56 protein-coding genes and 1 pseudogene (2 of these 57 running past the window's edge) are annotated in these 56,650 nt (G+C 60.7%); 28 read left to right on the forward strand and 29 right to left on the reverse strand.

What is annotated here, in order from left to right:
* Both KX928_RS21380 and KX928_RS21385 read left to right on the forward strand, forming a co-directional pair.
* Positions 1-109, forward strand: partial view of an enoyl-ACP reductase FabI gene (locus tag KX928_RS21380; protein ID WP_219506785.1) — the end only. Its footprint begins 683 nt before the window's first position; only the last 109 of its 792 coding nucleotides appear in the window; its start codon lies off the left edge, out of view; its stop codon occupies positions 107-109.
* Positions 110-184: 75 nt separating this feature from the next.
* On the forward strand, positions 185-517 hold the full coding sequence (locus KX928_RS21385; protein ID WP_219506787.1) for a hypothetical protein: 333 nt from the start codon (positions 185-187) through the stop codon (positions 515-517).
* A gap of 9 nt (positions 518-526) precedes the next feature.
* On the opposite strand, the gene KX928_RS21390 is transcribed toward KX928_RS21385, so the two are convergent.
* Positions 527-955, reverse strand: coding sequence for an FKBP-type peptidyl-prolyl cis-trans isomerase (locus tag KX928_RS21390; protein ID WP_219506796.1), 429 nt, complete (start codon positions 953-955; stop codon positions 527-529).
* A gap of 185 nt (positions 956-1,140) precedes the next feature.
* On the opposite strand from KX928_RS21390, the gene KX928_RS21395 reads away from it, so the two are divergent.
* From KX928_RS21395 to KX928_RS21430, 8 genes are all read left to right on the forward strand, one after another.
* Positions 1,141-1,827, forward strand: a complete 687-nt coding sequence (locus tag KX928_RS21395) for a haloacid dehalogenase type II (protein WP_219506801.1) — start codon at positions 1,141-1,143, stop codon at positions 1,825-1,827.
* Positions 1,827-2,651, forward strand: a complete 825-nt coding sequence (locus tag KX928_RS21400; RefSeq protein ID WP_219506804.1) for an alpha/beta fold hydrolase — start codon at positions 1,827-1,829, stop codon at positions 2,649-2,651. Before KX928_RS21395 ends, KX928_RS21400 begins: the two co-directional genes overlap by 1 nt.
* Positions 2,648-3,655 (forward strand): threonine ammonia-lyase, encoded by a 1,008-nt coding sequence (locus tag KX928_RS21405; protein WP_219506930.1) that lies wholly within the window; start codon positions 2,648-2,650, stop codon positions 3,653-3,655. The genes KX928_RS21400 and KX928_RS21405 overlap by 4 nt, the downstream gene beginning before the upstream one ends.
* Positions 3,652-4,440 (forward strand): 3-oxoadipate enol-lactonase, encoded by a 789-nt coding sequence (gene pcaD, locus KX928_RS21410; RefSeq protein ID WP_219506806.1) that lies wholly within the window; start codon positions 3,652-3,654, stop codon positions 4,438-4,440. The genes KX928_RS21405 and pcaD overlap by 4 nt, the downstream gene beginning before the upstream one ends.
* A gap of 34 nt (positions 4,441-4,474) precedes the next feature.
* The gene (locus tag KX928_RS21415) at positions 4,475-5,800 is read left to right on the forward strand and encodes a lyase family protein (protein WP_219506808.1); all 1,326 of its coding nucleotides are present in this window, start codon (positions 4,475-4,477) and stop codon (positions 5,798-5,800) included.
* A 3-nt stretch (positions 5,801-5,803) separates the two neighbouring features.
* Positions 5,804-7,021: a TCR/Tet family MFS transporter gene (locus tag KX928_RS21420; RefSeq protein WP_219506810.1), complete on the forward strand. Its 1,218-nt coding sequence runs from the start codon at positions 5,804-5,806 to the stop codon at positions 7,019-7,021.
* Positions 7,022-7,126: 105 nt separating this feature from the next.
* Positions 7,127-8,218 (forward strand): Zn-dependent alcohol dehydrogenase, encoded by a 1,092-nt coding sequence (locus KX928_RS21425; protein WP_219506811.1) that lies wholly within the window; start codon positions 7,127-7,129, stop codon positions 8,216-8,218.
* A gap of 55 nt (positions 8,219-8,273) precedes the next feature.
* On the forward strand, positions 8,274-9,506 hold the full coding sequence (locus KX928_RS21430; RefSeq protein ID WP_219506813.1) for a mandelate racemase/muconate lactonizing enzyme family protein: 1,233 nt from the start codon (positions 8,274-8,276) through the stop codon (positions 9,504-9,506).
* 8 nt (positions 9,507-9,514) lie between these two features.
* Here the strand turns inward: KX928_RS21430 and KX928_RS21435 are convergent, their stop codons facing one another.
* The 14 genes from KX928_RS21435 to KX928_RS21500 all read right to left on the reverse strand — a co-directional run bounded on the left by KX928_RS21435 (position 9,515) and on the right by KX928_RS21500 (position 23,151).
* Positions 9,515-10,210: an RraA family protein gene (locus tag KX928_RS21435; protein ID WP_219506814.1), complete on the reverse strand. Its 696-nt coding sequence runs from the start codon at positions 10,208-10,210 to the stop codon at positions 9,515-9,517.
* Positions 10,210-11,337 carry a cobalamin-independent methionine synthase II family protein gene (locus KX928_RS21440; RefSeq protein WP_219506816.1) on the reverse strand — a complete coding sequence of 376 codons (1,128 nt, stop codon included), beginning with the start codon at positions 11,335-11,337 and terminating at the stop codon, positions 10,210-10,212. Before KX928_RS21440 ends, KX928_RS21435 begins: the two co-directional genes overlap by 1 nt.
* Positions 11,334-12,302, reverse strand: coding sequence for a cupin domain-containing protein (locus KX928_RS21445; RefSeq protein ID WP_219506818.1), 969 nt, complete (start codon positions 12,300-12,302; stop codon positions 11,334-11,336). The genes KX928_RS21440 and KX928_RS21445 overlap by 4 nt, the downstream gene beginning before the upstream one ends.
* Complete coding sequence (locus KX928_RS21450; RefSeq protein WP_219506820.1) at positions 12,299-12,571, reverse strand: lytic polysaccharide monooxygenase auxiliary activity family 9 protein; 273 nt, start codon at positions 12,569-12,571, stop codon at positions 12,299-12,301. The genes KX928_RS21445 and KX928_RS21450 overlap by 4 nt, the downstream gene beginning before the upstream one ends.
* A gap of 61 nt (positions 12,572-12,632) precedes the next feature.
* Positions 12,633-13,601, reverse strand: coding sequence for a nuclear transport factor 2 family protein (locus tag KX928_RS21455; RefSeq protein WP_219506822.1), 969 nt, complete (start codon positions 13,599-13,601; stop codon positions 12,633-12,635).
* Positions 13,602-13,607: 6 nt separating this feature from the next.
* Positions 13,608-14,615, reverse strand: coding sequence for a LacI family DNA-binding transcriptional regulator (locus tag KX928_RS21460; RefSeq protein ID WP_219506824.1), 1,008 nt, complete (start codon positions 14,613-14,615; stop codon positions 13,608-13,610).
* Positions 14,615-15,373, reverse strand: a complete 759-nt coding sequence (locus KX928_RS21465; RefSeq protein WP_219506826.1) for an SDR family NAD(P)-dependent oxidoreductase — start codon at positions 15,371-15,373, stop codon at positions 14,615-14,617. The genes KX928_RS21460 and KX928_RS21465 overlap by 1 nt, the downstream gene beginning before the upstream one ends.
* Positions 15,373-16,419 carry an ester cyclase gene (locus KX928_RS21470; RefSeq protein ID WP_219506827.1) on the reverse strand — a complete coding sequence of 349 codons (1,047 nt, stop codon included), beginning with the start codon at positions 16,417-16,419 and terminating at the stop codon, positions 15,373-15,375. Before KX928_RS21470 ends, KX928_RS21465 begins: the two co-directional genes overlap by 1 nt.
* 60 nt (positions 16,420-16,479) lie before the next feature.
* Complete coding sequence (hisD, locus tag KX928_RS21475) at positions 16,480-17,808, reverse strand: histidinol dehydrogenase (protein WP_219506829.1); 1,329 nt, start codon at positions 17,806-17,808, stop codon at positions 16,480-16,482.
* Between the two features lie 12 nt (positions 17,809-17,820).
* A complete protein-coding gene (locus KX928_RS21480; RefSeq protein ID WP_219506831.1) occupies positions 17,821-18,351 on the reverse strand; it encodes an ester cyclase in 531 nt (176 codons plus the stop codon).
* 127 nt (positions 18,352-18,478) lie between these two features.
* On the reverse strand, positions 18,479-19,636 hold the full coding sequence (locus tag KX928_RS21485) for a carbohydrate ABC transporter permease (RefSeq protein WP_219506833.1): 1,158 nt from the start codon (positions 19,634-19,636) through the stop codon (positions 18,479-18,481).
* Positions 19,636-20,661, reverse strand: coding sequence for a carbohydrate ABC transporter permease (locus KX928_RS21490; protein ID WP_219506835.1), 1,026 nt, complete (start codon positions 20,659-20,661; stop codon positions 19,636-19,638). Before KX928_RS21490 ends, KX928_RS21485 begins: the two co-directional genes overlap by 1 nt.
* Before the next feature lie 130 nt (positions 20,662-20,791).
* Complete coding sequence (locus tag KX928_RS21495) at positions 20,792-22,012, reverse strand: ABC transporter substrate-binding protein (RefSeq protein ID WP_219506837.1); 1,221 nt, start codon at positions 22,010-22,012, stop codon at positions 20,792-20,794.
* Positions 22,013-22,095: 83 nt separating this feature from the next.
* On the reverse strand, positions 22,096-23,151 hold the full coding sequence (locus KX928_RS21500) for an ABC transporter ATP-binding protein (protein ID WP_219506931.1): 1,056 nt from the start codon (positions 23,149-23,151) through the stop codon (positions 22,096-22,098).
* A 128-nt stretch (positions 23,152-23,279) separates the two neighbouring features.
* Here KX928_RS21500 and KX928_RS24160 point away from each other — a divergent pair.
* A pseudogene (locus KX928_RS24160) lies at positions 23,280-23,645 on the forward strand (nuclear transport factor 2 family protein); the annotation flags it as partial.
* 174 nt (positions 23,646-23,819) lie between these two features.
* The gene (locus tag KX928_RS24165) at positions 23,820-24,305 is read left to right on the forward strand and encodes an ester cyclase (RefSeq protein ID WP_505561820.1); all 486 of its coding nucleotides are present in this window, start codon (positions 23,820-23,822) and stop codon (positions 24,303-24,305) included.
* On the opposite strand, the gene KX928_RS21510 is transcribed toward KX928_RS24165, so the two are convergent.
* Both KX928_RS21510 and KX928_RS21515 read right to left on the reverse strand, forming a co-directional pair.
* Positions 24,261-26,441 (reverse strand): thiamine pyrophosphate-dependent enzyme, encoded by a 2,181-nt coding sequence (locus KX928_RS21510; RefSeq protein ID WP_219506841.1) that lies wholly within the window; start codon positions 26,439-26,441, stop codon positions 24,261-24,263. The genes KX928_RS24165 and KX928_RS21510 overlap by 45 nt on opposite strands.
* A gap of 87 nt (positions 26,442-26,528) precedes the next feature.
* A complete protein-coding gene (locus tag KX928_RS21515; protein WP_219506843.1) occupies positions 26,529-27,752 on the reverse strand; it encodes an acyl-CoA dehydrogenase in 1,224 nt (407 codons plus the stop codon).
* A 111-nt stretch (positions 27,753-27,863) separates the two neighbouring features.
* Between KX928_RS21515 and KX928_RS21520 the strand changes: the two genes are divergently transcribed.
* Together KX928_RS21520 and KX928_RS21525 are read left to right on the forward strand one after the other, a co-directional pair.
* Positions 27,864-28,754 (forward strand): LysR substrate-binding domain-containing protein, encoded by an 891-nt coding sequence (locus tag KX928_RS21520; RefSeq protein ID WP_219506853.1) that lies wholly within the window; start codon positions 27,864-27,866, stop codon positions 28,752-28,754.
* Between the two features lie 203 nt (positions 28,755-28,957).
* Entirely contained in the window at positions 28,958-29,296 is a 339-nt protein-coding gene (locus KX928_RS21525; protein ID WP_219506855.1) for a cupredoxin domain-containing protein, read from the forward strand.
* 216 nt (positions 29,297-29,512) lie between these two features.
* Here the strand turns inward: KX928_RS21525 and KX928_RS21530 are convergent, their stop codons facing one another.
* Positions 29,513-31,069: a bifunctional metallophosphatase/5'-nucleotidase gene (locus tag KX928_RS21530; protein ID WP_219506857.1), complete on the reverse strand. Its 1,557-nt coding sequence runs from the start codon at positions 31,067-31,069 to the stop codon at positions 29,513-29,515.
* 176 nt (positions 31,070-31,245) lie between these two features.
* Here KX928_RS21530 and KX928_RS21535 point away from each other — a divergent pair, with 176 nt between their 5' ends.
* A complete protein-coding gene (locus KX928_RS21535; protein ID WP_219506859.1) occupies positions 31,246-31,596 on the forward strand; it encodes a DUF952 domain-containing protein in 351 nt (116 codons plus the stop codon).
* A 13-nt stretch (positions 31,597-31,609) separates the two neighbouring features.
* Entirely contained in the window at positions 31,610-32,653 is a 1,044-nt protein-coding gene (locus KX928_RS21540; RefSeq protein WP_219506861.1) for a quinone-dependent dihydroorotate dehydrogenase, read from the forward strand.
* A 12-nt stretch (positions 32,654-32,665) separates the two neighbouring features.
* On the opposite strand, the gene KX928_RS21545 is transcribed toward KX928_RS21540, so the two are convergent.
* Genes KX928_RS21545 through KX928_RS21555 form a run of 3 tightly spaced genes read right to left on the reverse strand, consistent with a single transcriptional unit; the run spans position 32,666 to position 34,918 of the window.
* Positions 32,666-33,991 carry an MATE family efflux transporter gene (locus KX928_RS21545; protein ID WP_219506864.1) on the reverse strand — a complete coding sequence of 442 codons (1,326 nt, stop codon included), beginning with the start codon at positions 33,989-33,991 and terminating at the stop codon, positions 32,666-32,668.
* Positions 33,984-34,499, reverse strand: a complete 516-nt coding sequence (locus KX928_RS21550; RefSeq protein ID WP_219506866.1) for a PaaI family thioesterase — start codon at positions 34,497-34,499, stop codon at positions 33,984-33,986. Before KX928_RS21550 ends, KX928_RS21545 begins: the two co-directional genes overlap by 8 nt.
* Entirely contained in the window at positions 34,496-34,918 is a 423-nt protein-coding gene (locus tag KX928_RS21555; RefSeq protein ID WP_219506868.1) for a PaaI family thioesterase, read from the reverse strand. Before KX928_RS21555 ends, KX928_RS21550 begins: the two co-directional genes overlap by 4 nt.
* Positions 34,919-35,051: 133 nt before the next feature.
* Between KX928_RS21555 and KX928_RS21560 the strand changes: the two genes are divergently transcribed.
* From KX928_RS21560 to KX928_RS21600, 9 genes are all read left to right on the forward strand, one after another.
* Positions 35,052-35,426 (forward strand): MerR family transcriptional regulator, encoded by a 375-nt coding sequence (locus KX928_RS21560; RefSeq protein WP_219506870.1) that lies wholly within the window; start codon positions 35,052-35,054, stop codon positions 35,424-35,426.
* A 234-nt stretch (positions 35,427-35,660) separates the two neighbouring features.
* The gene (locus KX928_RS21565; RefSeq protein WP_219506872.1) at positions 35,661-36,062 is read left to right on the forward strand and encodes a MerR family transcriptional regulator; all 402 of its coding nucleotides are present in this window, start codon (positions 35,661-35,663) and stop codon (positions 36,060-36,062) included.
* A 40-nt stretch (positions 36,063-36,102) separates the two neighbouring features.
* Complete coding sequence (locus KX928_RS21570) at positions 36,103-37,884, forward strand: acyl-CoA dehydrogenase C-terminal domain-containing protein (protein ID WP_219506874.1); 1,782 nt, start codon at positions 36,103-36,105, stop codon at positions 37,882-37,884.
* A gap of 53 nt (positions 37,885-37,937) precedes the next feature.
* Positions 37,938-38,150: a hypothetical protein gene (locus tag KX928_RS21575; protein ID WP_219506876.1), complete on the forward strand. Its 213-nt coding sequence runs from the start codon at positions 37,938-37,940 to the stop codon at positions 38,148-38,150.
* A 21-nt stretch (positions 38,151-38,171) separates the two neighbouring features.
* Positions 38,172-39,329, forward strand: coding sequence for an acyl-CoA dehydrogenase family protein (locus KX928_RS21580; protein WP_257884015.1), 1,158 nt, complete (start codon positions 38,172-38,174; stop codon positions 39,327-39,329).
* Complete coding sequence (locus KX928_RS21585; RefSeq protein WP_219506878.1) at positions 39,326-39,964, forward strand: glutathione S-transferase family protein; 639 nt, start codon at positions 39,326-39,328, stop codon at positions 39,962-39,964. Before KX928_RS21580 ends, KX928_RS21585 begins: the two co-directional genes overlap by 4 nt.
* 69 nt (positions 39,965-40,033) lie before the next feature.
* Positions 40,034-41,245: an acetyl-CoA C-acetyltransferase gene (locus tag KX928_RS21590; protein WP_219506880.1), complete on the forward strand. Its 1,212-nt coding sequence runs from the start codon at positions 40,034-40,036 to the stop codon at positions 41,243-41,245.
* A 5-nt stretch (positions 41,246-41,250) separates the two neighbouring features.
* Positions 41,251-42,201, forward strand: coding sequence for a hypothetical protein (locus tag KX928_RS21595; protein WP_219506889.1), 951 nt, complete (start codon positions 41,251-41,253; stop codon positions 42,199-42,201).
* Positions 42,198-44,399 (forward strand): 3-hydroxyacyl-CoA dehydrogenase NAD-binding domain-containing protein, encoded by a 2,202-nt coding sequence (locus tag KX928_RS21600; RefSeq protein ID WP_219506891.1) that lies wholly within the window; start codon positions 42,198-42,200, stop codon positions 44,397-44,399. Before KX928_RS21595 ends, KX928_RS21600 begins: the two co-directional genes overlap by 4 nt.
* 86 nt (positions 44,400-44,485) lie before the next feature.
* Here the strand turns inward: KX928_RS21600 and KX928_RS21605 are convergent, their stop codons facing one another.
* Together KX928_RS21605 and KX928_RS21610 are read right to left on the reverse strand one after the other, a co-directional pair.
* Entirely contained in the window at positions 44,486-45,166 is a 681-nt protein-coding gene (locus KX928_RS21605) for a Hint domain-containing protein (protein ID WP_219506892.1), read from the reverse strand.
* A gap of 237 nt (positions 45,167-45,403) precedes the next feature.
* On the reverse strand, positions 45,404-46,060 hold the full coding sequence (locus tag KX928_RS21610; protein ID WP_219506902.1) for a sulfotransferase family 2 domain-containing protein: 657 nt from the start codon (positions 46,058-46,060) through the stop codon (positions 45,404-45,406).
* A gap of 140 nt (positions 46,061-46,200) precedes the next feature.
* On the opposite strand from KX928_RS21610, the gene KX928_RS21615 reads away from it, so the two are divergent.
* Entirely contained in the window at positions 46,201-47,832 is a 1,632-nt protein-coding gene (locus KX928_RS21615; protein ID WP_219506903.1) for an AMP-binding protein, read from the forward strand.
* Between the two features lie 103 nt (positions 47,833-47,935).
* Positions 47,936-48,949: a hypothetical protein gene (locus KX928_RS21620; RefSeq protein WP_219506905.1), complete on the forward strand. Its 1,014-nt coding sequence runs from the start codon at positions 47,936-47,938 to the stop codon at positions 48,947-48,949.
* Here the strand turns inward: KX928_RS21620 and KX928_RS21625 are convergent.
* The 6 genes from KX928_RS21625 to KX928_RS21650 form a co-directional block, all read right to left on the reverse strand.
* Positions 48,946-49,530, reverse strand: a complete 585-nt coding sequence (locus KX928_RS21625; RefSeq protein WP_219506906.1) for a hypothetical protein — start codon at positions 49,528-49,530, stop codon at positions 48,946-48,948. The two genes, KX928_RS21620 and KX928_RS21625, sit on opposite strands and share 4 nt — an antisense overlap.
* Positions 49,531-49,669: 139 nt before the next feature.
* Positions 49,670-50,302: a uracil phosphoribosyltransferase gene (gene upp / locus KX928_RS21630; RefSeq protein ID WP_219506908.1), complete on the reverse strand. Its 633-nt coding sequence runs from the start codon at positions 50,300-50,302 to the stop codon at positions 49,670-49,672.
* Between the two features lie 99 nt (positions 50,303-50,401).
* On the reverse strand, positions 50,402-51,604 hold the full coding sequence (locus tag KX928_RS21635) for a phosphopentomutase (RefSeq protein WP_219506909.1): 1,203 nt from the start codon (positions 51,602-51,604) through the stop codon (positions 50,402-50,404).
* Positions 51,604-52,920, reverse strand: coding sequence for a thymidine phosphorylase (locus tag KX928_RS21640; protein ID WP_219506910.1), 1,317 nt, complete (start codon positions 52,918-52,920; stop codon positions 51,604-51,606). Before KX928_RS21640 ends, KX928_RS21635 begins: the two co-directional genes overlap by 1 nt.
* The gene (locus KX928_RS21645; protein ID WP_219506911.1) at positions 52,917-53,306 is read right to left on the reverse strand and encodes a cytidine deaminase; all 390 of its coding nucleotides are present in this window, start codon (positions 53,304-53,306) and stop codon (positions 52,917-52,919) included. Before KX928_RS21645 ends, KX928_RS21640 begins: the two co-directional genes overlap by 4 nt.
* A gap of 85 nt (positions 53,307-53,391) precedes the next feature.
* Complete coding sequence (locus KX928_RS21650) at positions 53,392-54,477, reverse strand: cupin domain-containing protein (protein WP_219506912.1); 1,086 nt, start codon at positions 54,475-54,477, stop codon at positions 53,392-53,394.
* Between the two features lie 185 nt (positions 54,478-54,662).
* Here KX928_RS21650 and KX928_RS21655 point away from each other — a divergent pair, with 185 nt between their 5' ends.
* Positions 54,663-56,650, forward strand: the 5' portion of a protein-coding gene (locus tag KX928_RS21655; RefSeq protein ID WP_219506914.1) for an NADP-dependent malic enzyme. It continues 286 nt past the right edge of the window; 1,988 of the gene's 2,274 nt are visible here — the first part of the coding sequence; the start codon lies at positions 54,663-54,665; its stop codon lies off the right edge, out of view.

Genomic DNA, 56,650 nt, shown 5'->3' on the forward strand with positions numbered 1-56,650 from the left:
TACGGCGGTCTACCTCGCCTCTGACGCCGGGGCCTGCACGACGGGAGAGATCATTCGGGTTGACGGCGGATACCATGTGCTTGGGATGCCGCAGGGCGAAAACCTGTAACCCACCAGCGAAGTGATCGCCGCGCTGCCCAAGTGACGCCCAACTGAGGCCATATTCAATCTGCAGTATGAGGGCATGTATCATAATGCTGATTCCCGAACCCTGCGACAGGCCCGGTGCATCCGGCGCGCCGGTCGCGCGCGTCTTTACGCGTGGTTGCTGATGCCGGTCACGGCAGCGACATTCTCGGCGGCCATGTGGTCAGACCCGGTTTTGAAACCGAAACTGCTGAGCGGCCTGGAAGACGCAAAACCGATTATCGAGGCATTGATGAACGGTGAATTCCCAACTGAGGAAGCGCGATTGCTTCAGGACGCCGCTGCCGAGAAGGCCGCGGAACTCAATGCAAAGATCGCGGGCCTCCCGGTGTCGCGGACACCGATCAACCGGCCTGAAGACGACGGCTAAGCGCCATCGTCAGGTGATTGACATCAACTCGATATCGAATTTCAGGTCCTTCCCCGCCAGCGGATGGTTCGCATCCAGCGTGACGGTTGCTTCGTCAACTTCCACCACCATCACCGGCATTGCCTGACCGTCCGGGGTCTGCATTTGTAGCTGGGTCCCGACTTCCAGGGGAATATCTGCCGGAATGCCCTCGCGCGGGACAGCCTGCCGCATTTCGGGATTCAGGGGTCCGTATGCTTCGGCACAGGGGATCTCGACCGTCTTCTTGTCCCCCACGACCATGCCGGGCATTGCCACGTCCAACCCCGGAATGATCTGACCGGACCCCACAACAAACTCCAATGGATCCCGCCCGTCTGAACTGTCGAAGGTCGTGCCATCAAGCAGGGTTCCTGTGTAATGGATGGCAACAGTGTCGCCCGATTTAACCTGGGTCATCAGTAGTCCGATCATGATCTGGAAAGAATGGGGGAGGCCGCGTGTCTGCGCAGGTTCTCCTTGAGATGACCGTAGCCTGCCCCTGTTGACGGCGCGAGTAAACCCGAAATTCTCCGCATTTGGGCCTTTTCGGCCACGCGGAGCCATGACACTCTGAAGCCGAAACAGCCCGAAGGGATGGTATCATGCCGATCACGACCTGCATCTTTGATGCTTATGGCACGTTGTTCGATGTTGCGGCTGCGGCGCGTCAGGCCGCGTCCGAACCCGATTTCGCGCAACTCTCCGATACATGGCCGGCCCTGGCAGAGCATTGGCGCAACAAACAGCTGCAGTATACGTGGTTGCGGGCTGTGGTGGGCGCGCATGATGACTTCTGGAACGTCACGCAGCAGGGATTGGACTGGGCGCTGGAAAAAACCGGCCTGGACGGTGATCCGGCGTTGCGCGAACGGCTGCTGGCGCTTTATTGGCAGCTTGAAGCCTATCCGGAGGTTCCCGGGATGTTACACAGGTTAAAAGCCGGCGGCATGCAGACGGCGATCCTGTCGAACGGCTCGCCCGACATGTTGCAGGGTGCCGTCGCCTCGGCCGGGATTGCGGATGTGTTGGACGATACCTTATCCGTCGAGACGGTGGGCGTATTTAAACCAGACGAAAAAGTCTACGATCTGGTGGGCAGGCGCTTTGGCTGTGACAAGACGGAAGTCCTGTTCGTGTCGTCAAACGGGTGGGACGCGGGTTGCGCGACGGGATATGGGTTTGTAACCGCATGGGTCAATCGTGCGAACGATCCGGTAGACAGGTTGCCATGGGTGCCGCAGCACGTTCTGAGCGATCTGACCGGCATCCCGGGTTTGGCAGGGTTGTAATGGCATATTTCACGACATCAGACGGCCTATCGCTGTATTATACGGACGAAGGCAAGGGGCCGCCGGTACTTTGCCTTGCGGGTTTGACGCGGACGACGGCAGATTTCGACTATGTCACGCCGCATCTTCAAAATGTCCGGCTGATCAAGATGGACTACCGCGGGCGCGGCAAGTCTGATTGGGACGAGACATGGCAGAATTATGCGCTGCCCGTCGAATGCCGCGACGCACTTGAGCTTCTCGATCACCTCGGTCTCGACAAGGTCGCGATCATCGGCACCTCGCGCGGAGGGCTGAACGCGATGGGCCTCGCGATGGGCGCAAAGGAGCGGCTGTCAGGTGTCGCCCTGAACGACATCGGACCGGTGATCGAACAGGAAGGGTTGAAGTTCATCTCCGGCTATCTGGGGCGCAATCCGGCCGCAAAGACCCATGCGGACGCCGCGCATGTCATGGCGCAGATGTACAGCGGGTTCACGGATGTTCCGCAAAACCGGTGGCTGGAGGAGGCCTACAAGCATTTTCGCGAAACCGCGGATGGTCTGGAAATCACCTATGATCCGCGGTTGCGCGATGCCATCGAAGCTATGGGCGCGCAGGCGGCACCGGACCTGTGGCCTTACTTCGACGCGTTGGAGGGTCTGCCCCTGGCCTGCATAAGGGGCGAAAACTCCGACTTGCTGAGCGTCGAAACCCTGACCGAGATGGAACGCCGCCGCCCCGATATGATAAGTGTTACCGTGTCCGGACGCGGGCACATCCCGTTTCTGGACGAACCGGAATCGGTCGCGGCATTGCAAACATGGACAAATGCGCTGACATGAATATCGAGATGATCCGAGCCGCCGCCACACGTCTGGCAGGCCACGCGCGCCGCACGCCGCTGTTGTCATCACCATTTCTGGATGACATCGCCGGACGCCGGGTGTGGATCAAACCAGAGTGTCTGCAGCATACCGGCAGCTTCAAATTCCGCGGTGCATGGTCTGCCGTTTCCGCCCTTTCGGAGGCGGCGCGAGCACGTGGGGTCATTGCGTTTTCCAGCGGCAACCATGCGCAGGGCGTGGCGCTGGCGGCGCGGTCGCATGGCACGCAGGCGGTGATCATCATGCCGCAGGATGCGCCACGGGTGAAAATCGAGAATACGAAGGCGCTGGGGGCGGAGGTTGTTCTCTATGATCGCGCAAACGGGGAAGATCGCGATGCCATTGGCGACGAATTGTCGGCAGCACGTGGCCTGACACTGATTAAACCCTACGACGACCCGGAGGTGATTGCCGGACAAGGCACTACCGGGCTGGAGATTGCGCAACAAGCTGCCGAAAAGGGGATATCTAAGGCAGATGTCATCGTCTGCTGCGGTGGCGGGGGGTTCTCTTCCGGCATCGCGCTGGCGCTGGAAGCAGACGCCCCGCAGTTGCGGGTCCGTCCCGCCGAGCCGCAGGGGTACGACGATGTCGCCCGCTCCCTCGCCTCGGGTCGGATCGAGCGAAACAAGTCGCTGGCTGGCAGCCTGTGCGACGCCATTGTGACGCCGCAGCCCGGTGTGCTGACCTTCCCAATTCTGAAGCGGCTTGCCGGTCCCGGCCTCGTTGTCTCAGAAAAAGACGCGATGCGCGCCATGGCGCTTGCGTTCAACCGGCTCAAGATCGTGGCCGAACCCGGGGGGGCCGTGGCGCTGGCTGCGGCGCTGTTTCACGGCGCTGAGATCGGGGGAGAGGACGTAATTGTCACCATTTCCGGTGGCAATGTGGACAGGGATGTCTTTCAGCGCGCGCTGGACATGGAACATGAAGATTTTCGACAAGATAGGGGTGATGCTGCATGAAAATGCTCGATCTAGGCGACGTGCGGTTGCACTACCGCGTGGATGGTCCGGATACCGGAGCACCCGTGGTTTTCGCAAATTCGCTGGGAACCGATTTGCGCTTGTGGGATCTGGTCCTGCCCTTCCTGCCCGACGGTCTCAGGATCATACGGTATGACAAGCGTGGGCACGGGCTGTCATCCTGTCCGCAAAGCCCCTACGCGATGGGAGCCCTCGTCACCGATGCCGAAAAACTGCTGGATCATCTGGAAGTGCGCGATTGCGTTTTTGTCGGCCTGTCGATCGGCGGCATGATAGCCCAGGGCCTTGCGGTCAAACGTCTCGATATGATCAGGGCCATGGTCCTGTCGAACACGGCGGCCAAAATCGGCACGCCGGACCTGTGGGCAGATCGCATTGACAGCGTGCGCGCGGGGGGGATCGAAAGCCTCGCGGATGCGGTGATGGACAGATGGTTTTCGAAAGACTTCCGCGCGTTGCCGGAACTGGAACTCTGGCGCAACATGCTGACGCAGCAAAATGACGAAGGGTACATGGGCTGTTCCGCCGCCATTTCAGGCACGGATTTCTTCACGACAACCGCGGGTTTGCGGCTGCCCACCCTGGGCATTGCGGGTGCTGAAGATGGCTCCACACCCCCCGATATGGTGCGCGAAACCGTGGATCTGATCCCCGGCAGCCAGTTTCATATTATCCGCAAGGCCGGCCATCTGCCCTGTGTCGAACAACCCGAGGAATACGGGGCGATCCTGACACGGTTCCTGAAGGAGGTTGGCCATGTGTGACGCACCGCCTTCCCCGCAAAGGCGTCGCTGAGCGATGGCTGCATGCGTTTTCGACAGCCCGCTTTATGCGCAGCTGTTTCCCACGGGTGAGACCGGACGATTGTTCAGTGACAGCGCCAGCATACGCGCGATGCTGCTGGTCGAAGGCGCTTTGGCCAAGGCGCAGGGACAGCTGGGCGTAATCCCCGAAACCAGCGCGGCCGCCATTCACCGCGCGACGCTGGAAATCCAGATCGATCCCGGCGCACTGGCCGAGGCCACGGGTGAAAACGGCGTGAGTGTGCCGGGCATGCTGGCCGCCTTCCGGGCGGAAATGAACGCGCCCGAACACGCACAATATCTGCACTGGGGCGCGACCTCTCAGGACATTATCGATACCGGGCTGATGCTGCGGTTGCGTCAGGCGCTGGTTCTCGCCGAAACTGACATTCGGCAAATTCTCACACGCCTGTCAGAACAGGCGGACAAGCACGCGGAACTGCCGATGCCCGCACGCACCTACAGCCAGCAGGCGACGCCAACAAGCTGGGGCGCGGTGCTGGCGGGCTGGGGCGCGCCATTGCTGGACGCGCTTGACGCCCTGCCCGCGCTGCGCGCGCAAAACCTGTGGGTCTCTCTGTCCGGGGCAGCGGGCACAGCCTCTGCCCTCGGGGCCGATGTTCCCGCGTTGCGCGCGGCTTTCGCCGAAGGCCTCGGGCTGCGGGATCCTGCCCGGTCGTGGCACACCGACCGCGGTCCGGTCTTGCGCATCGCGGGCTGGATGTCCGGGATTGCCGCGACCCTTGGTGGCATGGGCAGCACTCTGACCGGCATGGCCGCCACTGAAGTTCACGAAGTCTCACTGGGGCGCGCGGGTGCGTCATCGACGATGCCGCAAAAGCAAAACCCAATCAGGCCGTCGGCGCTCATCGCTCTTTCGCATCAGATGGCCGGGTTAACAGCCACCTTGCAGGCTGCGGGCAGTCATCAATACCAGCGCGACGGCGCCGCGTGGTTCACCGAATGGATGGTCGTGCCGCAAATCGCCCTGACATGTGCTGCATCCTTGCAGCACGCGGTGGCGTTGTCTCGCTCCCTGCGTCCCGACGCCGCCTGGATGGCGCGCACGCTGGACCAGGGTCTGGGGTTGATTTACGCCGAAGCGTTGAGTTTCGCGCTTGCCGAACGGATGCCCCGCCCGGAAGCGCAACAGACCACCAAGGCACTGTGCGGCGACGCGGTATCGACCGGGCGACCCTTGCCCGAGATCGCGAGGGAGCGTTATCCGGATTTACCGCCCTCCCTCTTCCGGTCTGCGGCTCAACTTGGTCAGGCACCGCAGGACGCGCGGCGGTTCGCAGCCCGCGTTCGGGCCCTCTGACGCATGCGGCCAGCGGTCCTGTTCATCCTTGTAACCGTAACGCTGGATTCGATGGGCATTGGCCTGATCATTCCGGTCATGCCCGATCTGATACAGGAGGTTCAGGGCACGGGATTGAGCAAGGCGGCGCTGTGGGGTGGCGTTCTGTCCACCAGCTTTGCGGTCATGCAGTTCCTCTTCGGTCCGATCATCGGCGGGCTGTCAGACCGGTATGGGCGACGGCCTGTATTGCTGGTGTCCCTCGTGGTCATGGCACTGGATTACCTGGTGATGGCGGTTGCAGGCAGCATTTTCTTGTTGCTTGCCGGTCGCATCGTCGGCGGGATCACGGCCGCCACCCAATCCACCGCGAACGCCTACATGGCGGATATCTCCGGCCCCGAGGATCGCGCTGCAAATTTTGGCCTGATCGGTGCGGCCTTCGGGATCGGTTTCGTTCTGGGCCCCCTGCTTGGCGGCCTGCTGGCAGAATATGGCACGCGCGCGCCCTTCTATGCCGCGGCCGTTCTGGCGGCGCTCAATGCCGTTTTCGGCTACTTTGTGCTGCGCGAGACCGTCACCGATGCTATTCGCCGCCCCTTCCGCTGGTCGCGCGCCAACCCGCTGGGCAGCGTGCGCCAGCTCAGCAGCCTGCCGGGCGTCGGGCCCTTGCTGGCTGTCTATTTCCTCTATCAGGTCGCCTTCATGGTCTATCCGGCTGTCTGGTCGTTCTTCGGCAAGGAGCGGTTTGGATGGGACCCCGCCACCATCGGTCTCAGCCTTGCGCTGTTCGGCGTCATGATGGCAATCGTCCAGGGCGGCCTGATCCGTTGGGTTTTGCGACTTCTTGGGGAGCGCGGTACCGTTCTTTATGGGCACGTCTTTGATATCGCAGCCTTTCTGGCACTGGCGTTCGTCACCAGCGGCACCGTCGCATTGATCCTTACCCCGCTGGCCGCACTGGCCGCCGTGATCACGCCTGCGCTGCAGGGCATTATGTCAAAGGCGGTCGGTCAGGATGCACAGGGCGAGTTGCAGGGCGCGCTGACCTCTGCCACTGCCCTGGCGATGATCCTGTCGCCGATGATGATGACAAGCGTATTCGCGAGCTTCACCGCGGATGCGGCGCCACTGTACCTGCCAGGTGCCCCCTTCATCCTGTCAGCGGTCCTGATGGCCCTGGGACTGATTGTATTTCTCGGTTTCAAACCGGCGGCGGATACCGTGGAAAAAGCGGGATAACTGCGACATTACATGTCGCGTTGATACTTGCACCGGGTCTCGCTTGAAGGCACCCTCCCCCGGATGATCACCCGCGCCCCGGCGCCTGAGAAAGACGGCAGACCGATGCAAACCATTAAAGCCGCCGTGTGCCATGCCTTTGGCGCACCATTGCAAATCGAACAAATTCAACTGAGGGGCCCGCACCAGGGCGAAGTCGAGGTGACCTTGGGTGCGGTGGCAATATGCCATTCCGACATCTCCTATGCCGAGGGCGCATGGGGCGGGTCGTTGCCGGCCGTATACGGACACGAGGCCGCCGGTGTGGTCAGCAAGGTTGGCGACGCGGTCCGCGGCCTTGCCGAAGGGGACAGTGTGGTTGTCACCCTGATCCGCGCCTGTGGAACCTGCGGCAACTGTGCGGGCGGCAAACCAACGTTGTGCGAAACACCCTATGACGGCGATCACGGACCCATCAAAACCAGCGATGGCGGCAAGCTGCATCAGGCGATGGCCACGGGCGGCTTCGCTGAAAAAGTGGTTGTCGATCAAAATCAGGTGGTCCGGATCAGCCCGGACATCCCGAAAGACGCAGCCTCCCTGATCGCTTGCGGTGTGATCACCGGGGTCGGGGCCGTGGTCAACGCCGCCCGGTTGCGGGCGGGTCAGGACGTTGTTGTCATCGGTGCCGGTGGCGTCGGCCTGAATGCCATTCAGGGTGCGCGGATCGCGGGCGCGCGCCGGATCGTCGCGGTGGACATGAGCACGGAGAAACTGGAAACCGCCAAGGAATTCGGCGCAACGGATGGTGTGCTGGCAACCGGTGACAAGCCGTGGAAAGCTGCTATCGCCGCCATGGGTGGGCGGGGTGCTGACGCGGTGATCGTCACCGTCGGGGCAATTCCCGCCTATGATCGGGCGCCCCGGTATCTCGGGTATGGCGGCAGGGTTGTCATGGTCGGCATGCCGCATTCCGGCGCCGAATCGACGTATGAGCCGGTCATTCTCGCCGCCGTCGGTCAGGGCATGGTCGGTTCAAAAATGGGTGACGTGGTGATCCAGCGCGACATTCCGTGGATGGTAGACCTTTACACGCAGGGCCGTCTGAAACTCGACGAGCTGATTTCCGGCCGCTGGAGTCTGGATGAGATCAACGAGGCTATTGCCGACACCAAATCCGGGGCGGCCCGGCGCAACGTCATCGTTTTCGACCGGTAGCGAGAAGGACCCTCAGTGGGGAGAGCACACCCCCAAAGGCTGAAAGGACATAGCGATGAAGCTCGCGGATTTGGATATCGTGGTCACCGCACCGCCTGCACCCGGGTGGGGCGGCCGCTACTGGATTCTCGTCAAGCTCACGACCGATGACGGTATCACCGGATGGGGAGAATGCTATGCGTCCTCCATCGGACCCGAGGCCATGCGCGCGGTGATCGAAGACGTGTTTTCCCGACACATGGCGGGTGAGAACCCCGAAAACATCGAAAAGATGTTCCGCCGCACCTATTCATCCGGCTTCACGCAGCGGCCGGATCTGACGGTTATGGGCGCGTTTTCCGGGCTTGAGATCGCCTGCTGGGACATTCTTGGCAAAGCCCGAAACCGCCCGGTGTGGGCCTTGCTTGGCGGGCGTATGAATGAGCGTATCCGGGCCTACACCTACCTCTATCCCCTGCCCCGGCATGACATGACGGCCTTCTGGACTTCACCGGATCTCGCCGCGGAAAGCGCCTCTGCGATGGTGGCAAAGGGGTACACAGCCGTCAAGTTTGACCCCGCCGGTCCCTACACCCTGCGCGGTGGCCATATGCCCGCGATGAGCGATATTTCCCAATCCGTCGCCTTCTGCAAAGCCATTCGCGCCGCGGTGGGTGACAGGGCCGACCTGCTGTTCGGCACCCACGGGCAATTCACCACCGCGGGTGCAATTCGGCTGGGACAGGCGTTGGAACCCTATTCACCCCTGTGGTTCGAAGAACCCATACCGCCGGATTCAATCGAGGAGATGGCCAAGGTCGCGCGCAGCGTGCGCATTCCCGTCGCAACCGGCGAGCGGCTGACCACGAAGGCTGAATTCGCACCGGTGCTGCGGGCCGGGGCCGCAACGATCCTGCAACCCGCCCTGGGGCGCGCGGGCGGCATCTGGGAGATGAAGAAGGTGGCAGCCATGGCGGAAGTCTACAATGCGCAGATGGCCCCGCATCTCTACGCGGGCCCGGTAGAGTGGGCCGCGAATGTGCACCTTGCCGCCTCGATCCCCAACCTGTTGATGGCAGAGACGATTGAGACGCCCTTCCACGACGCGCTGATCAAAGGCAGCATTCGCGTCGAAGACGGGTTCATCATTCCACCGGAGGCGCCCGGCCTCGGAATCGACGTGGATGAAACACTGGCGCGCGCGCATCCCTACCATGGCGACAATCTGCATCTCGAAATGCAGGAAGCGCCATGTGACTACGTTAACGGCAATGCCTTTGAGGGCGGCGCGCCTGCGCCGAAGGACTGATGCGCCGGTCAGGTGCGGGCGGCTTCAAACGCCGCCCACGCCGCTTCGAACTGCTCAAAATCGATGCGTTTGTCTTTGACAGCGTCAAACACGATCTTTTCTGATCGGACAAGCTGGGCGATGGCGTCGGCCAGCCGCGGAACGACATCCTCCGGGATGACCACCCCACCGTGCCTGTCCGCATGCACCAAGGCACCCGGTGCGACGGGCAGGCCGCAGATATCCACGGGCAGGCCGTAGTCGATAACATGCACAAAACTATGGCTGGGGCCGACCGACCCGGCCACGACCGGGAAGCCCTCCGGCAGATCCCCAAGATCGCGCATCACGCCATCGGTCAGCGCACCAGACAGGCCAAACGCCTTGTGGATGTTGGTATTGACTTCGCCCCAATACGCCCCGATGGCATTGGGCGCATCCATGTCCTGCACAACGGCCACGGCAGGCCGCGGCCCTTCGGACATGTACTTGTAATAGGCCATGCGGCGCGCCCTCACGACTTCTGGCGAGTCGCTGGGCGGATGCACGGCCTGAATGCGGGCGGTGCGCGCATACCCGACGATTGCCGGGGACTGCGGTGCAGAGCACAGCATCGTACCGCGCGTGAAATCATCAAATCCCCGTTTGCCCTGCGCCACTTCGATTGCGTTGCAGACGGTGGGCGTGTCCACACTGCGCAACAGTGCCAAAAGATCGCTGTCCATCACCGCGCCCCCGCCAGCCTGGCGCCTTCGGCGAGGGCTTCGAGCTTGGCAAAGGCGATCTCGGGATCCACCGCGCCAAAGCCCGCGAAGGTGCCGAAACCACAATCCGAGCCTGCAATCACCCGGTCCGCGCCAACAATCCCGGCAAAGCGGTCAATCCGCTGGGCCACGAGTTCCGGGTGCTCGACAAAGTTGGTTGTCGTATCAACCACACCCGGCACCAGAACCTTGGTGTCGGGAATACCAGCCTTGCGGTCGCGGAACACCGTCCATTCATGCGCATGGCGCGGGTTGGACGTTTCAAACAGAACATACCGGGCCTTGGCCGACATCAAGGTATCGAACACCTTGTCCATGCCGATGTCGCAGATATGCGGCCCTTCATAATTGCCCCAGCAGATGTGAATGCGCACCCGGTCCTCGGGCACGTCTTGCAGGGCATGGTTGAGCGCTTCCACATGAGCGCCCGCCACGTTCAGGAACTCCGCATCACTGAGATCGTTGAACAGCATGTGCCGTGACAACGCGAGATCAGGGCAATCAAGCTGTACATCAAGCCCTGCCGCGACGATGGTCTGATATTCCTCCCGCATCGCATCGGCCAGGGCGGCCAGGTAAGCTTCCCGCGTCTTGTAGAAATCGTTCTGCAGGAACAACGAGATCACACCCGGGCTTGCGGCATTCATGAACCCCCGTTCCGCGCCGTGCTGCGCCATCGCGGCTTTCAGATTGTCGATATCCTGCTGCAGCTCGCCCTGCCCCTTGGATGTCACCTCTCCGGTACACATGGGCCGTGCGTATTTTGGCGTCCCGCCATCCTCGGCCAACCGCTTGAGAAAGCTGGGAAACTTCCTGAGGTCCGCCGGCGCATTGCGCGGGCTGTCGCCGGAGAACCCGGTGTAGCGGTCCTTGACATATGTGGCGTAGGAAATCTTGGAGGTCTCGCCGTCGCTGACAATGCCGATACCAGCGGCGACCTGCCTCGCCACCGTATCCGACACCGCTTCGGACATCGCCGTGTCAAAGGCCGCCTTGTCGTAGGGTTCTTCCCGTTCACGCGCGAAAATAAAATCAACGACTTTCTGGCTCCGCGGCAGGCTGCCGACATGTGTGGTGTCGATACTCATGTGCCGCTCCATGTTGCGCCTGCAGGATCACCCGTCGCCACGATATGGAACAACGAAGCTTCACCGGTCATGGCGGGCACGGCTGTATGCATCAGCCCGGCAGGCACAGAGGCCGTGTCACCGGGGTTCAAAGTCGCTTCTCCGCCGTCCCATTTCAGTTTCCAATGGCCTTTCATCGGCATCAGAACCGACGGCCGGTCATGCTGGTGCATATCCGCCGATGACGAGTCGCGCGTCAGAAAACCGACCTCGAACCCCGGTTTGTCGCGAATAATGCCCTTTTCACCGATCACAAGGCAGGGCGTTTTCTGGGCCATGGCGACCATGTCGTAATACCGCCGTACGCCGAACCCCACCACCTGCATCGGGGACAGTTCCGGATAGGCCTTCAGCTCCTCCTCCGTAAGCAGCGGCATCGGGCCTATACCCTCCGGCAAGCTTTCACCCTTCTTGCTGTCATAGAGTTTCCCGTTCGCCCCGAGGATCAACCCATGGTCCTTGGCATCCCCGATCACTTGCGGCGCCCAGATGACACCGCCCCCTGCATCGTCGCCGCCAAGGATCGCCATGATCATCCCGTAGTCTGTCCCGATGTTCTCGAAGCCACGGAAAATGCCCGTGGGGATGTTGATGATGTCGCCCTCTTCCAGGATAACTTCACCGGCGGTTCCCCATCGGCCCCAGAAAAACCGCCAGCGCCCCTTGAGAACAAAAAACACTTCGGCCGTACGGTGGCTGTGCAGCGAATTTCGGCACTTTGGCGGCTGGCCCGCCGCGCCGATGTTAAAGCCGTGCGGAAGGTTGATGTGGACATGCTGATCAGGGCTTTCTGAAACCCCGCCCCCGATGATGGTAAAGTTCTCCTTCTGATCGCTCCCGGGCGTGTGCGCATCGATGAAGGCCGTTTTACACGGTTTCAGATCACCGTATCGGACAATGCGGGTTTCCATTTCGGCTGGGATCATTGGTCTGTCTCCTTTTGGTCAGCCTCTGGATTTTGCGCAATGTCGAGCAGTGCATCGGCCAATACGATCATATCAGCCGGGTCCATCCGCTGATATTGTACGGACGCCCATCCGGAGCTTATTCGAAGATAGAAACGCTTGTCGTCACCATCACCACGCTGCTGCACTTTGATGTTACCACCTGTCACAGGCACAAGTCGTTCCCGCACCGGAGAGGAGAAGCTATCGAAGAAACCTCTTGAGGTGGAGTAGTTAAACTGAATATGCATTTTGTACTCTCCAGAATTTTAAAGGCCATCTCTCAGATTGAGGGTAGTCCCAATCATCGACCTATCCTGTTTGCAGCAGGATCTGTTTCCAGATCGTGGTCTCATCAAAGATGACATATTCGCGGCGCAGCCCCCAAGGACCGAATTCAGCGTGGCTGATCCCCAAAAGGTAAACCTCCGCGCCCGTCGGCGCCCCGAACCGCCCCCATCCGGAGTGTTTGCCATGCAGCGACCAGCGCAGCGCGGCCCGCGGTGGCATCATCGGATCGTCGCGCCCGATCTGGTGGTCGATCTGGAAGGTCGCATCCGGGAAAGACGCCCGCAGGCCCATCCAGAACTGGTCGACATCGCCGTGGCTGTGGCCGGTCACGCCGCCGGGGTACTCCACGTGGCAGGCACGGTCATATTCCACGGGGATTGCCGCCATATCCGCCCCCATGACCCGGGTGAGGATATCGGCATATCTGGCGCCCCATTCATTATCATTGCCCCGACCTTTGTAGGGACCGGGCTGATCCGTCGCCGGGCTGAGCGGTTTGGTGCAGACCTCTGGCCCGCCTTCGCGCACGATCAGATCGGCGGCGTAGTCTTTCGGATCCACGCCCAGCTGGCGCACAATGGCCCCCTGATCCCGGATCAGCCATTCATCATTGATCTGGTTGTTGATGGCGTGGCAATCGGCGAGGATCCGGTAGGTCAGTTTCTTGCCCGTGGCCGCGCCGTAAACCCCATCATACATATGAGTCGCCGTACTGAGCAAACGGTGTGAAGACAGCATCCCCTCCTCCGGTGTGCCCGACCAGATCACATCCTCCCCCAAAAGCGTCCTGTCTGGGAATTCCGCCAGCGTGGCCATGGTGGCCCCGATCACGTTCTGATTGCCGATCACTACAGAGGCGGGCGAGCGAACCACGATGTCTTCGGAATAATACTGATGCAGGGTCGCGATACCGCGATCTTCCCAGATCTCCCTTGTGATGCCGATGATGTAATCGGGGAAATCCTTGAACTTGGGATCGAAGCCTTTCATGGCGGGTTATTCCTCAGGTTTGCGGGCCGAGCCGCGGATAATCAAAGGGCCGTCAAGGGTGATACTGCGCGGTGCTTCATCTTCCTGCGTGAGGCGTGCAAGCAAAGCATCAACCGTGGCGGCAACCATGCGGTTGGCGGGTTGGCGGACCGTCGTAAGATTGTAGCTTGGCCAGTGAGACAGCGTCACATCATCGTATCCCACGACCGAGACGTCGTCGGGCACCCGCAGACCCAGTTCGTACCGCAGCACGTCCATCACGGCGAAAGCCATGTGGTCGTTGGCCACGAAAACGGCATCAGGGTGGTCGCTTCCACTGAACATTTCGCGGGCCGCTGCCTGGGCGGTTTCAAAGTTGAAGTTGCCGACGCCGCGCGCAAACAACGACAGCCCCGCAGCCTCCAGCCCGGCCCTGAAACCGGCTTCGCGATCAATCTGGGTCGAGGCGTCCTCCCATCCGGCGATATGCGCGATCCGCCTGTGCCCACCGGCAATCAGGAAGTCAGCCAGTTTGCGCCCCCCCGCGACATTGTCCGAGGTCACGCTGGTCAGGCGCGCATCGTATTGATGACGGTTAAAAAGCACGATCGGAATGCCCAGGTCCTCGCATCTTTTTGTCAGATCGTTGGACAGGCCGACAGAGGCCGCAATAATCGCGTCCACCTGATAATCCAGCAGTTCATCTATCACGGATTGCGTGGCGTCGTGATCGTTGGAAGCCATGAAAACCAATACATGGTACCCCTGAACCTGCAGCGCATTGGACAATCGTTCGATCGCTTCGGGGTAGAATTGGTTTTCCAGGTAGGCCACCACCAGACCGATGATGCGGCTGCGCCCGGTGATCAGGGAGCGCGCCAGCACATTGGGACGATAGCCCAGGGCGGCAGCGGCCTTGCGGACCTTCTCCGCCGTGCCTTTACTCACCGACGCGCCGGGCGTGAACACACGGCTGACCGCCGACCGGCTGACACCCGCCTTTTCGGCCACTTCGAGAGATGTCACTTTGCCCATCAGCCCGCAGTCCACCCGCCATCGATCATCATCGAGGTTCCGGTGATCATGGCCGAGGCATCGGAGGCAAGAAACAAGGCGGCGCCCATGATGTCCTCGACCTCGCCCACGCGCGGCAGCTTGATCTTTTCCATGATCCACGCAAGCCGTTCTGGGTTGTCAAAAGTCACCGCCGACAGGGGTGTACGGATGAACGTCGGGCAAATCGTGTTGATCCGAATACCGGATTTGCCCCATTCGATCGCCATGGATTTCACCATGCCTTCAAGCGCATGTTTGGACGCACAATAAACCGCCCGATCAATGCCCCCGACATGTCCCATCTGGCTGGAGATATGAATGATCGAGCCGGGCAAACCCGCCGCCATCAGCGCCCTGGCCGCCTGTGCGGACAGAAAATAGGCACCCCGCAGATTCAGGTTCATCACCGCGTCGAAATCAGCGGGCGTTGTCTCGACCGCCGGGGAATGCCGTGCGAGCCCTGCCGAATTGATCACGATGTCGAAGGGCGCGTCAAACACATCCGGCAGCGCATCTGGATTGCTCTGATCCAGCGGCATCGCCTCGGCGGACCAGCCTTCTGCTGCCATGGCGTTCACCGACGCCTGCAGCACGTCCACGCGACGGGCGGCGCAAACCACATGCGCGCCAGCCTCTGCCAGCGCCACCGCGCATCCAAGGCCAATACCGGAAGACGCCCCCGTCACGAGGGCGCGTTTGCCAGACAGGTCGAAGCTCGGCGTTCTTGGCAGTTGCACTACAAGGCTACTCCTGTTTCCGGGTCAAACCCCGCGCGGGCCTTGTTGAATTCCCGCAAGCGGGCAAAAACATCCACCCCGATCTGATCATACATGTGCAGCAAGTCGACCAACACCCAGTTTTCCCGGATCAGCCCGTTTTCCACCCGCCAGAAATCGAGACTGCGCATGTCAATTCTCTTGCCCGTCGGCGCGATGCCCAGCCATCCCCCCCGACTGATCGACTGGATCATGTCCGGCCAGCCGGTCACCGCCGCATAGTTACGGTCGCCAAAGAAATGGTATTCGACCTCATCCAGGTATTGCCCGCGATCCGGCATCGCATTGAGAAACGGGATCTGGTGCCATTTCCGAAACCCATCGATCCCGCGCCCTGTACCAATCCCGCTGGGGCCATACCATGTCATACGCGGATGCCAGAAGCGCGCCATCTCCATCACTTCCGGACCACCCTGCGACGGATGCCTCTTAAGATGTTCCAGCATCTCCACGATGTGCTGGCAGGTCGCCGCCCCCTGCGCCAGATCGTAAGGTGCCGCAACATGACCATCACATGTCGCCGGGCCCGGAGTATGCCACTCCCGCCCCAGGCTTGGACTCATCGGCCAGGCCTGCGCCTGCATCATCACTTCAGGCACATCCCAAAGCGCCTGCAATTCGACAATCCTGCCGTTGTCGAAACGGTAAAACTCGTGGAACCGCATATGCGCCAAGTGACCCGTGGGGGGAATGTCCAACCAGGGTTTGCGGAATGTTCCAAGATAGTAACCGCCACAACCGACCCAATCCGCACCTTCTCTGGTCGGGCCTGCCATGACAATATGATCTCGCCGTTCCATATCCGGCCACGCAAGCGCCAGTGATGCGTAGACCTGATCGACGAAAGCATCAACGCCGTGAATGGTCTCAAACGGGAACGCGAGGCGGAATACGACATCAGGTGCGCAGATCTCATGCAGGACCCCGCGCAGGCGTGCAAGATCGCCATCATAAAGCGCCGCGCGCAGCGGTGCGATGCATTCTTTATGTCGGGAAGGTGCGTCCATGTCTTCTCTGGTTTAAAAATATCCCGGGGGAGGCGCCGCGCGCCGGGGGCAGCGCCCCCGTTACTCCGCCGCCTCCACCACCGGTGCGCCTTCACCGTAGGGCACATTCACCCCACCGTATCGCCGGACCCGAAGATTGCATTGCTCGGCGTGACCGACGAACCCTTCCAGCATGCAGAGCCGCGAGCCATAGGCCCCGATATCCGCCGCGGCCGCGTCCGTCGTGACCTTCTGATAGCTGTGGGTTTTCAGAAACTTGCCCACCCACAATCCACCGGTATATCGGCCCGCTTTCCTGGTGGGTAACGTATGGTTGGTCCCGATGACCTTGTCCCCGTTGGCAACATTCGTCCGCGGACCAAGAAACAGCGCACCATAGCAGGTCATGTTCTCCAGAAACCAGTCATCCCTGTCGGTCATCACCTGGACATGCTCGGAGGCGATGTCATCGGCAACACTCAGCATCTCGTCATAAGTGTCGCAGAGGATCACCTCGCCATAGTCCTCCCAACTCACCCTTGCAGTGTCTGCGGTGGGCAGGATTTCGAGTATCCGGTCGATCTCCCCCAGCGTCTCAGCGGCCAGTTTCCGCGAGTTGGTGAGCAGGACAGCGGGCGAATTATACCCGTGTTCGGCCTGCCCGAGAAGATCGGTGGCACACATCTCCGCATCTACCGTGTCATCGGCGATCACCATCGTTTCGGTCGGGCCTGCAAAAAGATCAATGCCGACACGACCGAAGAGCTGGCGTTTGGCTTCGGCAACAAAGGCATTGCCGGGACCCACGATCATATGCACGGGATCAATCGTATCGGTGCCCAATGCCATGGCACCCACTGCCTGGATACCGCCCATGACGTAGATTTCATCCGCCCCCCCCAGATGCATCGCAGCAATCACCGCCGGGTTGGGTTTCCCCTTGAACGGGGGAGTGCATGCGATGATGCGCGGGACCTGCGCTACCGACGCCGTGGCCACTGACATATGCGCCGAGGCGACCATCGGAAATTTCCCGCCCGGCACATAGCAACCCACCGATTGCACGGGGATATTCTTGTGCCCCAGGATCACCCCCGGCATTGTCTCGACCTCGATGTCCAGCATGCTGTCGCGCTGCGCCTGAGCAAAGGTGCGGACCTGCTCCTGCGCGAACCTGATGTCTTGCAGTTCGCGCGGCGACAACCGGGCAATCAGATCGTCGATTTCCGCGGCGCTTAATCTGAAGCTATCAGGCGAATAGTCATCGAACTTTTCGGACAGTTCCCGCACGGCCACATCGCCCCGCGCCTCGATATCGGCAAGGGTTGCTTCGACAGCCGCGCGGGTTTTCGCGTCGTCATCCGCCCGCTCTGCCGCTGGTTTGCCGGTTTTGAGATACTCGATTGCCATCAGGCTTACTCCTCAGTGATCAGGTCGTGGCGGCGTTTTTTCGCCCCGGTCGAAGGCTTCCCAGCCTTCACCCTGAAAAACATCCCTGCCCAGCTGGGCCAACACATGCGGGAAGTCGACCATCACCCAATTGTCGGTGATGCGCCCCTCCTCGACTTTCCAGAAATCCATATACCGGATCTCGATCCGCTTGCCCGTGGCTGCCAGCCCCATGAAGTCACCGGAATGGGTCGCCTCCTGCCGGCCAAAAGCCGCTGCCCACTCACCCATGAAAAGCCGGGCTTCATCCACGCAGACCTTGTTCGAAAACGCGGCCTGGAACGGGCGCTGCCAATTGTCCTGAAACTCCCGCAGCCCGTTTTTCGTGCCACAGCCCCGATTGCCCATCCAGCGAAAGCTTTCGGCAAAGAAAACACCGATGTCATCGATTCGGTGATCGTTCAGCCCGTCGACCATGCCCTCTATCACAGCCCGGGTCGCTTCGGTCTTGCTCATATCCGTGTCTCTGCTCAGCACGGCCTGTTCCGGTCTTGACCCCTTCATCGGGCATTCCTTTCTTCCTGAACCTGAAATCGCGCGGTCATTCCGGCACGGTTCAAGGTGACGTCCCGGGGCATCCGGTTCAGCCCGGGATGGCGCTGCATCCGTCCGGATCTGGGGGTCTTGCTCATCAGCCTTTCACAGCTCCCGCGGTCAGCCCCGATACGATCTGGCGTTGGAAGACCATGACCAGCAGGAACAAGGGCGCCGTGATCGACACCGCCGCTGCAACCGCTTCGACCTGATCTGTCGTTGTCGTCTCGCGGTTAAAGTAGCCTGCAATCGCCGGAACCATCGTCTGGTTCTGCGCATCAAGCAGCAGCGATGTCACCAGAAAGTCGTTGTACCCCAGTAGGAAACTGAAAAGGCCCGTCGTGATCACCCCCGGCCACATCACCGGCATGATGACTCGGCGGAAGGCCTGGAAGTGGCTGCAGCCATCGACGCGGGCGGCCTCGTCAAGCTCGGCGGGGATGTTCTGGAAGAAGCTGCGCAGCATCCAGATGGTGAAGGGCTGATTGATCGAAACCAACACCGCGATCACCGCCCAGGGCTGGCCATAAAGTGTCGGCGCGCCGTCGCCAAAAACAGGTCGCAGGATTTCCGAGGAATTGATGAAGACCGGCAGGTAGCCCGCAACGAGCACGGAATGCGGCAGTGCGCGGAACACAAGCGCGAGGATCAGCAGCCAGAAGGCCAGGTCGGACCCGGAGCGCGCAAGGCCGTAACCGGCCAATGTGCCAACCGTCAGGGAGATCGTGACGACCCCCGCAGTGACCAGCATGGAGTTCAGAAAATTGCGATAAAACTCATTTTCCGCCCAGACGGCTACGTAGTGATCGGTTGTCAGGCCCAGAACAGGTGCCCCAAGCGGGCCGAGAAGACCGTTCAATGCGCCCAGAACCAGTGGCAGAACACCGAAGAAAACCAGCACGAAGGCGAGCCCGTAGAGCACTGCGCCGAAAATCCACCCCAGCACCATCAGACCCGGCGGGCAGTATTGCCGCACCAATCCGGGAAGACGTGTGAAGGCCCAGCGGATCGCGAAGAAAAGAACAACGAGGCCGATGATGATATCCAGCACCGACAACCCGTCGCCGTTGGCCCGCGTGGCCGGGCCTAGGATTACGTCCCACGGGCTGTCCGCGAATGCATCCACCGGGGATTTGAAGCTCATCACAGCAATCCAGAAAATCGGGAAAGCTGCAAGCACGCACCAGAAGGCAAGGAAAGTACCCGATGATAGGCGCAGCGCAAAGGACTGCTGCATGGCCTTGGATGTAGACATCAGTGGGCACTCCCCTTGTGATCACGCCAGGTACGGCGCAGTGGCAGGATCAGCAGGAACACGATCCCGATCATCGTCAGCATGGCCGAGGCCGAGGCGCGGGAGATCGCACGGTTGCCCGCATCGTCCGGCGTCATGAAATCGTAGGTCAGCCATTGCAGCGAGATCACATGCGCCTGGCTGCGGAACCCGACAATCTCCTCGAACACGCGGTAACAATCCATCAGATGTATGAGCGCGATGAAGATGATGAGCGGCATCAGGTGCGGCACGATCACGTGACGCAGGCGTTCCCAGCGGCTGGCACCATCGATCACCGCACTTTCCAGCGTATCCATGTTCACCGTCTGAAGGCCCGCGTAGAAGATCACGAAGGCAAAGGGCGCCACGTGCCAGACCCTGTAGAAATACATCAGCAGCTCGATGGTCCAGGCTTGGGCGAACATCGAGATATTGGTGCCTGTCCAGCGTTCGAGCATGGCGGTCAGAATGCCGTCCCCGACGAACAGCCAGTAGATCGACAGCGATCCGATCACCGGCGTGATGATAAAGGGCAGCAGCGAGATGAAGATCACCGGGCCGCGGATCGACCGCGTGGCGTTGTTGACGGCCAGCGCGATGGCCAGCCCCACGCCAATAACCAGCGGCAATGTCAGCAAGGTGAAAGACAGCGTGAAACGCAGGGCCTTCCAGAAATCGATCTGCATGATGTCATTCCAGCTGCCGTTTCCCACCGCGGCCCAGAACTTATCCATTTGCAAAACGTTCCGATAACTTTGCAAACCAACCCACCGGGTTTCTGTCACGGTTTTACCATTGTCATCCAGTACGGGCACTGTCTTGATCTCTGTCGTACAGGTTTGAGTCAGAAATCCCGGGGTACAGGTTTCAACCTCAACCTGTTCGAGAATGGGCTGCGTCACCTGAAAGCTCTGAATAAAGACACTGACCAGAGGCGCGGCAATGAACAACAGCATCATAAAGACTGACGGGCCGACAAAGGCTGCAAATGTCTTGAATTTCATGGGCTTGCCCTCGCGACAGTCAAATTTGCAAAGTGCTGGGTGAATTTTGCAAAACGCACCGCATGCTGCGTTTGGCAAAGTCTCCCGATTGGGAAGGCGCCGGTCGGGATGTGCCCGACCGGCGCGGGTGTCACTTCAGGACGCCCGCTTCTTTTGCAGAAGTCGTATAGGCTTCGGTAATCGCCTCCAACGTGGCCTCGGCACTGCGTTCCCCGGTGAAGAAGGCAGGCAGCTCATTGCCCAGAGCAGAATGGAGCAGACCCATCTGTGTCGTCGACGGATAGGCTGGTGGCGCCGGGTTGGCCGTTGCCGTTTCGATCGCGCCCTTGGCGATTTCCGTTGGGGCGTAGCCTTCTACCAACCAGATCGCCGCATCATTTGCGCCTTTGACCATCTCGCTGTCGAGGCCTTCCATCGCCAGACGGAAGGCCGCATCCGCTTCCTCGTCAGAGATGTTTTTGGCAATCACGATGCCGTCCCACCACAGCGTCGTGGCAGGCACGCCGCCGTCCATGGCGCGGGGTGCCGCTGACATTGCAACCTTGCCCACGACCTGGCTTTCAGCTTCATCGTTCATGGCGCCCGCACGGCTGGCCCAGAGGTTGGCCAATGCGATCTTGCCCTGCTGGAACTGCTGTTGCACGTAGGTGGAATCCGACACCAGTACCTCGGGGTCCGTGTATTCGGTCATCGCTTTCATCATTTCCAGCGACTTGATCCCGGCCTCCGAATTCACGGCTGCCGTGTTGTCGTCATTGAAGAATTTGCCGCCAAAGCCCGCGTACATGTTGTTGAAATCCTGCGCCAGATTCCAGCCCGATTTGAGGGTGGCGCCCAGTGGATATTCCATCACGCCCGCCTCTTTGATCTTCGCAGATGCGGCAAGCACTTCGTCCCACGTGGTTGGCGTGTCGATACCGAGATCAGCCAGCACGTCGGAGCGGTACATCAGGTGCTGCGTGTTCACCATCATCGCCACGGCCATGATCTTGCCATTGATGCGGATCAGCTGGTTCGGCGACAGGTTCTGCCCGTATTTGGCCACCAGATCATCCAGCGGACGGATCGTTCCCGCATTCAACAGCGGGGTGATAGTGCCGTTGGAGACGCCGCCGATCTGGTACAGGGATGGGTTGGCTTCAAACGCGGCTGGTTGCTTGGTGCGGAATTCCTGATCCAGTTCCGCCTGGAAATTGCCGCACTCCGCCATTGCATCGGTGACCGCTTTCCATGCTTCAAATCCCGCGCTCAGCGATTTTATCGGTGTTGTGTTCTCATAGGAGCAGGCGGCAAAACCCGCGCTGCCCATGAGCGAGACAGCCCCCGCCAATGCGATTTTCTTCAAAAACATATGCAAACTCCCTGTTGCAGTTGGCTTGGGTGCATCTTGCAAGGCTGCACCCTTTGGTTGGCCCCGGATTGGGGCATTATTCCTCAGGACGCGCCGATCCGCGTCCCGCTATCCGTGTTGAACAAATGACAGATTGCGACCGGAACGGAGAAGGAGACCATGTCGCCGATCTCTGCCCGGAATTCCTTGTGCGCCTTGACGGAGACCAGCTGACCGCCCGCGCGCACCGTCAGCATGGTGGCATCACCCAACAGCTCGATCGTGTAGATCGGCGCCGTGATCTGACCGCTCTCTCCCTCGGCGAGCGTCGCATCTTCGGCCCTGAACCCCAGGGTTACGGGGCCATCGGGGCCGGTCAGCCCGGCGATCGAAACATTCGTGCCGGAGAACGTGCCGCCGGTCATGTCACCGTCCATCAGGTTCATCGCAGGACTGCCGATGAAACTTGCCACGAAGGTGTTGGCCGGGTGATCGTAAATGTCCGTCGGCGTGCCCACCTGCTGAACCTTGCCCTGCTTCATCACCACGACACGGTCCGCGAGCGTCATCGCCTCGATCTGGTCATGGGTCACATAGACAGTGGTGACTTTCAGCTCGTGGCTGAGGTTCTTGATCTGCGCCCGTGTCGAGACGCGCAGCTTGGCGTCAAGGTTGGACAGGGGTTCGTCCATCAAAAAGACATTCGGCTCGCGCACGATCGCCCGCGCCAGGGCCACCCGCTGACGTTGCCCGCCGGACAGTTCCGCGGGTTTGCGGTGCAGGAAATCATCCAGCTCAACCATTGCCGACGCGCGTCGCACCCGTTCGTCGTGCTCGCCGTCCGGCACTTTGCGCACCTTTAACGGAAAGCGGATATTTTCGTAGACGTTCATGTTCGGGTAGAGGCCGTAGGACTGAAAAACCATCGCCACGTCACGGTCTTTCGGGTCAAGATCGTTCACCACGCGCCCGTCGATGACGATCTCGCCCTCCGTTGCGTCTTCAAGACCCGCGATCATTCGCATCGTGGTGGTTTTGCCGCAGCCTGACGGCCCCAGCAACACGAGGAATTCCTGATCGGCAATCGTGAGGTCAAAGTTATCGACACCGACGAAGCTGCCCCACCGCTTGTTGATATTGCGCAGTTGAATTTCGGCCATGATGTCCCCGTTGTCGGATGCGCCAGTTTTCAGGCTTGATTTCACGCTAGACATTCACACAGCCGCTTGGCAAGAATTTTTTGCACACGTTTGCAAAAATCACTCTCCTCCCTGTCTGGAAGCACATGATGTCTGCCTCGAAAGTCCAAATTCACAATTTTTTAAACAAGGTCATTCGCGCTGACGACGCGGCGCTGCGCGGGTTGTGCGACCGGTTCATCCACCCTGGGTGCGTCTATGAAATCTCCCATCCCTTAGGGCGGTTTGAGGGGCGCCGAGCAATTCTGAACGGCTTTTTCAAACCGCTTCAAACCGCGCTGCGGCAGGTGCGGCGGCGTGATGAAATATTCATCAGCGGGGTGAACAGGCGGGCGGAGGGCGGCGACTGGATTGCAGCCGTAACGCATTATTTGGGGTCGTTTGATGATGACTTTTGCGGCATCAGATCGTCCGGAAAACTGGCATTTTTGCGCGCGGGAGAGTTCTACCGGGTGGAAAATGGCCAGATTACCACGGCTCGAATCATCCTGGACCTGCCCGATTTGATGCGTCAGGCCGGGCGCAATCCGTTTGATACCGGCCTGGGACTTGAGACGCTGTTCCCCGGCCCCGCGACGCATGATGGTGTCTTGCCCACCGGCGCGCACGGGGCAAAAACCCTTGATCTGGTGGAGGCGATGCTCGGCGATCTGCATGTCTATGATCCCGAAACAGCCGGATCACATGGGCAGACCGGTGAAACGGGGTACTGGGCCGACGACATGCTGTGGTATGGCCCGTGCGGCATCGGGTCAAACTATCGCTGGGACGGCTTTGTCAACGATCACCGAAGACCATTTCTTGCGGCATTTCCCGACCGCAAGGGCGGCAATCACTATTGCCGGATCGGCGACGCCGATTATGCCGCCGTGTCCGGCTGGCCATCGATGACGATGACCCATCAGGGCTCCTATCTGGGCATTCCACCCACGGGCCAGGCACTTACGCTGCGCGTGATGGATTTCTACAGATGCGCCGACGGGAAGATCGCGGAAAACTGGGTGCTTCTGGACTATATGGATCTCATGCATCAGATGGGTGTCGACCTGATCGCAAGGTCCAATGCGCGTTCAGCCCAGGAGGGCTTTCGCCGCCGCAACGATCCCATCCCGTGACGGCAGCGTCGCCGCATAGGCCGGACCCGTAGCGATAAAGCTGTCTTCCGCCGTGAGGCGCGCATAGCTGCCGACAGCATTTTCTGCCATGAGCGCCATCAAGGCTTCGGCCTGTCCGCCCGTGCGCCTGCATTCGTCGACAATAAGAACATGCGCACAGCCATTAACCGCCTCCAGCAGCGCCTTCTCCGGCAGAGGAGCCAGCCAGCGCAGATCAATCACGCGGACGCTGATGCCATCGTCTTCCAGCACCTTTTGCGCCTGCCGGGACAGGTAATGCCCGTTCCCGTAACTCACGATCGCCAGATCCTCGCCGTCGCCGTGCCGACCGACCGTATCCATTGCGATGCGCGTGCCGGCCGGGGGATACGTGGTCATCCATTCACCATCCCCCTCGGCATGCAGATCGCGCATCGGGTAAAGAGCGATGGGTTCCACGAAGACACACACCCTTTGCTCCTCGCGCGCCAGTCGGTGACATTCGCGCAGCATCTGCGCAGCCTCTGAGCCGGACGAGGGGCAGGCGATGATCACCCCGGGAATGTCGCGCAGCACCGCCAGCGAGTTGTCATTGTGGAAGTGCCCGCCAAATCCTTTCTGGTAGCCCAACCCGGCGATCCGCAGGACCATCGGGTTGGTCCATTGGCCGACGGAAAAGAACGGCAGGGTCGCAGCCTCACCCCGCAACTGGTCCTCGGCGTTATGCAGATACGCAAGAAACTGGATTTCCGGCATGGGCACAAACCCATTGTGCGCCATCCCGATGGCAAGCCCGAGGATGGATTGTTCATCAAGCAACGTGTCGATCACCCGGTCGCGTCCAAACCGTGCCTGAAGCTTCTGGGTAACCCCGTAGACGCCGCCCTTGCGTCCGACATCCTCGCCCATGATGAGGGTTTCGGCGTGTTCCAGCATCAGATCGTGAAGCGCCCAGTTGATGATCCGTGACATGGGCTGAGGCGCCTGCATCTGCGCTGCATCCGCGCCAAAGAGCGTGTCGCGGTCTGTTTGATCCGGTCCATTGGTGGGCAGACAGTCCCGTCGGGGCGGGATCAGGCTGGACATCACGTCCTCGGCTGTTTTCAGATGCGGTCTTTTTGCGACTTTGGCAGCTTCAGCCGCAACATCGGCCAGCGTGTCCTGATAGATCTGCAACAGGGTGTCGGCGGAGGCGACGGCGGCGTCTGTCAACAGGCGGGCGGAGTGCAGCAACGGATCATTGGCCTCATCTGCTTCGACGTCGGCGCGCGGCAGGTAGCTGGTGGCGACATCTGCCCCCGCATGCCCATATAGGCGCACCATACGCAGATGTAGAAACGCCGGTTTACGCTGGGTTCGGACGTATCGGGCCGCGTCCCGTGCCGCGGCAAATGTTGCATAGATGTCCAGCCCGTCCGCTTCGAAATAGCGTAGGCCCGGCCGATGCTGCAGCGATGCCTTGATCCAGCCAGCGGGTGTTCTTGTCGAAATCCCGATTCCATTGTCTTCGCACACCATCAGCAAGGGCAAGGGTACGCCCTGAACTGAAGTCCAGCCTGCGGCGTTGATGGCCCCTTGCGCGGTAGAGTGATTGGCAGAGGCATCGCCGAAGGACACCATGGCCAAGCCGTCCTTGGCAAGGCACCGATGTTCGGGCGCGTGCCGGCGGGCAAGACCAATGCTGTAGGCCGCCCCCAATGCCTTGGGCAAGTGGCTGGCAATTGTCGACGTCTGCGGCGGGATCATCAGGGGACGACTGCCCAGCACCTTGTGTCGGCCGCCGCTCGTCGGATCCTCTGCCGCACAGGCAAAGCTCAGCAGCATGTCCCGCAGCATGCTGTCATGGCCGGACTGTTGCGCCCGCGCGATCTGAAAGGCCGCATCACGGTAGTGCAGAAAGGCAATGTCATCGGGGCGCAGCGCCGCTGCCACCGCCGCCATCCCTTCGTGGCCGGAGGAGCCGATGGTGTAAAACCCCTGCCCGGCCTTCTGCATCGCGCGGCTTTGAATATCCAGGGCGCGGCTCAATACCTGAGCGCGAAAGAGGTCCAGCGCCCTGTCAGGTGCCAGACCGTCCTGCCGCCGCTTGCCGGGTGGAAAATCCCCTGCCGCGAGACGCGAGAGGAAGTTGTCATGCACGATCTGGACGCGGTCCATTGGTCAGTCACTCATTCGTTCGGGAGGTCGTTGTACCCTTCTGCACCAAAAACCCGGCGCAGGGGAACGCCCCCGCGCCGTCATTGGTCAGAAGAATGCCTGAATGCCCGTCTGTGCACGTCCCAGGATAAGGGCATGCACGTCATGCGTTCCCTCATAGGTGTTCACGGTTTCAAGGTTCATCATGTGGCGGATCACCTGAAATTCGCCGCTGATGCCATTCCCGCCGTGCATGTCCCGCGCCATGCGTGCAATATCCAGCGCCTTGCCGCAGTTGTTGCGTTTAACGATGCTCACCATCTCCGGGGCCGCCTTGGCCTGATCCATCAGCCGTCCGACCTGCAGCGATCCCTGCAGACCAAGCGAAATCTCGGTCATCATGTCAGCCAGTTTTTTCTGAAACAGCTGCGTGCCTGCCAAGGGTTTCCCGAACTGGTGGCGATCCAGCCCGTACTGGCGCGCCGCATGCCAGCAGAACTCGGCAGCCCCCATGGCACCCCAGCTGATGCCATACCGCGCGCGGTTGAGGCACCCGAACGGTCCCTTGAGACCCTGCACGTTGGGCAACAGCGCCTCGTCGCTTACCTCGACGCCATCCATCACGATCTCGCCGGTAATCGAAGCGCGCAATGACAGCTTGTTGCCCACCTTCGGCGCGCTCAGGCCCTTCATGCCCTTTTCCAGAACGAAACCGCGGATTTTGCCGCCATGATCGTCTGACTTGGCCCAGACAACGAAGACATCGGCGATAGGCGCGTTGGATATCCACATTTTCGAGCCGGTCAGCTTGTAGCCTGTTGCCGTCTTTTCGGCGCGTGTTTTCATGCCAGCAGGATCAGAGCCCGCGTCAGGTTCGGTCAGACCGAAACAGCCGATCCATTCGCCCGAACAGAGCTTCGGCAGATACTTTGTCCGCTGGGCTTCGGATCCGTATGCATAGATCGGATAGATCACGAGGCTGGACTGCACGGACATCATCGACCGATAGCCTGAATCCACACGCTCCACCTCGCGCGCGACGAGGCCGTAAGACACGTATGATCCTCCGAGCCCGCCATATTCCTCAGGGCAGGTCACCCCCAACAGGCCCATGTCTCCCATTTCGCGGAAAATGTCCGGGTCAGTGGTTTCGTTGGCGAAAGCATCTATGATCCGCGGTTGCAGTTTTTCCTGCGCATAAGCGTGGGCGGATTCCTGCACCATGCGTTCATCTTCTTCCAGCTGATCCGCAAGGCGAAAGGGGTCAGACCAGTCAAAAGCACCCAGGTCAGGCGCGTCCTTGGCTTTCAAAATCGGGCTTTCGGCGTTCATCGGAGGTCCTCTCATCACAACTGGGGCCCTGACGGCCCTTGCCGTATTATTGCAAACACGGCGGCAAAAGACTAACGATGCTTTGTCCTGCCTATCATGAGAAAAACTCATATGTCCGTGCCGCGCCGGTATCTCCCGTCGATCTCCGCCCTGCTTGCCTTCGAGGCGGTCGCCCGCTTGGGCAGCGCCACGCAGGCCGCCGCAGAATTGTCACTGACCCAAAGCGCGATCAGCCGACAGCTGAAAGCGCTCGAAGATCAGATGGGCGTGCCGCTGTTGCTGCGCGAGGGACGCGGATTTGTCCTGACCCCAAAGGGCCATGAGTATGTGCGCGACGTGCGGGACGTGTTGCAGCGGCTGGGTCAGGCAACGGTGTCGGCGCGCACAAATGCTGAAGGCGGCATTCTCAACCTCGCGATCCTGCCCGCCTTCGGCATGCATTGGCTGGCGCCGAGACTGCAGGATTTCGCGCGCAAACACCCCGAGGTGACGGTCAACCTGTCAACGCGCCTTGCCCCTTTCGACTTTCGCACCTCGAATTTCAGCGCGGCCATCCATTTCGGGCGCGAGGACTGGCCGGGCGTCCGCTACCTGCCGCTGCTGCCCGAAACCGTTGTGCCGGTATGTGCGCCCGGATTGATTTCCGCCCCGCTGGCGACCCCGGCGGACCTGCTGCACCACGATCTGCTGCATCTCGATACGCGGCCGCGCGGTTGGGCGAGATGGATGCGCGCGTTGGGGCACAGGGACGATTTGCCGCCCGGCATGATCTTTGATCAGTTCTCCACGATGGCGCAGGCGGCGATCCACGGCATGGGCATTGCGCTGCTGCCGACCTTCTTTGCCGACCCATATCTGACCAGCGGACAGCTGGTTCTGGCATCCGAGCGCACATCGGAGAGCATCGGCAGCTATTATCTCGTCTGGCCGGAAGACCGCGAGGAAGCATCCGCGCTCAGGTCTTTCCGTAAGTGGCTGAAAAGTCAGGCGTCCGGGATGTAGCGCAACGCACACCTCATGCACGAACTTCGCCATATGCGAGAAAATCCATATCTTTCAATGCATTGTGCCGAAATGCGAAACACTCTGTGCGAGGGTCACTTGCCGCATTTGCGCCACAATTTGGGCCAATTCCAGTCTTAATTCGATTTTAGGGCAAGGTTATCTGCCGATTGGGTGGGACCGATCTAAGGAAATTTGTTTTGTTGTTTAAGCCTGCGTATCTCGTTTTCTTGGTGTTCTTTGGATCGGTCTCACTCACGGCCGACGCTTCTGCTGAAGAGCATATCGTTATTATTCTGGAATCCGCCTACTTCCCGGAACGCATTGACGTTCAGGTGGGTGATACCGTCCGTTTCGTCAATGAAAGCGGGCGCGCGCATGCGGTCAGCAGCTCCGAGGGGCTTTGGACCACCGATATCATTGCGGCGAGGGCGGAAACCACGGTGAACTTTGCACCGGAAATGGCGGGCCGGTTTCATGGCTGGGCCGACCGGTTGATCGAAGGCCGTTTGGACTTGACCCGCGCGCCTTTGACCAACTGATCTGCGGGCGGGAGGGGTGAGACCGGTTGGTATCATGTGCCCTGTCATAGACTTGTCCCCAAGACGCGGAAGCAATCACTGCCTCTCACCCCTGCGGCGTGCCGCGCTGCCTTTCGGCGGCATCGGTTACCGCAGTGGGAGACCCATGGCACCGAGGTCACAAAAAACGCGCCCGGAATTTTCCGGACGCACCATTTGGTATGGTCTCAGAGCGGGTTACTTGGCCGTAATACGCCCATCCGTATAGGGCTTATAGGGCCCCTTTTCCGCCAGGAATTCAGCGGTCACATCCGCCAGATCGGGGCCAAAATCATAAGCGTTTGCGGCGTTCTTGAACATGTCGTAGCCATCGCCACCGTTTCGGACGTAGTTGTTCGACACGACGGAATAAACCTTTGCGGGGTCGATCGGCGCACCGCCCACCATCACGTCGCTGATGCGGCTGCCCGCTGGTTTCGAGACATCAAAGGCGTAGCTCATGCCAGCCACTTGCGGGAAACGACCCGCCCCCTCTTCATGTTGGCTCACGCCGTTTTCCAAGGCCGCGATAATGGTTTCACCCGTTACCTGGAAGGTGCTCAGGGTGTTCTGGAACGGCAGAACCGTCAGGACTTCGCCCATGGTCACCTCGCCGGCATCGATGCTGGCCCGAATACCACCGCCGTTCTGAATGGCGATCTCAACTCCCTGATCCTTGACCCGCGCCAGCATGGCGTCGGCGATCAGGTTGCCCATCGCGCATTCCTTGGCGCGGCAGTCTTCACGCACGCCCACGATTTCGGCCGCCGTTTCGGCCACGACCTTGTTGCGGATCTCTTCCAGCGGCTTGGCGGCCTCGGCGATGCGGGCTTCGGTGGCTGCGTCCTTGGCCACATTGCCGTCGATCAGAACCGGCTCTCCCTTCGCCTCGGTGATCTTGCCCGCGTCATCGAAGGTGACGTTCAATTCCCCCAGAAACTTGCCGTAGGCATACGCCTGAACGATCGCGGTGTCTCCGACCATCGTCGGATACGGCCCGACAGCGCGGTCGCTGGTGTTGGACAGCAGCGAATTGGAGTGTCCGCCCACGATCACGTCAACGCCGGTCGTCTCGGCGGCCACGCGCTGATCGGTGCTGTACCCTGAGTGGCTGAGAACGATGATCTTGTTCACGCCGTCAGCAGTCAGCTTGTCCACCTCGCCCTGAACGGCGGCAACCGGATCAGAGAAGGTGATGTTATCGCCGGGTGACGCCAGCTCATCCGTATCTTCCGGTGTGAGACCGATCAGGCCCAGCTTTTCACCGCCACGCTCAATCACCGTGGACTTGGCCAGCGTGTCCGCCAGCAGCGGCTCGGCAGAGACATCGGCGTTCGACATCAGAACCGGGAAATTCACCGCGTCCATGAAGCCGCGCAGCACTTCCGGGCCATCGTCGAACTCGTGATTACCAACGGTCATTGCATCATAGCCGAGCTTGTTCATCATCTCGGCCGCCAGGGCACCTTTGTAGTAGGTGTAGAAAAGCGTGCCCTGAAACTGGTCGCCGCCATCCACGAGAATGGCGTTGTTGGAACGTGCGCGGGCCTGTTCGATGGCCGTTACAAGACGCGCAGACCCTCCGAAGCATTTGCCCTCCGCATCATCCTCGGCAGAACAGCCACTATCATATTTGCTGATGGGCTCGAACCGCGCGTGAAAGTCATTGGTGTGCAGAATTGTCAGGTTGTACTCAGCCGACGCCATGCCGCTTGTCAGGGCAAGGGCGGCTGTCGCTGTCAGGAATCGTTTCATGATTTTCCCCTCGGTTGGACTATGCGCATCATCGTGGCCGCTGCCGAAAGGACTGTCAAAGGCTCTGTGCGAATTGCGGCCACACTTGACCTGCCGTCAGGCATGCCCGCACCGTAACGTCCCGATGCCCTCTGCCTGCCCTTGACGCCCAACCGGCCAAAGGGCATCAGGCCTCTATGATGATCTACAAAATCTTCCGGGCCGACGAATGGGCCCATCTGCGGGCAAACGGTGAAACCGCCGGGGCGCCGATTGACATTGCAGACGGGTATGTTCACTTCTCCACGGCCACCCAGGCTGCCGAGACCGCGGCCAAGCACTTCGCGGGCGAAGACGGCTTGATGCTGCTGGCAATTGATACGGACCGGCTGAGCGATGATCTCAAATGGGAAGTTTCGCGCGGGGATCAGCTCTTTCCTCATTTGTACCGTCCTCTGAAAATGGCTGACGTGGTTTGGGCTCAGCCGCTGCCGCTTCACGGTGGGGCACATCAGTTTCCAGCCGGGCTGGAAGAGGCCAGCGCGTGAGCGGCATAAAACGATGAAGCGGATCATCGAACAGGTCGGTCTGCGTGCGCTGCGCCAGATCGATCCCGAAAAGGCCCATGGCCTCGCGCTAACAGCGTTGCAATCCGGGCTGGCGCCCGCCCCGGGGCCGGTTACTTCTGAGCGCCTGGCGACAACGGTTGCGGGCATCGCGATGCCGAACCCCGTGGGCCTTGCGGCAGGCTTCGACAAGAACGCGCAAGCCATTGCGCCGCTGTCTCGCTGTGGTTTCGGGTTCCTGGAGGTTGGTGCCGCCACGCCGCTTGCCCAGCCTGGCAATCCAAAGCCGCGCCTCTTTCGGCTAACCGAAGATGCGGCGGCGATCAATCGCTTCGGTTTTAACAATGACGGCATGGAGATCATCGGCGCGCGTCTGCAGGCGGCATCGGCATCGGTACCGGTCGGCATCAATCTGGGTGCCAACAAGACCAGCGCAGACCGGGCCGCGGATTTCGCGAAGGTTATGGCGCATCTTGGCGCTTACGTGGATTTCGCCACCGTTAACGTATCGTCTCCCAATACCGAGAAGCTGCGTGATCTTCAGGGGCCAGCGGCGCTTGCCGCCCTGCTGGAGGGTGTGATGCAGGCACGCGGGACAACCCCGGTGTTTCTGAAAATCGCCCCTGACCTGACCGCGCAGGAAATTGCCGATATCGCGACCGTCGCACGGGATGCGCGCGTGGATGCGATTATTGCGACCAATACAACGCTGTCGCGCGACGGTTTGCGCAGCGCGCAGGCCGGAGAGGCGGGCGGGCTGTCCGGCCAGCCGCTCTTTGACCGGTCAACACGGGTGCTGGCACAGCTGTCCGCTCAGACGGATATCCCGCTGATCGGTGTCGGGGGCATTGCCACTGCCGAACAGGCCTACGCGAAGATCTGCGCGGGAGCCTCTGCCGTTCAGCTCTATACCGCGCTGGTTTACGGCGGGCTGTCGCTGGTGAGCGACATTGTCGAGGGGCTTGACCGCCTGCTCGCACGTGACCGCTTTACCAGCGTGGCCGAAGCCACCGGCAGCCGCCGCGCCGACTGGACCTGACCCTTGGGCTTTTCAGACAGATGCTTCCAGTGCCGGGTATCTCAGTGCCAGTGTGACGCCCCGAGCGATGAATGAAATCAGCAGCGCCAGCCACAAACCGTGGTTGCCCAATAGTGGCAACAGCACGAAAATAGCCCCCCAGTAAATGGCAAAACTCAACGCCATCATGTTGCGCATGTCGCGGCTGCGGGTCGCGCCAATGAATATGCCGTCCATCATCCAGGCCAGGCAGCCGATGATCGGCGCGACCACCATGTAGGGCAGGAAAGTGCGGGCGGTCTGCTGCACCGCGACATCCTTGGCCATCACATCGATGATCCATCCGCCGAAAAACGCGAACGCAAGAGCCGTGGTCACGCAGACCACCAGCCCCCACCCCGTCGTGATCAGGGCGCTCCGCCGCACGTAGGCCCGGTCACCGCGCCCGATTGCACGGGCGATGAGGGTTTCCGCGGCAAAGGCAAAACCGTCCATCGCATAGGCGATGATATACATGAATTGCACAAGAATTTCGTTGGCGGCCAGCGTCACGTCCCCGAACTTCGCCCCGATGAAAACGAAAGAGGAAAAGATAATCATCAACATGGCCGACCGCAGCAGAATATCGGTGTTCAGCAAGGCCATTCGGATCAGTTTCGCCCTGTCGAAAATGCGCGACCAATCGCGCCAGTCGGGCCTGCGAAAAGCGCTGCGGCAGAACCAGAGGCCCAGTCCCGCCCCGGTCAGTTCCGCGATGACCGTCGCGATGGCAACCCCGCTGACGCCCCAGTCGAAAACCAGCACAAACAGCAAATCCAACAGAATATTGACGCCGTTCATGACCAGCTGAACCCAGAAAACCCCCGACGTCCGCTCCATCGCCACCAGCCAGCCGGTCAGCGCGTAGACAGCGATGGCGGCGGGCGCGGTCCAGATCCGGATGCCCAGATAGGCGCGTGCGAGGCTTTCGACTTCCGCGCTGGCCGGCGCCAGTCGCAGCGCGCCCCAGAAGATCAGCGGTTGCAGGATGATCAGCACAAACCCGCCCGCTATGGCGACCAGCAAGGCGCGGGTCAGCCAGGCGGAGACTTCGGCCGTGTCCCCCGCCCCTTCCGCCTGACCGACAAGACCCACCGTTCCCATCCGCAGGAATCCGAAGATCCAGTAGACGGTGGACAGGATGATCGCACCAAGGGCCACCGCACCGATGGGGGCGGCCTCTCCGATCTGACCGACAACACCAACGTCGACCGCACCAAGAATTGGCACCGTCGCGTTCGACAGGACGATCGGCAAAGCGATGTTCAGAACCCGGCGGTGGGAAACCGCCGCGTGAGCATCGCCTGCCGCGTCAGTCACGGAGCGGTGGCATCAGGAAATGCCCGGTCGCCTGGGCAAACAACCTGCTGCGGTTGTCCTGCCAGGCTTCCACGTGAACAGAGGCATAGCGCCGCCCGGAGCGGTTGATACGCGCCCGCGCATAGGCATCCCGGGGCAAGCCCGAGCGCAGATAGTCCGTTGAGATATCGATTGTTTTCGGCAGTCTTGGCAGGCCGCCCGCCTCAAGGGCGTCGGTGTCGATGACGCCCGATTCAACGTCTTCCCACAGGTAGGACCAACTCAGCGTGATGATCGCGGTAACTTCCAGAAAGGCCGCCGTTACACCACCGTGGATCGCGGGCAGCATCGGGTTCCCGATCAGCTTCTGATCGAAAGGCAGAACCCCCGTCAGCTCGTCGCCTTTCCTTTCGAACTGCATGCCAAGGTACTGGATGTAGGGCACACGTTCGACAAGCGCGCGCAGCGTCGCGTCCCGTCTCTGTTTGACAACCTGCACCGGTTCGGGCGGTCTGCGCGGCGCTTTCATCGCGTGCCCTCCACGGTGAAGGCCCCGGTGGCCGCGGCAACCGGGTTTTCGCTGTCGTCATCTGTGGCGGTCGCCCGCACGAAGGCCACGGTACGCGTCACGTGATAACAGGTCGCCTGCGCCCGGATTGCCTGGCCGGGCGTCGCGGCGCGCATGTAATCGATGCGCAGATCGATCGTCGCCGTCCCGCCGGGGTTTGCCGGATGGCTCATCACCGCCGCGCCGCAGCAGGTGTCCATCAGGGCAGATACCGCACCGCCGTGAATCACTCCGGTATCCGGGTCGCCGACAAGCTTGCCATCGTAAGGCATTTCAATCGTGGCAACACCGTCCCCCATGTCGGTCAATTGCATGCCCAAGGCTTTGCTGTGGGGAATCGCTTCGATGAATTGACGCGCGATATCGACTTTTTTGTTCATATTGTTCCGATCAGATGGGGTGAACCAGAAGTGTCTGCGTCCCTTTATCATCGCAGAGCAGTCACAAGGGCAAGAGCGACGGTTGCGCTCTTTGAATTCGCGTCTTAGCCTGACGATAAGGGAGAGCCGACACATGCCAGATGAGCGTCTGACATTCAAAGAAATGTGCGCCAAGTTCGACGTCACACCCAGAACGCTGCGGTACTATGAATACATCGAGCTGCTTGAACCCGACCGCGAGGGGCGCGCGCGTTTTTATGGCGCCCGGGAATGCGCAAGGATGAAACTGATCTTGCGGGGGCGCAAGTTCGGGTTTCAGCTGGAAGACATTCGTCAATGGTTGCTGATTTATGAACACGAAGGCACGGCGGCGCAGATGGAAGCATGGATCGACCTTGCGGATGGCCAGCTCAAAGAACTTGCCGATCAGCGCGCGCAACTTGATGAGGCCATGCAAGAACTTCAGGATCTGCGCGATTCCGTCGCGCGGGAAATTAACAAAGGCTGATTGCCCCGGCCGAGACGTTGGCAGGAACCGATTCCCATTTAGCAAGATGATATTTGCTGAACTGACCGGCACAGATCGGCAGCTTTTGCGCGTGACGCCGCGTGTTTTTCCGTTGCCGCAATGGCAAGCTGTAAAGTGACGTAACGTTCAGGTTACGTAAACGTCATGCTGTATTGTAGCTCACCCGGCAGATCATACCTGTGCCGCGTTCCGATGCTGAAAAGAGTAAAACCGATGACCGACGAGATCATGACCATTCGCGAGATGTGCGACACCTTCGATGTCACACCCCGCACGCTGAGATTTTACGAATCCAAAGAATTGCTGTTTCCGATCCGGGAAGGACAAAAGCGCCTGTTCACTCGCCGTGACCGCGCCCGCCTCAAGCTTATTCTGCGCGGCAAGCGCTTCGGTGTGAGCCTCGAAGAACTGCGCCAGCTTCTCGATCTTTACGACATGGGCGATCAGCAGCAAACGCAGCTTCGGGCTTCCTACGACGTGGGGCTGAAGCGTCTGTCCGAAATGGAAAATCAGCGCGATGCGCTGACCGAGGCCATTGATGATCTGAAAGAACAACTGAAATGGGGTGCCGAAATGCTGGCCTCCATGGAAAAACACAAGGACGCGGCCGAGTAAGGACGCACCCGCAACGCACGACCTTAGGGAGAGAGACCAGATGCCCAGATACACCGCCCCCACAAAAGACATGCAATTCGTTCTGCACGATGTACTGAAGGTGACCGAACAGAGCATCCCCGGCTATGACGAGCTGGAGGCCGACTTCACCTCGGCCATTCTGGAAGAGGCCGGCAAGCTTACCTCCGAGGTGCTGGCCCCCCTCAATGTGGTGGGCGACACGGAAGGCTGCGTGCTGGAAAACGGCGTGGTGCGCACGCCTGCCGGCTTCAAGGCCGCCTTCGAGCAGGTCAAGGAAGGCGGCTGGCCCGGTCTCGACATGCCCGAGGAATACGGCGGGCAGAATATGCCCTACGTGATGGGCACCGCAGTGGGCGAGATGTTTTCTTCCGCCAACATGGCCTTCACCATGTATCAGGGCCTGACCCATGGGGCGGCTTCTGCGATCCTTGCGCATGGCACGGACGCACAGAAAGACACGTATCTGCCCAAGATGGTCGCCTGCGACTGGACCGGCACGATGAACCTCACCGAGCCGCATTGCGGAACCGATCTTGGCCTGATGCGCACCAAGGCGGAGCCGCAGGACGATGGCAGCTACAAGATCAGTGGGCAGAAGATCTTCATCTCCGCCGGTGAACATGACATGTCCGACAACATCATCCACCTTGTGCTGGCGAAAATCACCGGCGCGCCGGACGGCATCAAGGGCGTGTCGCTTTTCATCGTGCCGAAATTCATGGTCAACGAAGACGGTTCCCTGGGAGAGCGGAACGCGGTTGCCGTGGGTAAGATCGAGGAAAAGATGGGTATCCACGGCAACTCCACCTGCGTGATGAACTACGACGGCGCAACCGGGTACCTGCTGGGCGAGGCGCACAAGGGCATGCGCGCAATGTTCACCATGATGAACGAGGCGCGTCTGGGTGTGGGCATGCAGGGTATGTCCCAGGCCGAGGTCGCCTATCAGAACGCGCTGGATTACGCCAAGGACCGGCTGCAGGGCCGCGACGTGACGGGCGTGAAGAACCCCGAAGGACCGGCTGATCCGCTGATCGTGCACCCGGATATCCGCCGGTCTCTGATGGACCAGAAAAGCTTTGCCGAGGGCGCGCGGGCCTTCATCCTCTGGGGCTCAACACTGATCGACGCCGCCCACCGCGGGCAGGACAAGGATGCTGACGGGCTGGTTTCGCTGCTGACCCCGGTTATCAAGGGCTTCCTGACGGATCAGGGCTACGACATGACCATCAAGGCGCAACAGGTATACGGCGGGCATGGCTACATCGAGGAATGGGGCATGTCGCAATACACCCGCGATGCGCGGATCGCGATGATCTACGAAGGGGCGAATGGGGTTCAGGCGCTGGATCTCGTGGGCCGCAAGCTGGCGCAGGACGGTGGCAAACATGTGATGGCGTTCTTTGATCTGGTCAAAAGCTTTATCAAGGAAAACGCCGGACAGGATGCCGACTTCGATGCGCAATTCCTCGAGCCGCTGAAGGCGGCGAGCAAGGACCTGCAGGCGGCCGGCATGTACTTCATGCAAAACGGCATGAAGAGCCCCAACAACGCGCTCTCCGGCTCCTATGATTTCATGCATATGTTCGGCCATGTTTGCCTGGGCCTGATGTGGGCAAAAATGGGCAAGGCCGCGCGGACAGCCCTGAACGACGGGGCGTCTGACGTTGCGTTCTACGAGACAAAGCTGAACACCGGTCGCTACTATATGGCGCGGCAATTGCCGGCGACGGCCTTGCACCTGAGCCGGATCCAGACCGGTGCCGACACGGTTATGGCGCTGGAGGTAGCAAACTTTTAAGAAGGAACGGCGCGCCGATGAGCGCGCCATTCTACGCTGCAAAGGAATCGCCCATGCCGAAACGTTTTCGTCTGACCCGCCGCTTCCCGGTTGCCATGACAGAAGACGGTTACCGCAGGCTGAAACGTTTTGCAGCGGACGCCGGGTTGGATGAAGGCGAAGCGCTGTCGTTTCTCTTCGAGAATTTCGACAGCGTGATCAATGAAGAGACGTTCAGCCACCGGCTGAGACTTTTCAACGCGGAGCTCGATGCGCGTAAGAAGTAGCACATCTGGGGAGGGTGCGGCATGAAAGACGGATCAAACGACACCTCCGGTTGGATGACCGACGAACACGGCATGATTGCCGATATGACGGCGCAGTTCATCACGACGGAATGGGCCCCGAAATTCGAGACATGGCGCAAGCAGGGCCAGATGGATCGCGTGATCTGGGCCGAGGCGGGCGCATTGGGGTTGCTCTGCCCGTCGGTACCAGAGGAATACGGCGGACCGGGCGGCGATTTCGGCCACGAGGCAGCGATCCTGATCGAGGCCTCGCGCGCCAATCTTGCAAGCTGGGGGCATGGCATCCATTCGGGCATCGTGGCGCATTATGTGCTGGCCTATGGCACCGAGGACCAGAAAAAACGCTGGTTGCCCAAGATGGTCTCGGGTGATCTGGTCGGCGCGCTTGCGATGACCGAACCCTCTACCGGGTCGGACGTACAAAGTATCAGGACAAAAGCCGTGCGCGACGGCAACGTCTTTCGATTGTCCGGACAAAAAACATTCATCACCAACGGTCAGCATGCCAACCTGATCATCGTGGCGGCCAAGACCGACCCCGCGGAAGGTTCCAAGGGGGTGTCCCTCGTCGTGCTAGAAACTGATGGGGCGCAGGGGTTTACCCGGGGGCGCAACCTCGAAAAGGTTGGTTTGCACGCGGCGGATACATCCGAGTTGTTCTTCGACGACATCGCCATCCCGCCGGAGAACATACTGGGCGGCGACGAAGGTCAGGGTTTCTACCAGATGATGCAGCAGCTTCCGCAGGAACGGCTGATCATCGGTTGCGGCGCTGTCGGCGCGATGGAAGGCGCAGTGGAACGCACGATTGCCTATTGCAAGGAACGTGAAGCCTTTGGCGGACCGCTTACCCAATTTCAGAACACGCGGTTCAAACTGGCCGAGTGCAAGACACGCACCGCCGTGGCGCGGGCCTTTCTGGACCAGTGCATCGCCGAGCACCTGCGCGGCGAACTGACCGTGGAACGCGCGGCCATGTGCAAATACTGGCTGACCGACACCCAATGCGACGTGCTGGACGACTGTGTGCAGCTGCACGGCGGCTACGGTTTCATGCAGGAATACGCGGTGGCCGAAATGTGGGCCGACGCGCGTGTGCAACGCATCTACGGCGGTACGAACGAGATCATGAAAGAACTGATTGCGAGGACCCTATGACCATTCAACTCTATTGCTTTGGCGAGAGCGGGAACGCCTATAAGGCAGCCCTTGCATTGGAACTCTCGGGCCTCGACTGGGAGCCGGTGAAGGTGGATTTCTTTGCCGGCGCGGCACGCACACCGGAATATCGCACGCAGGTCAACAAAATGGGCGAAGTGCCGGTGATGGTTGATGGCGATATCCGCCTGACCCAATCAGGCGTCATTCAGGATTACGTATCCGAGAAATCCGGGAAATTCGGCGGCAAGGATGCAGGCGAACGTCGCGAAATTCTGCGCTGGGTGCTCTGGGACAATCACAAGCTCAGTTCCACCGCAGGCGTGACGCGTTTCCTGATGCATTTTCTTTCGAAAGATAAACGACCCCAAGAGGTTATCGCGTTTAATCAAGGACGTCTGAAGGCGGCCTATACCATTTTGAATGATCATCTTGCAGACCGCAGCTGGATCGTCGGTGACAGTATCACCAACGCTGATATCTCCTGCTGCGGCTATCTTTATTACCCCGAGAGCTTTGGATTTGACCGGGCCGATTGGCCGAACATCGACGCCTGGCTCACACGGATTTCCGACACACCGGGGTGGCAGCACCCCTACGATCTGATGCCCGGCAGCCCCGCTGACCGCGCTTGACCAGAAATACCGCGCGGGACCGCGCTTGACCAAAAATACCGCGCGGGATCGCGCGAGAAGGAGAACATCATGACCGAAGCCTACATCTACGATGCCCTGCGCACGCCGCGCGGCAAGGGTCGCAAAGACGGCAGCCTGCACGAGGTCACGTCGCTGCGCCTCTCTGCGCAGACGCTGAATGCCGTCAAGCAGCGCAACAACCTCGAAGGCCATGCCGTGGAGGATGTGATCTGGGGCAATGTCACGCAGGTGATGGAACAGGGCGGCTGCCTTGCCCGCTCCGCCGTGCTGGCCTCCGACCTGGATGAACGCATTCCGGGCCTTGCGATCAACCGTTTCTGTGCCAGCGGCATGGAGGCAGTGAACCTCGCGGCAAATCAGGTGAAGGGCGGTGCGGGCGAGGCCTATATCGCGGGGGGCGTGGAGATGATGGGCCGCGTCGCAATGGGCTCTGACGGGGCGGCGATCGCGGTCGACCCGACGCTGGCGATGGAGAAATACTTCGTCCCTCAAGGGATCAGCGCCGACATTATCGCGACGGAATACGGATTCACCCGCGACGACGCGGACCAGCTGGCCGTGGAATCCCAGCGCCGGGCGAAAAAGGCGTGGGACGAGAAACGCTTCGCCAAATCGGTGATCGAAATCCGCGACCAGAATGGCCTGCCGATCCTCGACCATGACGAATACATGCGTCCGCAAACGGACATGCAATCGCTTGGTGGTCTGAACCCGGCGTTTCAGGCCATGGGCGAAGTCATGCCCGGCTTCGACAAGATCGCCCTGATGAAATACCCGCACCTTGAGAAGATCAATCACATCCACCATGCCGGTAACTCCAGCGGAATCGTGGATGGGGCTGCGGCGGTTCTGATCGGCTCGAAAGAGTTCGGTGAGAAACACGGGCTGAAACCCCGTGCGCGCATTCGGGCCACTGCAAAGATTGGCACCGATCCGACCATCATGCTGACAGGTCCTGTGCCGGTGACCGAGAAGATCCTTGCCGACAACGGCATGAATATCAAGGATATCGACCTTTTCGAGGTCAACGAGGCCTTTGCGGCCGTCGTTCTGCGCTTCATGCAGGCCTTCGATGTGGACAGCGAAAAGGTGAACGTCAACGGCGGCTCCATCGCGATGGGCCACCCGCTGGGGGCAACCGGCGCGATGATCATCGGCACGCTGCTGGATGAGATGGAACGTGCCGACAAGGAGGTCGGTCTTGCGACGCTCTGCATCGCCTCGGGCATGGGTGCCGCGACGATCATCGAGCGCGTTTAACCCGCATGACCAGCGCCGAGGCCCTCGCGATCTATCAGGAAACATTGGACGCCTTGTCCGATGCCCTGATGGCAGGCGACACGGACACGGCGCTGGCCCGGATCAAACTGCCGTACCTGCGGCGCACATTGAACAGCGAAGTCGTTATCGAAACACCGGAAGACCTGGTCAGCGGCTTCCTGATCTACGGCGAGGCGGTGCGCGGTCTTGGCGCGACGAACTGGGTGCGTCTGGCCACCGAAGCCGCGTTTCTCAACGACAAATACATCACCGGGCATCACGTCACACACACTTTGCGTGACGCCACCCCGGTGATGGAAAGCTATGCAAGCCGCATGGTGCTGATTTTGGAAAAGGGCGTTTGGAAGATGTTGGAAATCCACAGCATGCTCAGCAATCCACATTGGCCAATCTACATTCCGCGGGTGGAGCACAGCGCCCGAAGCCAGACCTATGTCAGCTCGCCACAAAGTGATGCGCGCAAACTGGCTGTCGCCCCCCTGACGCTTTACCAGGAGTTTCTTGACGGCTTGTCGGCGGCGCATAACGCGGATGACTTCGAGGCTTATTGCAGCTACCTGCTGTTCCCCTACACGTGGCACACCGAAAGCACCGATACCATCATCTCGTCGCCCGACGATGTGCGCCCGTTTTTTGACGAAGTCCGCGAAAGCATCGCGGCCCGAAACGGTGACCGTCTCGTGCGGTATGCCGAAGAAGCTGAATTCATCTCCGGCGACCTGCTGTGCGGATATCATGCAACAGAGTTCTGTTCTGGCGCGCGCCGCGTGTTCGGCCCGGTCAAATCCCGGATGATTCTCAAGCGCAAAGGGACAAGCTGGTATCTGAAGTCGGTTACCAATTCCCTCGAAAACACCAAGTTTCCCTACATCGTCCCCAAGCCCGCAAAGGCGTTGGTGACCCTTCGAACAATCCAAGAAAGGACCCGGACATGACCGAGTTTACCATGACCACAGACGCCGATGGCGTCGCTACAATCATCTGGGACGTCCCCGGCAAATCCATGAACGTGATGTCCTACGAGGGGCTCGCGCAGGTGGATAAACTGATGGACGAGGCCCTTGCCGATGACGCGGTCAAAGGCATTATCCTGACCTCTGGCAAGGAGGGTTCTTTCGCAGGCGGCATGGACCTCAACCTCATCGCCAAGATGAAGGCGGATGCGGGCGACAACCCGGCCAAGGGCCTCTTTGACGGGGTGATGGACATGCACCGCCTGCTGCGCAAGATCGAGCTGGCGGGCATGGACCCAAAGACGCAGAAGGGCGGCAAGCCAATTGCCTGTGTGCTGCCGGGCACGGCGCTTGGCATCGGGCTGGAGCTGCCGCTGTCGTGCCACCGCATCTTTGCAGCCACCAACTCCAAGGCCAAGATCGGCCTGCCTGAGATCATGGTGGGGATCTTCCCCGGTGCCGGCGGCACCACGCGACTGGTGCGCAAGATGGGCGCGATGGCCGCCTCCCCCTTCCTGCTGGAAGGCAAGCTGGTCGACCCGGCAAAGGCCAAGGCGGCCGGGCTGATCGACGAGGTGACGGATGATCCCATGGCCGCGGCCCGCGACTGGGTGCTGAACGCCAAGGACGCCGATCTGGTCAAGCCATGGGACGCCAAGGGCTACAAGATGCCCGGTGGCGCGCCCTACCATCCGGCGGGCTTCATGACCTTCGTGGGCGCCTCCGCCATGGTCAACGGCAAGACGCAAGGGGTCTATCCTGCCGCCAAGGCACTGCTCTCGGCGGTCTACGAAGGCGCGCTCGTGCCCTTCGACACGGCCCTGAAGATCGAGGCGCGCTGGTTCACCTCCGTGCTGATGAACCCCTCCTCCGAGGCGATGATCCGTTCGCTTTTCATCAACAAGGAAGCGCTGGAAAAAGGCGCTGTGCGCCCCGCTGACGTAGCTGATCAGCGGGTCAAGAAGCTCGGTGTTCTGGGGGCCGGTATGATGGGTGCGGGCATCAGCCTCGTCTCCGCGCAGGCGGGCATCGAGGTGGTGCTGATCGACCAAACACAGGAAGCCGCAGACCGCGGCAAATCCTACACGTCGGATTTCGCCGACAAGGGCATCGCTCGCAAGAAGACCACGCCGGAGAAGAAAGAGCAGCTGCTCTCCCTCATCACCGCCACAACCGATCTGGGCGCTCTGAAAGGCTGCGATCTGATCATCGAGGCGGTCTTCGAGGACCCGAAGGTCAAGGCCGAGATGACGCAAAAGGTCGAAGCGGTGATCCCCGAGGATTGCATCTTTGCCTCCAACACCTCCACTCTGCCGATCACCGAGCTGGCCAAGGCCAGCGCGCGGCCTGAGCAATTCATCGGCATCCACTTCTTCTCGCCGGTCGAAAAGATGCTGCTGGTGGAGATCATCAAGGGCAAGGGCACCGGCGACCGCGCCGTGGCCAAGGCGCTCGACTACGTGCGCCAGATCCGCAAGACACCGATCGTGGTGAACGACGCGCGGTTCTTCTATGCCAATCGCTGCATCATCCCCTACATCAACGAAGGCATCCGCATGGTGGCTGAAGGTGTCGAGCCCGCGCTCATCGAGAATGCCGCAAAACTGGTGGGTATGCCGCTGGGCCCGCTGCAACTGGTTGACGAGACCTCCATCGACCTCGGCGCCAAGATCGCACGCGCGACCAAGGCCGCGATGGGCGATGCCTACCCGGATGCCGCGGTGGATGACGTAATTTTCTGGATGGAAAACCTCGGTCGCCTGGGCCGGAAGACCAAGGCCGGTTTTTACAGCTACGACGAAAAAGGCAAGCGCGAGGGGCTTTGGGATGGGCTGGGGGGGTCCTACGCCATCGCGGAGGAGCAGCCCGAACTGACGGATGTCCAGCACCGCCTGCTCTTTGCCCAGTCGCTGGAGGCTGTGCGCGCGCTGGAAGAAGGCGTTCTGATGGACATCCGCGAAGGCGACGTCGGCGCGATCCTCGGCTGGGGTTTTGCACCCTGGTCGGGTGGGCCGCTCAGCTGGCTCGACATGATCGGCGCGCCTTACGCGGCAGAACGCTGCGACCAATTGACCGCCAAATATGGCGACCGCTTCACCTGCCCCGACCTGCTGCGTGACATGGCCGCCAAAGGCCAGAGCTTCTACGGGCGTTTTGGCGAGACCGCCGCGGCCGCCTGATCTGTCTTCTGAAACGATGAAAGGGGGGTCTGCCGGCCCCCCTTTTTTGCTGCACCTGCGTCTGCTCGACGTCTTGCATTATCCTGTCAGGCAACAAGCACCATTTCCGTGGCGCCAAACACATATCCACCACTTTGCACCAGCGCCTGGCGCGCAACCTCGCTGTCGCGCAAAATGTCCCGGGCGTGCTCTGCCGACATCACATCGTAAAGCACTTCTGACGGCGCCATCATGTCCTGCAGCAACACGACGCCGCGCGGACAGTGGATCAACAATCCGCCGTCAATGTAGATCACCTCGTCCCGCGCGAAGTAGAAGGTGATGAGTTCAACGGGATGGAGCGGCGGGCTGCGGTGGATGCCGCACAGTCCCTCCAAAGCCTGTGCAGGCACCACCGCAAAAGGATCCCCCAAAGGATCCGAGGCCGCATCGCTTTCCAGCATCACGCCCTGATCGGGCAGAAGCGTGACGTCCTGCGCATTGCCAAGCGCCCCCGCGGGAATGACAACCGGCCAGAACCCCGGCGCAACTTCCGTGCCCTCTGTCCAGATCGTCGTGCGCTGGATGTCCACGATGGGCTGAACGCCATTGTCGAAAGTCAGCACCTTGTCCCCGACTGTCAGCGCCTCTGCCGCGCGCCACCCGAAATTGGACGCGACCCGGGTTCCGGCAATCAGGCCATGGCTGACCGGCATCGCTGTTTTGGGCGTCCTGACCCGCCGATCAGGTTTGGCCGAGACGTTCACACTCCATCCGTACATCTTCATTTACATCCCCAGTCAGTCGTGCGCCCGAACGGTGGCAGTGGCGCTGTTTTCGCACCATCAGACGACGACCAAAGCGTGTCCGCTCTTGGCCACGAATGCGGCGCATCTGGGGCATTGTTTCCATCATAACGTGTAATAAATCTATGACGGGAGAGATTAGGAGGCTAAATGAAACAATTATTCGCCGATTGTGCCAAAATCTTGCTCATTGGTTAACCAATACCCTCTTTCCGAGAATCAGCCCTTCGGATCGTACCGGTACCCGAAGCGGGCGATATCCTCGGCGCAGACGTCCGCCACAAGGTCGCGCGTCGGCCCGTCGTAGTAGCGCTTGTAGTCGGTGTTTCGGTCGGATCGGTTGAGATGAGGCATGCTCAGCGAGAAGCCAAGATGATCTTCCACGGGGGCGATGTCCTGACGAAAGGCCTCAAGACGGATAAAGCAGGTGCATCGCGCAACGCCCGTCGCATCGCGCAGGTAGCTGCTGGCAGGCGACCGCCGCAGGCTCATCTGCACGTCCCGGTCGCGCAAGAAGTCTTTGAAACACACTGCCTTTGCCGTCACGACACTGGGGTGATGAAATGCCTGATCCTTCAGCCAGTGGTAATAGCTGACCATGCGGTCCCATGGGTTGCGCACCAGAGTGAACACGAGCATTCCGCTCAAGGCGTCAGATGATACGACACCTTCGATATCGGCCAGCGTCGAATGCTTCCACAGCCGCCCCCTGGACTGCACCCCGATGAGGCGACGCCTGCGCCGGCGGGCCTTGGGGGTATCGCCGATCAGCAGGTCGTCTTTCATCGCGCGCTCTTCCAGCGCCATTGCCAGCGATGTGCCACCGGTCTTCGGAATGTGCACGAAAATATACCGCCTGCCCGGCGAAATGATCATCTGTTGCACCTGTGTGATCCGGGCGAAAGCACAAGGGTCCTCCAATTGTATGACAATTCGCTTTTCAAATGCCGCAAAAACAATATCGTAAGAGCCGCGTTGCGCTTAACTTACATAATGCGACCGGGGAGGGAAATCACATGGGCTGGATGACTGACGAGACAGGATTGGAAAAATGTGCCGCCAACTATGTGCCGCTGACGCCTCTGTCACACCTTCGCCGCGCCGCACATGTCTTTGCCAGCCGCACGGCTGTGGTTGATGGCGCACACCGTGTCAGCTACTCGGAATACTACGAACGCTGCAGCAGGCTTGCCTCCGCTCTGTCGCAGCTGGGGGTCAGCCGCGGCGATGTCGTTGCCACCCTGATCCCGAATGTCACGGCGCAGGTCGAAGCTCATTTTGGCGTGCCTGCCTGCGGTGCCGTTCTCAACACGATCAACACACGGCTGGATGTCGATACCGTCAGTTACATCTTCGACCATGGTCAGGCGCGGGTCGTTCTGGTCGACACGCAGTTTCTTGATCTGGCGGAGGCTGCCTGTGCGCAGATGAAGGGCACAGCGCCGATTCTGGTCGAAGTCCCGGACCCGGCGGGAGGCTATCCCGCGTCCGGAAGGCACCGGATCTACGAAAAGCTGCTTGAGCAGGCCGATCCGGGATTTGACTGGATCATGCCAGAGGATGAGTGGGAAAGTCTGGCGCTCAACTACACCTCCGGCACCACGGGCCGTCCCAAGGGCGTCGTCTATCATCACCGGGGCGCATACCTGATGACGATGGGAACGGTGGTCAGCTGGCGGATGGTCCTGCATCCGATTTACCTGACGATCGTGCCGCTCTTTCATTGCAACGGCTGGAACCACACCTGGATGATGCCACTGATCGGCGGCACGATTGTGTGTTGCCGCGATATTACGGCCCCGGCCATCTTCGGGGCAATCGCCGACGAAGGGGTCACGCATCTGGGCGGCGCACCCATTGTTTTGAACATGCTGGTGAACGCGCCGGAAGAAGAGCGCCGACCTTTCGATCACGTGGTCGAAGTCTTTACCGCGGGCGCGCCACCGGCTCCGGCCACGCTGAGCAAGATCGAGGCGCTGGGTTTCAATGTCACACAAGTCTATGGCCTGACCGAGACCTATGGTCATGTCACGGAATGCCTGTGGCGCGCCGAGGACTGGGACGCGTTCGACAAACCGGAACGTGCTGCCATCAAGGCACGGCAGGGCATCGCCTTCCCGATGATGGAAGACATCACGGTCATGGACACGGACATGCAACAGGTACCCATGGACGGCAGCGCGCAGGGCGAGATCATGATCCGCGGGAACTCGGTCATGAAGGGGTACTACAAGAACCCCGCCGCGACGCGGGAAGCCTTTGACGGAGGCTACTTCCACTCCGGCGACATCGCGGTGCAGCATCCCGACGGCTACATGCAAATCGCCGACCGGGCCAAGGACATTATCATCTCGGGCGGAGAAAACATTTCTTCGGTCGAAGTTGAGGGCGTCCTGATGGGACACGAAGATGTGCTGCTGGCGGCGGTTGTCGCCAAGCCGGACGAAAAATGGGGTGAAGTGCCCTGCGCCTTTGTGGAGTTGAAACCCGGCGCGACAGGAGACGCGGCAGCGCTTATTGTTTTCGCACGGCGGACGCTGGCGGGGTTCAAGGCTCCCAAGCATGTGGTCTTTGACGAGCTTCCCAAAACCTCAACCGGCAAGATCCAAAAATTCGAACTGCGCAAACGCGCGCAAGATCTCGACTGATCGCCTGCGTTGAAAGCGCTCTTGCCTTCGGCACCCCATTGCCCAGACGCGCCCAGATGGTAAGCTGCCCGCAACCAAGAAAACCGAGCAGCAGCACACCGCGATGACGGCCCTCAAGAAATACGCCCGCCTCGAAGCAAGCGGTCTATGGCGCGCCTCGCCCGGCGATCAGCGCCGCGAGGTCGTTGTGTCGATCGGTGATGCGACCCTGATCATCTCTGACATGCAGGACAGGGCCATCACGCATTGGTCGCTTGCTGCGGTGCAACGGGCGAACCCGGGCAAACGACCGGCCGTTTTCTTCCCCGAGGGCGATCCCGGTGAAACGCTGGAACTCGCGGCAGCCGAGACTCAGATGATCGACGCGATCGAAAAACTGCGGCGTGCGGTCGAACGGACCCGCCCCAAGCCCGGCAGGCTCCGGTGGCTGGGCATGACGCTGTCGATTGCCGCTGTTGTCGCGGTCGGGTTGTTCTGGGTCCCGCAGGCATTGGTCAATCACACCCTGGCGGTGGTGCCGCAGGTCAAGCGGGTGGAAATTGGCGCCGCTCTGCTTGCCCGCATCGAACGAATGACCGGGTCTGCCTGCGCTGATCCCGCGGGGCTGCGCGCCCTCACCACCCTGCGGGCGCGTTTGGGGTCTGACAAGCTCATCATGCTGCCCGGAACCGTTCTGACCAGCCTGCATCTTCCCGGCGGCCACGTCCTGCTGAACCGTGCGCTCGTCGAAGACTTCGAGGAGCCGGATGTCGTGGCCGGCTACGCGATGGTTGAACAAAGCCTGTCACGCGCGCAGGATCCCCTGCGCGACCTGCTGGAGACAAGCGGCACATGGGCCAGCTTCCAGTTGCTGACAACGGGCAAGCTGAAAAGCGAAATACTGGACAGCTACGCCGAACACCTGCTGACCAAGAACCGGACACCCCCGGCACCGGAAGGCTTGCTGCCTGTGTTTGCGCAGGCTGAATTGCGCAGCACGCCCTACGCATATGCACGTGACATCACAGGTGAGACGGTACTGCCCCTCATCGAAGCAGACCCGATGGCCGGCGCCGCCTCAAGGGCTCTGCTGAGCGACGCGGATTGGCTACGCCTTCAGAATATCTGCGGTGGCTAATCGACCAGGCGGCGTGGCGTGGTGCTTGTCCAGATCTGCTTCATGTCAGCGTGCCCCTGAAGGGTTTGCTCGGCACGGCGGGGATTGAGCCGATCATCCTTCCAGACGGTGCGGTACCCCTTGGGCACAGAGACGTTCAGCGTCTGTTTCCGCTTGCGATACACATGACGGGGCATCACCCGCATGGTCGGCGTGACACCTTTGGAAGCCGCGTTTGCGGGGGTCACAACAGTGCCGACCAGGTTCGGCTCCGCCCGGCGCAACGGCACCGGACCCGGCGAACTGGCTTTCTTTGCGGCAGCCGGGACAACGGCCGCCTGCGCAGGTTTCGGCGTGATCACCACGGCCTCCTGCGGGGCCTGAGGCGTTGCGGAACGGACGGTAAAAGTTGGCTTGAGTCCGCAGATCAGCTTACGGTCGCGCGTGACGCGGGGCACCCATTGCACCGCGTCATCAATCCCGGCGCGGATAAAGGCGCACCCCGTGCTGTCGACATATTGCCTGCCCGTGTAGTTGACGGGCGGGAATTCCCGCGGCGTCACGGTGGCGCTTTGCGCCAGAGCCTGGATGCCCGCGGTCATTACAGATGCTGCAATCGTAAAGATCGCTATAATTCTGGTAAATTTCATCATTGCCCCCACAAGATATGGGGTCACGATGCCTGAATATCCTTTGTATGGCAAGACAAAGCACGGGTTCTACCGGCTCAAATCCGCTCAGTTATTTTGTGCCGAACATCCGGTCGCCGGCGTCCCCCAGTCCGGGAACGATATAGCCGATTTCATTGAGTTTTTCGTCAATAGCCGCGGTCACGATCGGCACATCCGGATGGGCCGCATGCATGCGTTCAATACCTTCGGGTGCCGCCAGCAGACACAGGAACCGAATATTCGTAGCACCCGCTTGCTTGAGCAGGTCAATTGCCGCGACGGAAGAATTCCCGGTTGCCAGCATCGGATCAACCGCAATTACCAGCCGGTCATCCAACCCTTCGGGCACCTTGAAGTAGTATTGCACCGGTTGGAGCGTCTCTTCGTCGCGGTACAGCCCGACAAACCCGACGCGGGCCGAGGGGATCAACTCCAGAACCCCGTCCAACAACCCGTTCCCTGCACGGAGAATGGAAATCAGCGCAAGCTTCTTGCCGGACAGCGTCGGGGCATCCATCGCCTGCATCGGCGTTTCGATACGTTTGGTGGTCATGGGCATGCCACGCGTGACCTCGTAAGCGAGAAGCTGGCTGATCTCGCGCAGCAATTGCCGAAAGACGGCCGTCGGAGTCTCCTTGTCCCGCATGATTGTGAGCTTGTGCTGGACCAGCGGATGGTCAACGACGGTTACGTGATTGCTCATGAGGGTACCTTTCTTCAATGCAAGCCCGGTGTAGACCCGAAGGCCGACCCGCTGCAACCCGGGCGGTGACCGGCGGGGCCGGACACCCGGCGCGGCGGGTCAATCGGTCGTGCTGTGGGGCTTCACGCCAAGATGACGCGCGACGATAGCCGCGACATCGGTGAAGCCGATGTGACCAAGCGCCTGCACCCCGACCCCCGCGATCAGCACGGGAACCCGTTCACGCGTATGATCGGTTCCGACCCACGTAGGGTCGTTGCCATGATCCGCTGTCAGGACCATGATGTCGCCGGGGCGCAGATGTTCCATGACCTTGCCGATTTCGTGATCGAACCATTCCAGTGCGCGGGCATAACCGGAAACATCACGGCGATGGCCATAAAGGCTGTCGAATTCGACAAAATTCGCGAAGGTCAGGCTGCCCTCTTCTGCCGTGAAGACAAGGTCGTTGAGGTGCTGCATCAGTGCCGCGTCGGATCCCTTGCGCACTTCGTCTATGCCCTGCATCGAAAAGATGTCGCCGATTTTTCCGACCGCATAGACCCTGTGCCCCGCATCCTGCACCCAATTGGTCAGGACGGGCTTGGGGGGCATGATCGCGTAATCGCGCCGATTGACGGTCCGGTAGTAGCCGTCTTCCGCATTGCCCAGGAAGGGTCGGGCAATCACGCGGCCAACCTTCATTTCGTGCAGATGCGGGGCCAGTTCCGCGCATAGTCCGAGCAATTTTTCCAGACCGAAGGTTTCTTCATGCGCGGCGATCTGGAACACCGAATCCGCAGAAGTGTAGCAAATCGGCCAACCGGAGCGCATATGCTCGGCGCCAAGCGCGCGAATAATCGTGGTGCCGGAGGCGTGGCAATTGCCCAAAATCCCCTCCGTTCCAGCCAGTTCGCAGGTTTTTGCAACCAGCTCCGCGGGGAAGGCCTCTTCTTCATTGGGGAAATAGTGCCACTCCCATGGCACCGGCACGCCTGCCAGTTCCCAATGGCCGGAGGGTGTGTCCTTGCCGCGTGATACCTCTGTCGCAACCCCCCATCCGCCAAGGGGTTCCTGCCCCAGGCCAAGCGCAAGGTTGCCGCTGGCCAGTTGGGCGGCACGGCCCAGACCAAGCCGGTCGAGGTTCGGCATCACCAGCGGACCCACGCGCGCCTCGGCGGCCGAGCCTTGCGCGCAGGCACGTGCGATGTTGCACAGCGTGTTCGCGCCCTCGTCGGAGACCTCGCCATTGAAATACGTGTGCGCATCGGGCGCGCCACCTATCCCGACAGAATCCATAACCACGAGAAACGCACGCGCCATCAGCCCACCCTTTCCCGGATCAGGTCCGGCAGCGAGGCAGGCTGTGACGGCGTGACCTGGATCGCGGCGCGGACATCTGCAACCGCCTTTTCGGCGGCATCCGGTCTGGCAGCATGCACCACCGCAAGCGGCTGACCCTTTGAAATCCTGTCGCCGAGCCGTGCAACCTGCCCGATCCCAACGGCCGGATCAACGCTGTCGCTTTCCACGGCACGCCCGCCCCCCAAAGCAACCACCGCCATGCCCAGTGCCTCACCGTCAATTTCACTGACATAACCCGCCGCGCGGGCCGGGACTTCGCGGATCACCGTTGCCTCGGGCAGGAACCGCGGCCAGTTTTCAACGAAGTGCACAGGCCCGCCCATGGCGGCGATCATCTTGCCAAATCGCTCAGCTGCGCGCCCGTCCTGCAACGCCTGCATGATCGCATCCGCACCGGCCTGAACATCCGCCGCAAGACCAGCATTGGCCAACAGCACCCCACCCAGCGCTGCGGATGTTTCCACCAGTGGCCCGCGTGCCTGCCCGGTCAGGATGCGCATAACTTCCGCGACCTCCAATGCGTTGCCGAGACTGGGCGCCAGCGGCTGGCTCATATCGCTGATGACGGCCGTGGTTTTGCACCCTGCGGCATTCGCCGTGTCCACCAGCGAGCGCGCCAGTCCCCGCGCCGCCCCGATATCCTTCATAAAGGCGCCACTGCCCACCTTGACATCCAGCACCAGCCCTTCAAGGCCGCCGGCCAGTTTCTTGGACAGGATCGACGCGGTGATCAAATCGAGGCTGTCGACGGTCGACGTCACATCGCGCACGGCGTAAAGCCTTTTGTCCGCCGGGGCGATATCACCGCTTGCGCCGACAATGGCGCATCCGGCCTGCGCAACGACCTCGCGAAATCGCGCCTCCTCCAGCTGCGTGGCAACGCCCGGGATTGCCTCAAGCTTGTCCAGCGTGCCGCCGGTATGCCCCAAACCACGGCCAGAAATCATCGGCACATAGGCACCGCAGGCCGCCAGCGCAGGCGCAAGGAGCAGTGATACACAGTCCCCCACGCCACCGGTGGAATGCTTGTCGAGAACCGGGCCATCCAGATCCCAGCGCAGAACCTTCCCACTGTCACGCATGGCGAGCGTCAAGGCCACCCGTGCCTCCTCGTCAAGGCCCCGGATACAGATGCCCATGGCAAAAGCACCGGCCTGGGCATCGCTGATCACGCCATCCGCAAGCCCTCCCGCCAGCCATTGCAGGTCTGTCGCCGGCAGTGGCTCGCCATGCCGCAAACGGGCCAGCAGTGCGCGGGCGGTGGTCTGGGTCATGAATTCATGTGATCCGCAGTGAACACGCCCGGCAGCAGCTCGGCGACCGTGGTCTTCTGTTCGGTGCCGCCGGTGGTTGCCATGGTGACCGGCACATCCCCATGCGCAAACTCCGCCAGTTTCTGGCGGCACCCGCCACAAGGTGTGACGGGCATTGGTGACCCGGCAATGACATAGGCTTCCGTCAACGCCGTCTCGCCCGCCGCCACCATGGCGGCAATTGCGCCCGCCTCGGCACAGGTGCCTTCGGGAAAGGCGACATTCTCCACATTGCAGCCTGCGTAAATCGTGCCGGAGGCGCCCCGGATTGCCGCCCCGACCTTGAAACCGGAATAAGGAGCGTGCGCATTCTCGCGCACAGCTGTTGCTGCCTCTTTGAGCGACATGGATCGGCCTTTCAACATCGTCAATCACCCTGCAGGGTGTCTGTTGATGCCCACCAATGCAAGAGCGCAAACAGGATAACCCGAATTACCCCACTGTCGTCTCGAAAACGCCCGGCAAAGAGACTTCCAGCAATTCGACATCCGCTGAAGGCTCCGCGTAGCGCACGCGCATGCCGGGCGGAATCACGAAGGCGTCTCCCGGCGTCAGCCTGTGCGGATCACGGCCTTCGCCTTCAAGCACCATGCTGCCCGCCATCACGAAGGTGAACAGGATATCGCTGTCGTGACTGTACCATGCGCTGTCCTGCGCATCACGGCGCACCACGTGCACCCCTGCAACGTTGCCGGTGTGTTCCGCAATCGTGGTGTCAAGGCTTTGAAAACCGGGAATACGAAACGGACCCCACACCGCGCTCTCCGCCTTGTGATGCACAAATCGCTGCCCATCGAAAACACGATCGGGATTGGCGGGACCATTCGGCAACTCCATCTCGTGATCGATCGTCGTGACATGTTCGGCGGGCACGCCGATTTCGATAACCTCGATATTATCGGAGGCAAACAGCACGCGGTGCCTGATCTGTGGCGGCTGGATCACGCAATTGCCCGCCTGCAACCGGAACGGCTCTCCCTGATCCTCGTAGACGAGGTCAACCCATCCCTTGTAGCAGAAGATCAGCTGAAATCCGACGGTGTGATAATGCACCATGTCCGGAACGGGACCACCGTCGGGGATACGAATGTGGCTTGCGATGATCGACCCGCCCAGCCTGTCGGGGATCAGGTCGCGGTAATGCATGCCCGCGCGCCCAATCACCCAGGGCGCCTGGTCTGCAAGCCGCCGCACCACAAAACTGTGCACTGTTTCCGGCATCACCATTGGTGTCTGCAAGGGCAAGATCTCGATCCGTGTGCCGTTAGGTGCCCGCAGGTGTGTCTCGCCGTTGGCAAATGTCTCGGGTGTCTCGCTCAGAATACGCAATCTGCCCGGCGGCGTATCCGCCCCCTTCTCGATCCGCACCCGCACCCCATGCCCTGAAAAAACCGCAACCGTCGGATCATCCGCAGGAAAAATCATATCCATCCGCATGCCCAACACCTTGGTGAAAAAGGGAATATCGTCACGCAGCTCCTGCGTGGGCAACAATACCTCGGCCTGGATCTCGCTCATCAGTCTTCTCCGAAAACGCCTGCCAACACTGCGTCAGCCTCACCGGAATGACAACCGCTTGGCTTTCTCTGGTTTACAAGTATCCCGGGGAGTTTGAGGGGCAGCGCCCCTCATCAAAACAGCACCTTGGCGCGCCCCCGGGACTGGTTTAATGCTAAACTATCTCTGGAGGAGGCACCCGTTACATGACCGACAATAGTAATCTTCGGCAAGCCGCGCTTGATTACCATGAATTCCCCAAGCCGGGAAAACTGGAAATTCGCGCCACAAAGCCCCTGGCCAACGGTCGCGATCTGGCCCGCGCCTACTCTCCGGGGGTTGCCGAGGCATGCCTCGAGATCAAGGCAGACGGGGCCACGGCCTCGCGCTACACGGCGCGTGGCAATCTTGTTGGCGTTGTTACCAATGGCACTGCCGTTCTGGGGCTTGGAAACATCGGCGCTCTCGCCTCGAAACCGGTGATGGAGGGCAAGGCGGTTCTGTTCAAGAAATTCGCGGGCATTGACTGCTTCGATATCGAGGTGGAGGAATCCGATCCCGAAAAACTGGCGGAGATCGTATGCGCACTGGGACCGACCTTCGGCGCCATCAACCTCGAAGACATCAAGGCGCCGGACTGCTTCACGGTTGAGCGTATTTGCCGCGAACGCATGAACATCCCGGTGTTTCACGATGATCAGCATGGCACCGCCATCGTCGTTGGGGCCGCCGCGAAAAACGCGCTGCAAGTGGCAGGTAAAAAATTCGAAGACATCAAGATCGTCTCAACGGGCGGCGGCGCGGCTGGTATCGCCTGTCTCAACATGCTGCTCAAGCTCGGCGTCCAGCGCAAAAACGTCTGGCTCTGTGACATTCATGGCCTTGTCTATGAAGGTCGCGAGGTCGACATGAACCCGATCAAGTCCGAATATGCGCAACGGTCAGAGCTGCGGACCCTGGATGACGTGATCCCCGGTGCGGACCTGTTTCTGGGTCTCTCCGGTCCGCGGGTGCTGGATCCTGAAATGGTGGCGAAAATGGCGGATCGTCCGATTATTTTCGCGCTTGCCAACCCGACACCCGAGATTCTTCCCGACCTTGCGCGCGAGGTTGCTCCCGATGCGATCATCGCGACGGGGCGGTCGGATTTTCCAAACCAGGTCAATAACGTCCTGTGCTTTCCGTTCATCTTTCGGGGCGCCCTGGACGTCGGCGCCACCACCATCAATGACGCGATGCAACTGGCCTGCATTGACGGCATCGCCGCCCTAGCGCGTGCCACGACCTCGGCAGAGGCCGCCGCCGCCTACCAGGGCGAAGAGTTGACGTTTGGCGCTGACTACCTGATCCCGAAACCCTTCGACCCGCGCCTCGTCGGGGTTGTCTCTTCCGCCGTGGCAGAGGCGGCGATGGAAACCGGTGTCGCAACCCGTCCGATCGAAGATCTTGATGCCTACCGGGACAAGCTCGACGGCTCGGTGTTCAAATCCGCCCTGCTGATGCGGCCCGTGTTTCAGGCGGCGCGCACGTCGCCGCGTCGTATCGTGTTTGCCGAAGGAGAAGACGAGCGCGTGCTGCGTGCCAGCCAGGCCATGCTGGAAGAGACCGTCGAGCGCCCCATTCTCATCGGCCGGCCCGAAGTGATCGAGCGGCGCATCGAAAAAGCAGGCCTGACCATTCGCCTGGGCAAGGATGTCGATCTGGTCAACCCGGAGAACGATCCGCGTTACCGCGACTACTGGGAAAGCTACCATGAATTGATGGCGCGGCGCGGTGTGACGCCCGATCTTGCACGGGCGATCATGCGCACCAACACAACCGCCATCGGCGCGGTCATGGTGCACCGCGAAGAAGCCGACAGCATGATCTGCGGCACTTTCGGAGAGTTCAGGTGGCACATGAATTACGTGCAGCAAATTCTCGGAAATAAATCACTTAATCCCGTTGGTGCCCTGTCGATGATGATCCTCGAAGACGGTCCTCTGTTTGTGGCGGATACGCAGGTTCACCTGCACCCGGACCCGCGGCAGATCGCCGATATCGCCATCGGTGCCGCGCGTCACGTGCGCCGTTTCGGAATCGAGCCGAAGATCGCCTTTTGCTCGCAATCGCAATTCGGCAATCAGGGCGAAGGCACCGGCGGGCGCCTGCGCGGTGCGATTAGACTGCTGGACGAAGCAGGCCATGATTTCTG

It is taken from the genome of Roseobacter insulae, from assembly GCF_019375555.1.
Lineage (GTDB): Bacteria > Pseudomonadota > Alphaproteobacteria > Rhodobacterales > Rhodobacteraceae > Roseobacter > Roseobacter insulae.

Bases quoted from the DNA above. Each gene is read 5' to 3' on its own strand.
- hisD (WP_219506829.1), bottom strand. From the start codon at position 17,808: ATGGCAATCGAGTATCTCAAAACCGGCAAACCAGCGGCAGAGCGGGCG.
- KX928_RS21600 (WP_219506891.1), top strand. From the start codon at position 42,198: ATGACCGAGTTTACCATGACCACAGACGCCGATGGCGTCGCTACAATC.
- KX928_RS21490 (WP_219506835.1), bottom strand. From the start codon at position 20,661: ATGAAATTCAAGACATTTGCAGCCTTTGTCGGCCCGTCAGTCTTTATG.
- KX928_RS21625 (WP_219506906.1), bottom strand. From the start codon at position 49,530: ATGACCGCGGGCATCCAGGCTCTGGCGCAAAGCGCCACCGTGACGCCG.
- KX928_RS21620 (WP_219506905.1), top strand. From the start codon at position 47,936: ATGACGGCCCTCAAGAAATACGCCCGCCTCGAAGCAAGCGGTCTATGG.
- KX928_RS21555 (WP_219506868.1), bottom strand. From the start codon at position 34,918: ATGAACAAAAAAGTCGATATCGCGCGTCAATTCATCGAAGCGATTCCC.
- upp (WP_219506908.1), bottom strand. From the start codon at position 50,302: ATGAGCAATCACGTAACCGTCGTTGACCATCCGCTGGTCCAGCACAAG.
- KX928_RS21515 (WP_219506843.1), bottom strand. From the start codon at position 27,752: ATGAACGCCGAAAGCCCGATTTTGAAAGCCAAGGACGCGCCTGACCTG.
- KX928_RS21560 (WP_219506870.1), top strand. From the start codon at position 35,052: ATGCCAGATGAGCGTCTGACATTCAAAGAAATGTGCGCCAAGTTCGAC.
- KX928_RS21605 (WP_219506892.1), bottom strand. From the start codon at position 45,166: ATGAAGATGTACGGATGGAGTGTGAACGTCTCGGCCAAACCTGATCGG.
- KX928_RS21615 (WP_219506903.1), top strand. From the start codon at position 46,201: ATGGGCTGGATGACTGACGAGACAGGATTGGAAAAATGTGCCGCCAAC.
- KX928_RS21565 (WP_219506872.1), top strand. From the start codon at position 35,661: ATGACCGACGAGATCATGACCATTCGCGAGATGTGCGACACCTTCGAT.
- KX928_RS21595 (WP_219506889.1), top strand. From the start codon at position 41,251: ATGACCAGCGCCGAGGCCCTCGCGATCTATCAGGAAACATTGGACGCC.
- KX928_RS21440 (WP_219506816.1), bottom strand. From the start codon at position 11,337: ATGAGTATCGACACCACACATGTCGGCAGCCTGCCGCGGAGCCAGAAA.
- KX928_RS21585 (WP_219506878.1), top strand. From the start codon at position 39,326: ATGACCATTCAACTCTATTGCTTTGGCGAGAGCGGGAACGCCTATAAG.
- KX928_RS21435 (WP_219506814.1), bottom strand. From the start codon at position 10,210: ATGGACAGCGATCTTTTGGCACTGTTGCGCAGTGTGGACACGCCCACC.
- KX928_RS21425 (WP_219506811.1), top strand. From the start codon at position 7,127: ATGCAAACCATTAAAGCCGCCGTGTGCCATGCCTTTGGCGCACCATTG.
- KX928_RS21420 (WP_219506810.1), top strand. From the start codon at position 5,804: ATGCGGCCAGCGGTCCTGTTCATCCTTGTAACCGTAACGCTGGATTCG.
- KX928_RS21485 (WP_219506833.1), bottom strand. From the start codon at position 19,636: ATGTCTACATCCAAGGCCATGCAGCAGTCCTTTGCGCTGCGCCTATCA.
- KX928_RS21535 (WP_219506859.1), top strand. From the start codon at position 31,246: ATGATGATCTACAAAATCTTCCGGGCCGACGAATGGGCCCATCTGCGG.
- KX928_RS21445 (WP_219506818.1), bottom strand. From the start codon at position 12,302: ATGATCCCAGCCGAAATGGAAACCCGCATTGTCCGATACGGTGATCTG.
- KX928_RS21550 (WP_219506866.1), bottom strand. From the start codon at position 34,499: ATGAAAGCGCCGCGCAGACCGCCCGAACCGGTGCAGGTTGTCAAACAG.
- KX928_RS21405 (WP_219506930.1), top strand. From the start codon at position 2,648: ATGAATATCGAGATGATCCGAGCCGCCGCCACACGTCTGGCAGGCCAC.
- pcaD (WP_219506806.1), top strand. From the start codon at position 3,652: ATGAAAATGCTCGATCTAGGCGACGTGCGGTTGCACTACCGCGTGGAT.
- KX928_RS21470 (WP_219506827.1), bottom strand. From the start codon at position 16,419: ATGGACGCACCTTCCCGACATAAAGAATGCATCGCACCGCTGCGCGCG.
- KX928_RS21650 (WP_219506912.1), bottom strand. From the start codon at position 54,477: ATGAGCGAGATCCAGGCCGAGGTATTGTTGCCCACGCAGGAGCTGCGT.
- KX928_RS21495 (WP_219506837.1), bottom strand. From the start codon at position 22,012: ATGTTTTTGAAGAAAATCGCATTGGCGGGGGCTGTCTCGCTCATGGGC.
- KX928_RS21640 (WP_219506910.1), bottom strand. From the start codon at position 52,920: ATGACCCAGACCACCGCCCGCGCACTGCTGGCCCGTTTGCGGCATGGC.
- KX928_RS21450 (WP_219506820.1), bottom strand. From the start codon at position 12,571: ATGCATATTCAGTTTAACTACTCCACCTCAAGAGGTTTCTTCGATAGC.
- KX928_RS21500 (WP_219506931.1), bottom strand. From the start codon at position 23,151: ATGGCCGAAATTCAACTGCGCAATATCAACAAGCGGTGGGGCAGCTTC.
- KX928_RS21510 (WP_219506841.1), bottom strand. From the start codon at position 26,441: ATGGACCGCGTCCAGATCGTGCATGACAACTTCCTCTCGCGTCTCGCG.
- KX928_RS21400 (WP_219506804.1), top strand. From the start codon at position 1,827: ATGGCATATTTCACGACATCAGACGGCCTATCGCTGTATTATACGGAC.
- KX928_RS21460 (WP_219506824.1), bottom strand. From the start codon at position 14,615: ATGGGCAAAGTGACATCTCTCGAAGTGGCCGAAAAGGCGGGTGTCAGC.
- KX928_RS21570 (WP_219506874.1), top strand. From the start codon at position 36,103: ATGCCCAGATACACCGCCCCCACAAAAGACATGCAATTCGTTCTGCAC.
- KX928_RS21635 (WP_219506909.1), bottom strand. From the start codon at position 51,604: ATGGCGCGTGCGTTTCTCGTGGTTATGGATTCTGTCGGGATAGGTGGC.
- KX928_RS21530 (WP_219506857.1), bottom strand. From the start codon at position 31,069: ATGAAACGATTCCTGACAGCGACAGCCGCCCTTGCCCTGACAAGCGGC.
- KX928_RS21540 (WP_219506861.1), top strand. From the start codon at position 31,610: ATGAAGCGGATCATCGAACAGGTCGGTCTGCGTGCGCTGCGCCAGATC.
- KX928_RS21455 (WP_219506822.1), bottom strand. From the start codon at position 13,601: ATGAAAGGCTTCGATCCCAAGTTCAAGGATTTCCCCGATTACATCATC.
- KX928_RS21590 (WP_219506880.1), top strand. From the start codon at position 40,034: ATGACCGAAGCCTACATCTACGATGCCCTGCGCACGCCGCGCGGCAAG.
- KX928_RS21520 (WP_219506853.1), top strand. From the start codon at position 27,864: ATGTCCGTGCCGCGCCGGTATCTCCCGTCGATCTCCGCCCTGCTTGCC.
- KX928_RS21575 (WP_219506876.1), top strand. From the start codon at position 37,938: ATGCCGAAACGTTTTCGTCTGACCCGCCGCTTCCCGGTTGCCATGACA.
- KX928_RS21385 (WP_219506787.1), top strand. From the start codon at position 185: ATGTATCATAATGCTGATTCCCGAACCCTGCGACAGGCCCGGTGCATC.
- KX928_RS21415 (WP_219506808.1), top strand. From the start codon at position 4,475: ATGGCTGCATGCGTTTTCGACAGCCCGCTTTATGCGCAGCTGTTTCCC.
- KX928_RS21580 (WP_257884015.1), top strand. From the start codon at position 38,172: ATGAAAGACGGATCAAACGACACCTCCGGTTGGATGACCGACGAACAC.
- KX928_RS21430 (WP_219506813.1), top strand. From the start codon at position 8,274: ATGAAGCTCGCGGATTTGGATATCGTGGTCACCGCACCGCCTGCACCC.
- KX928_RS21645 (WP_219506911.1), bottom strand. From the start codon at position 53,306: ATGTCGCTCAAAGAGGCAGCAACAGCTGTGCGCGAGAATGCGCACGCT.
- KX928_RS21390 (WP_219506796.1), bottom strand. From the start codon at position 955: ATGACCCAGGTTAAATCGGGCGACACTGTTGCCATCCATTACACAGGA.
- KX928_RS21610 (WP_219506902.1), bottom strand. From the start codon at position 46,060: ATGATCATTTCGCCGGGCAGGCGGTATATTTTCGTGCACATTCCGAAG.
- KX928_RS21395 (WP_219506801.1), top strand. From the start codon at position 1,141: ATGCCGATCACGACCTGCATCTTTGATGCTTATGGCACGTTGTTCGAT.
- KX928_RS21480 (WP_219506831.1), bottom strand. From the start codon at position 18,351: ATGAAGGGGTCAAGACCGGAACAGGCCGTGCTGAGCAGAGACACGGAT.